50 protein-coding genes and 1 pseudogene (2 of these 51 cut by a window edge) are annotated in these 57,671 nt (G+C 45.8%); 36 read left to right on the forward strand and 15 right to left on the reverse strand.

What is annotated here, in order from left to right; translation table 11 throughout:
* The 4 genes in view from CIK04_RS01180 to CIK04_RS01195 are tightly spaced (at most 17 nt apart) and all read left to right on the forward strand, a layout consistent with a single transcriptional unit that may run on beyond the window.
* On the forward strand, positions 1-656 hold the end of the coding sequence (locus CIK04_RS01180) for a site-specific integrase (RefSeq protein ID WP_157806502.1). Its footprint begins 697 nt before the window's first position; only the last 656 of its 1,353 coding nucleotides appear in the window; its start codon lies off the left edge, out of view; the stop codon is at positions 654-656.
* Positions 643-3,072, forward strand: a complete 2,430-nt coding sequence (locus CIK04_RS01185; protein ID WP_097352440.1) for a hypothetical protein — start codon at positions 643-645, stop codon at positions 3,070-3,072. Before CIK04_RS01180 ends, CIK04_RS01185 begins: the two co-directional genes overlap by 14 nt.
* A gap of 17 nt (positions 3,073-3,089) precedes the next feature.
* The gene (locus CIK04_RS01190) at positions 3,090-5,258 is read left to right on the forward strand and encodes a site-specific integrase (protein WP_097352441.1); all 2,169 of its coding nucleotides are present in this window, start codon (positions 3,090-3,092) and stop codon (positions 5,256-5,258) included.
* Positions 5,259-5,266: 8 nt separating this feature from the next.
* Entirely contained in the window at positions 5,267-5,749 is a 483-nt protein-coding gene (locus tag CIK04_RS01195) for a hypothetical protein (RefSeq protein WP_097352442.1), read from the forward strand.
* A gap of 138 nt (positions 5,750-5,887) precedes the next feature.
* Here CIK04_RS01195 and grcA read toward each other — a convergent pair whose 3' ends face one another.
* Positions 5,888-6,265: an autonomous glycyl radical cofactor GrcA gene (gene grcA / locus CIK04_RS01200; RefSeq protein ID WP_097352443.1), complete on the reverse strand. Its 378-nt coding sequence runs from the start codon at positions 6,263-6,265 to the stop codon at positions 5,888-5,890.
* Positions 6,266-6,696: 431 nt separating this feature from the next.
* Positions 6,697-6,909, reverse strand: a pseudogene (locus tag CIK04_RS01205) (autonomous glycyl radical cofactor GrcA); the annotation flags it as partial.
* Between the two features lie 324 nt (positions 6,910-7,233).
* On the opposite strand from CIK04_RS01205, the gene nfo reads away from it, so the two are divergent.
* The 3 genes from nfo (at position 7,234) to CIK04_RS01220 (ending at position 9,760) form a co-directional block, all read left to right on the forward strand.
* Positions 7,234-8,115 (forward strand): deoxyribonuclease IV, encoded by an 882-nt coding sequence (gene nfo, locus CIK04_RS01210; RefSeq protein ID WP_017421330.1) that lies wholly within the window; start codon positions 7,234-7,236, stop codon positions 8,113-8,115.
* Positions 8,116-8,416: 301 nt separating this feature from the next.
* Complete coding sequence (gene ung, locus CIK04_RS01215; RefSeq protein WP_038964050.1) at positions 8,417-9,097, forward strand: uracil-DNA glycosylase; 681 nt, start codon at positions 8,417-8,419, stop codon at positions 9,095-9,097.
* Between the two features lie 111 nt (positions 9,098-9,208).
* Entirely contained in the window at positions 9,209-9,760 is a 552-nt protein-coding gene (locus CIK04_RS01220) for a hemerythrin domain-containing protein (protein WP_026050491.1), read from the forward strand.
* Between the two features lie 77 nt (positions 9,761-9,837).
* Here the strand turns inward: CIK04_RS01220 and CIK04_RS01225 are convergent, their stop codons facing one another.
* Positions 9,838-10,023 carry a DUF3545 family protein gene (locus tag CIK04_RS01225; protein ID WP_013572406.1) on the reverse strand — a complete coding sequence of 62 codons (186 nt, stop codon included), beginning with the start codon at positions 10,021-10,023 and terminating at the stop codon, positions 9,838-9,840.
* A gap of 711 nt (positions 10,024-10,734) precedes the next feature.
* Between CIK04_RS01225 and CIK04_RS01230 the strand changes: the two genes are divergently transcribed.
* Together CIK04_RS01230 and yaaA are read left to right on the forward strand one after the other, a co-directional pair.
* The gene (locus CIK04_RS01230; RefSeq protein ID WP_026050492.1) at positions 10,735-12,165 is read left to right on the forward strand and encodes a sodium:alanine symporter family protein; all 1,431 of its coding nucleotides are present in this window, start codon (positions 10,735-10,737) and stop codon (positions 12,163-12,165) included.
* A gap of 104 nt (positions 12,166-12,269) precedes the next feature.
* The gene (gene yaaA / locus CIK04_RS01235) at positions 12,270-13,046 is read left to right on the forward strand and encodes a peroxide stress protein YaaA (protein ID WP_038968910.1); all 777 of its coding nucleotides are present in this window, start codon (positions 12,270-12,272) and stop codon (positions 13,044-13,046) included.
* A 72-nt stretch (positions 13,047-13,118) separates the two neighbouring features.
* On the opposite strand, the gene srmB is transcribed toward yaaA, so the two are convergent.
* Together srmB and CIK04_RS01245 are read right to left on the reverse strand one after the other, a co-directional pair.
* Positions 13,119-14,345 (reverse strand): ATP-dependent RNA helicase SrmB, encoded by a 1,227-nt coding sequence (gene srmB / locus CIK04_RS01240; RefSeq protein WP_039540624.1) that lies wholly within the window; start codon positions 14,343-14,345, stop codon positions 13,119-13,121.
* 109 nt (positions 14,346-14,454) lie between these two features.
* Positions 14,455-15,174: a tRNA1(Val) (adenine(37)-N6)-methyltransferase gene (locus CIK04_RS01245; protein ID WP_026050494.1), complete on the reverse strand. Its 720-nt coding sequence runs from the start codon at positions 15,172-15,174 to the stop codon at positions 14,455-14,457.
* A gap of 308 nt (positions 15,175-15,482) precedes the next feature.
* On the opposite strand from CIK04_RS01245, the gene brnQ reads away from it, so the two are divergent.
* Positions 15,483-16,796 carry a branched-chain amino acid transport system II carrier protein gene (gene brnQ, locus CIK04_RS01250; RefSeq protein WP_038940320.1) on the forward strand — a complete coding sequence of 438 codons (1,314 nt, stop codon included), beginning with the start codon at positions 15,483-15,485 and terminating at the stop codon, positions 16,794-16,796.
* Positions 16,797-16,907: 111 nt separating this feature from the next.
* Here the strand turns inward: brnQ and fldB are convergent, their stop codons facing one another.
* Positions 16,908-17,426 carry a flavodoxin FldB gene (gene fldB, locus CIK04_RS01255; RefSeq protein ID WP_039540620.1) on the reverse strand — a complete coding sequence of 173 codons (519 nt, stop codon included), beginning with the start codon at positions 17,424-17,426 and terminating at the stop codon, positions 16,908-16,910.
* A gap of 159 nt (positions 17,427-17,585) precedes the next feature.
* Here fldB and xerD point away from each other — a divergent pair, with 159 nt between their 5' ends.
* The 7 genes from xerD (at position 17,586) to CIK04_RS01290 (ending at position 26,209) form a co-directional block, all read left to right on the forward strand.
* On the forward strand, positions 17,586-18,503 hold the full coding sequence (gene xerD / locus CIK04_RS01260) for a site-specific tyrosine recombinase XerD (protein ID WP_017421339.1): 918 nt from the start codon (positions 17,586-17,588) through the stop codon (positions 18,501-18,503).
* Between the two features lie 26 nt (positions 18,504-18,529).
* Positions 18,530-19,315, forward strand: coding sequence for a bifunctional protein-disulfide isomerase/oxidoreductase DsbC (gene dsbC, locus CIK04_RS01265; RefSeq protein WP_170861648.1), 786 nt, complete (start codon positions 18,530-18,532; stop codon positions 19,313-19,315).
* 51 nt (positions 19,316-19,366) lie between these two features.
* The gene (recJ, locus tag CIK04_RS01270) at positions 19,367-21,106 is read left to right on the forward strand and encodes a single-stranded-DNA-specific exonuclease RecJ (protein ID WP_038964043.1); all 1,740 of its coding nucleotides are present in this window, start codon (positions 19,367-19,369) and stop codon (positions 21,104-21,106) included.
* 143 nt (positions 21,107-21,249) lie between these two features.
* Positions 21,250-22,348, forward strand: a protein-coding gene (prfB, locus tag CIK04_RS01275; protein ID WP_096325347.1) for a peptide chain release factor 2 whose coding sequence is annotated in 2 segments (ribosomal slippage) — positions 21,250-21,324 and positions 21,326-22,348 — 1,098 coding nt in all. Because the reading frame shifts where the segments join, the coding sequence is not laid out codon by codon here.
* Between the two features lie 32 nt (positions 22,349-22,380).
* Complete coding sequence (gene lysS, locus CIK04_RS01280) at positions 22,381-23,913, forward strand: lysine--tRNA ligase (RefSeq protein WP_017421342.1); 1,533 nt, start codon at positions 22,381-22,383, stop codon at positions 23,911-23,913.
* 198 nt (positions 23,914-24,111) lie between these two features.
* Positions 24,112-25,446, forward strand: coding sequence for a cyclic-di-GMP-binding transcriptional regulator VpsR (vpsR, locus tag CIK04_RS01285; protein ID WP_026050495.1), 1,335 nt, complete (start codon positions 24,112-24,114; stop codon positions 25,444-25,446).
* A 511-nt stretch (positions 25,447-25,957) separates the two neighbouring features.
* Positions 25,958-26,209: a hypothetical protein gene (locus CIK04_RS01290; RefSeq protein ID WP_038964042.1), complete on the forward strand. Its 252-nt coding sequence runs from the start codon at positions 25,958-25,960 to the stop codon at positions 26,207-26,209.
* 39 nt (positions 26,210-26,248) lie between these two features.
* Here CIK04_RS01290 and CIK04_RS01295 read toward each other — a convergent pair whose 3' ends face one another.
* A complete protein-coding gene (locus tag CIK04_RS01295) occupies positions 26,249-27,283 on the reverse strand; it encodes an NADP(H)-dependent aldo-keto reductase (RefSeq protein WP_097352445.1) in 1,035 nt (344 codons plus the stop codon).
* Positions 27,284-27,481: 198 nt separating this feature from the next.
* Between CIK04_RS01295 and CIK04_RS01300 the strand changes: the two genes are divergently transcribed.
* On the forward strand, positions 27,482-27,793 hold the full coding sequence (locus CIK04_RS01300) for a hypothetical protein (RefSeq protein WP_017419727.1): 312 nt from the start codon (positions 27,482-27,484) through the stop codon (positions 27,791-27,793).
* Here CIK04_RS01300 and mutH read toward each other — a convergent pair.
* Entirely contained in the window at positions 27,780-28,463 is a 684-nt protein-coding gene (gene mutH, locus CIK04_RS01305; protein ID WP_013572398.1) for a DNA mismatch repair endonuclease MutH, read from the reverse strand. The two genes, CIK04_RS01300 and mutH, sit on opposite strands and share 14 nt — an antisense overlap.
* A gap of 618 nt (positions 28,464-29,081) precedes the next feature.
* Between mutH and rppH the strand changes: the two genes are divergently transcribed.
* Genes rppH through CIK04_RS01330 form a run of 5 tightly spaced genes read left to right on the forward strand, consistent with a single transcriptional unit; the run spans position 29,082 to position 34,363 of the window.
* The gene (gene rppH / locus CIK04_RS01310; RefSeq protein WP_011078608.1) at positions 29,082-29,600 is read left to right on the forward strand and encodes an RNA pyrophosphohydrolase; all 519 of its coding nucleotides are present in this window, start codon (positions 29,082-29,084) and stop codon (positions 29,598-29,600) included.
* Between the two features lie 2 nt (positions 29,601-29,602).
* A complete protein-coding gene (gene ptsP / locus CIK04_RS01315) occupies positions 29,603-31,849 on the forward strand; it encodes a phosphoenolpyruvate--protein phosphotransferase (RefSeq protein WP_097352446.1) in 2,247 nt (748 codons plus the stop codon).
* Between the two features lie 6 nt (positions 31,850-31,855).
* Positions 31,856-32,647: a sulfite exporter TauE/SafE family protein gene (locus CIK04_RS01320; RefSeq protein ID WP_017419724.1), complete on the forward strand. Its 792-nt coding sequence runs from the start codon at positions 31,856-31,858 to the stop codon at positions 32,645-32,647.
* 39 nt (positions 32,648-32,686) lie between these two features.
* Entirely contained in the window at positions 32,687-33,502 is an 816-nt protein-coding gene (gene lgt / locus CIK04_RS01325) for a prolipoprotein diacylglyceryl transferase (RefSeq protein WP_011078605.1), read from the forward strand.
* Positions 33,503-33,511: 9 nt separating this feature from the next.
* Complete coding sequence (locus CIK04_RS01330) at positions 33,512-34,363, forward strand: thymidylate synthase (protein WP_011078604.1); 852 nt, start codon at positions 33,512-33,514, stop codon at positions 34,361-34,363.
* A gap of 58 nt (positions 34,364-34,421) precedes the next feature.
* On the opposite strand, the gene CIK04_RS01335 is transcribed toward CIK04_RS01330, so the two are convergent.
* Both CIK04_RS01335 and CIK04_RS01340 read right to left on the reverse strand, forming a co-directional pair.
* Positions 34,422-35,570 (reverse strand): flavohemoglobin expression-modulating QEGLA motif protein, encoded by a 1,149-nt coding sequence (locus CIK04_RS01335; protein ID WP_039540603.1) that lies wholly within the window; start codon positions 35,568-35,570, stop codon positions 34,422-34,424.
* Positions 35,571-35,696: 126 nt separating this feature from the next.
* Complete coding sequence (locus CIK04_RS01340) at positions 35,697-36,845, reverse strand: Na/Pi symporter (RefSeq protein WP_026050206.1); 1,149 nt, start codon at positions 36,843-36,845, stop codon at positions 35,697-35,699.
* Positions 36,846-37,225: 380 nt separating this feature from the next.
* Between CIK04_RS01340 and nhaR the strand changes: the two genes are divergently transcribed.
* The gene (gene nhaR, locus CIK04_RS01345) at positions 37,226-38,116 is read left to right on the forward strand and encodes a transcriptional activator NhaR (RefSeq protein ID WP_011078601.1); all 891 of its coding nucleotides are present in this window, start codon (positions 37,226-37,228) and stop codon (positions 38,114-38,116) included.
* Positions 38,117-38,244: 128 nt separating this feature from the next.
* Complete coding sequence (locus CIK04_RS01350) at positions 38,245-38,541, forward strand: metalloregulator ArsR/SmtB family transcription factor (RefSeq protein WP_011078600.1); 297 nt, start codon at positions 38,245-38,247, stop codon at positions 38,539-38,541.
* Between the two features lie 122 nt (positions 38,542-38,663).
* On the opposite strand, the gene rpsT is transcribed toward CIK04_RS01350, so the two are convergent.
* Entirely contained in the window at positions 38,664-38,924 is a 261-nt protein-coding gene (rpsT, locus tag CIK04_RS01355; protein ID WP_011078599.1) for a 30S ribosomal protein S20, read from the reverse strand.
* Between the two features lie 249 nt (positions 38,925-39,173).
* Between rpsT and murJ the strand changes: the two genes are divergently transcribed.
* From murJ to ispH, 6 genes are all read left to right on the forward strand, one after another.
* Positions 39,174-40,736 (forward strand): murein biosynthesis integral membrane protein MurJ, encoded by a 1,563-nt coding sequence (murJ, locus tag CIK04_RS01360; protein WP_097352447.1) that lies wholly within the window; start codon positions 39,174-39,176, stop codon positions 40,734-40,736.
* Positions 40,737-40,807: 71 nt separating this feature from the next.
* On the forward strand, positions 40,808-41,743 hold the full coding sequence (gene ribF, locus CIK04_RS01365; protein ID WP_011078597.1) for a bifunctional riboflavin kinase/FAD synthetase: 936 nt from the start codon (positions 40,808-40,810) through the stop codon (positions 41,741-41,743).
* A gap of 64 nt (positions 41,744-41,807) precedes the next feature.
* Positions 41,808-44,654, forward strand: a complete 2,847-nt coding sequence (gene ileS / locus CIK04_RS01370; RefSeq protein ID WP_038940310.1) for an isoleucine--tRNA ligase — start codon at positions 41,808-41,810, stop codon at positions 44,652-44,654.
* 78 nt (positions 44,655-44,732) lie between these two features.
* Positions 44,733-45,239, forward strand: coding sequence for a signal peptidase II (gene lspA / locus CIK04_RS01375; protein WP_017419699.1), 507 nt, complete (start codon positions 44,733-44,735; stop codon positions 45,237-45,239).
* A 241-nt stretch (positions 45,240-45,480) separates the two neighbouring features.
* Positions 45,481-45,912 (forward strand): FKBP-type peptidyl-prolyl cis-trans isomerase, encoded by a 432-nt coding sequence (gene fkpB / locus CIK04_RS01380; RefSeq protein WP_017419698.1) that lies wholly within the window; start codon positions 45,481-45,483, stop codon positions 45,910-45,912.
* Between the two features lie 20 nt (positions 45,913-45,932).
* Positions 45,933-46,895: a 4-hydroxy-3-methylbut-2-enyl diphosphate reductase gene (gene ispH / locus CIK04_RS01385; protein ID WP_017419697.1), complete on the forward strand. Its 963-nt coding sequence runs from the start codon at positions 45,933-45,935 to the stop codon at positions 46,893-46,895.
* A 68-nt stretch (positions 46,896-46,963) separates the two neighbouring features.
* On the opposite strand, the gene btsR is transcribed toward ispH, so the two are convergent.
* The 3 genes from btsR to CIK04_RS01400 form a co-directional block, all read right to left on the reverse strand.
* A complete protein-coding gene (gene btsR, locus CIK04_RS01390) occupies positions 46,964-47,692 on the reverse strand; it encodes a two-component system response regulator BtsR (RefSeq protein ID WP_017419696.1) in 729 nt (242 codons plus the stop codon).
* A gap of 19 nt (positions 47,693-47,711) precedes the next feature.
* The gene (locus CIK04_RS01395; RefSeq protein ID WP_017419695.1) at positions 47,712-49,394 is read right to left on the reverse strand and encodes a sensor histidine kinase; all 1,683 of its coding nucleotides are present in this window, start codon (positions 49,392-49,394) and stop codon (positions 47,712-47,714) included.
* 168 nt (positions 49,395-49,562) lie between these two features.
* Positions 49,563-51,047, reverse strand: a complete 1,485-nt coding sequence (locus tag CIK04_RS01400) for a carbon starvation protein A (protein ID WP_017419694.1) — start codon at positions 51,045-51,047, stop codon at positions 49,563-49,565.
* A 236-nt stretch (positions 51,048-51,283) separates the two neighbouring features.
* Here CIK04_RS01400 and CIK04_RS01410 point away from each other — a divergent pair, with 236 nt between their 5' ends.
* Both CIK04_RS01410 and CIK04_RS01415 read left to right on the forward strand, forming a co-directional pair.
* Positions 51,284-51,625: a DUF2799 domain-containing protein gene (locus tag CIK04_RS01410; RefSeq protein WP_080526059.1), complete on the forward strand. Its 342-nt coding sequence runs from the start codon at positions 51,284-51,286 to the stop codon at positions 51,623-51,625.
* A gap of 26 nt (positions 51,626-51,651) precedes the next feature.
* A complete protein-coding gene (locus CIK04_RS01415; protein ID WP_045595647.1) occupies positions 51,652-53,448 on the forward strand; it encodes a sodium:proton antiporter in 1,797 nt (598 codons plus the stop codon).
* Between the two features lie 41 nt (positions 53,449-53,489).
* On the opposite strand, the gene CIK04_RS01420 is transcribed toward CIK04_RS01415, so the two are convergent.
* Positions 53,490-54,653: an anhydro-N-acetylmuramic acid kinase gene (locus CIK04_RS01420; protein ID WP_176463265.1), complete on the reverse strand. Its 1,164-nt coding sequence runs from the start codon at positions 54,651-54,653 to the stop codon at positions 53,490-53,492.
* 51 nt (positions 54,654-54,704) lie between these two features.
* On the opposite strand from CIK04_RS01420, the gene nagZ reads away from it, so the two are divergent.
* The 3 genes from nagZ to tyrA form a co-directional block, all read left to right on the forward strand.
* Positions 54,705-55,691 (forward strand): beta-N-acetylhexosaminidase, encoded by a 987-nt coding sequence (gene nagZ / locus CIK04_RS01425; protein WP_039450223.1) that lies wholly within the window; start codon positions 54,705-54,707, stop codon positions 55,689-55,691.
* Between the two features lie 193 nt (positions 55,692-55,884).
* Positions 55,885-56,955: a 3-deoxy-7-phosphoheptulonate synthase gene (locus tag CIK04_RS01430; protein ID WP_097352448.1), complete on the forward strand. Its 1,071-nt coding sequence runs from the start codon at positions 55,885-55,887 to the stop codon at positions 56,953-56,955.
* 19 nt (positions 56,956-56,974) lie between these two features.
* Positions 56,975-57,671 carry the 5' portion of a bifunctional chorismate mutase/prephenate dehydrogenase gene (gene tyrA, locus CIK04_RS01435; RefSeq protein WP_097352449.1) on the forward strand. The gene runs 431 nt beyond the window's last position, so only the first 697 of its 1,128 coding nucleotides appear in the window; its start codon is at positions 56,975-56,977; its stop codon lies off the right edge, out of view.

The raw sequence follows: 57,671 nt of genomic DNA on the forward strand, positions 1-57,671 counted from the left end.
GTTATATTCATCGAGCTGAGTTTCCAGTACGTAACCGACTAATGATTGAGCTGGCTTACAAGGGAGGGCTTCGAGTTGAAGAAGTTGCCTCATTGAATGAAGGAGCAATCTATCAACCATCGTTAGGCGAGGTCGAGTGCGAACTAGCGCTAAAGACATCAAATGGTGTCCAAACTAAGAATGACCTTTCAAGAGTTACTAAAATTCCAGCTTCTCTAATGACAGCACTCTATGACTATAAGATTTCAGAAGGTAGACAAAGTATAGTTGACTCGTTAAGCACGCTGTCTGAGGGAAGCCAGTTTGAGCCTCGCTTATTTCTCAGCAAGAACACCCTTCTAGGTTCAATTAGCCCAAATACTATACAAGGAATTTGGTCAGATCTGAGAGCTGGAATTCGACTTGTTCACACAACTTGGTACTACAAGTTTCATGATTTACGAGCAACTTTTGCAACAGACTTTCTACTGCAAAAAGTGAGAGATTCTGACTTGCCATTGGACTTCTTTTTCAGCGAGCTGAAAAGTCTTATGGGACACAGCGAATCAACAGACACTATGGTTTATATCGATTTTTTAAAAGACCTAAAGCTCAGCAGGGAAGCTGCATTGAGAAGGAATCAGGAAGCACAAGAGGCTGCTCATGGCGAAAAGTAACATTTCGGATTTATACGTCTCTGACCTTGAGAATAGAAAAAAATCTCCATACGACAATGATGTCATTACTTTCACAAGACAAGGCGTCAGTACGAAAATTGACCTTGCATGTTTAGACCATCTATTTGCTGATGTTAAGCAGCCTAAGGTTGAGTGCGGCACAAGGTTGACTGTGATCGATAAGCTGAAGCAGTGTATAAAAAGTTACTTTGAGTTAGATAGAGTTAGCTACGCTCGGCAGTTGTTTATATATTTACGTTCATTCATTAATAATGCTGATAAGCAGCAATTGGCGGTATTTAGCAAGGAGTCATGGACGTCATATTTTGGCGCAAAGGGTTACATGTGGCGGTTGGTAGAGTGCGCAGAACGACAGTATGCACACTATTACATGTACGACGACAAACAGATTCTAGGTGTTGCCGAGAAATCTGCTGCTAATAGGAAGAGAGTGATTAAAAATTTGTTCTCTCAAGTGGGCTTAGATGTTTTTGAGTGGGAAAAAGGCTCAAAAGATTTCTCTGTTACAGGTAAAAACAAAAAGGCACTTGAAAATTACAGTAAGGTTGAGCATGACATTGTGCTTAGACGTTTACATGACAAGTTTTTCTTGCTTGCACCTATCTTAATTGCAGAACAAGAGGCGGGGCGTTTTTCAGATGACTCAAAAGGCATCGCCTATAGCCTAGCTCAGGCGGCACTAAGCTCGAAAAAACAAACTCTTGATGTGGAATTACTGTTCCTAGAAGGAATGACTCTAAATCAAGCATTTAATTTTTCAATGGAAATTGGCTATCACCTCTTTTGCCACTATACGGCCTTCAATGACTCTGTAGTTACATCTGTTCGAAGACCAATTGAATTCATAAAGGAAAAATCCGAAGGAAAAGTTTCAAAATACGCCATTATTAAAGGCTTTAAAGGTCGAGCTGCGAAGGAAGTTACAGGGGTTATTGGCGAATCTGAATTAGAGGAAGTCTCTGCACGAGTAGATAAACGTACAGGGGCTGCATTTCTGAACATGCTGCTGAAGCTATCATCTACTTTTAACCCTGATGAGCACGGCTTGTTGCTATATCAGCTAGATAATGAAGGTTTGCCTATAGAACTTAAAACTGACTTTAAAAATGATAACGTTCCACGAAAGTTAGAGCTATTTGCGGATAAGCGTGTCGGGTTAGCGGAAAGGTTGGCGGAGAGCATTAATTCGCTTTGTGAGCACAGTTATGTTGAGCAGGTAAAAAGGGTTGTTGATGATGAGAGTGTTCGGCGTATTTCAAAGTCTAAAGAGTATTACCAGCCTACCAGTAATCAACATACTTCATTGATGCTTCGTCTTTCAGTTGCGTTCATGCAATGCTTCACGGCTCAATCATTAAGACATGCTCAGTTGCCACTGTTTTATTCAGCACCTGATGAGAATGGGAAGATCACAGTGACATGTACCTCAGCATTGATAAGCTCAGAATCAGAAGATGCTCAGAACGCTGTGATTACCTTTTACCTTGATGAGGTATTTTTACCAGTTGTTCAGAAAATAGAAGACTGGGCAACAGCAAGAAACCCTCTGTTTAGAAAACGTAAAAAGGGCAATCAGTACACTTCAAAATCAAGTATTGATGACTCGAAGTATAATATTGAGCCTACCAAGGGTGCGTCTTATCTATTTCCACAAGGACGGAGCGGTGAAACTAGCTTCTTTAACTCGTACCCCGTTACTGCTCCTTTTCTATCGAGGATAGGGCTTACACCTAGCCATTTCTTTTGCACGTTAAATTCTACACGATTCCGCAAAACCGTAGCGGATAACGAGTATCGACATGGTTCTGAACTCACAGCTATGACTGTCCTCCAGAACTCTAAAAAAGTGTTCGAAGAACATTATGCCAACGGTCATCAGGGGCTAAATAATGAGATTATTGCACAAGCATTAGATGTAATTGAGCTGGTTATTAAAGGTGTGGAGCTTGAAGAGGCAAAGCAAAAGGTTAGGGATACTTGGAAGGTTGAAGTGCTCTCTTTTGACGAATACAAGAAAAGAGGCAAGCCTAGTAATCCCAATGGCACATGTTGTGATGGTAAGCCAGAGTTCGAAGGTCAAGAGGATAAGCTAGCTCAGGCAGCAGCAAAAAAAATGGGAGTCATAGATGATTCATCAAAACTCCATTGCTACCAATTTGATAAATGCCATGAGTGCCTCAATGCCAAACTGGTCGATGAACCTAATCAGGTCTATAAACTTTTGTCATTTATAGAGTCACTAATTGATACTGCTGATCTTCATCCTGAAAATGAGGAGTTGGAAAAGCGAATTGAGGCATTTGAAGAAATCGTATCTCAAAACATATCAGAAAATGTTCTGAAAGAAGCAGAGGCTTTACTTGAGGCGAATGGTCGCTATTTTTTGTATGCATAGACTGACTGGGGAACACTATGAAAACGATTAAAACAGCGAGTGGTGCAAAAGTTAGCTTTGAAGAGTTTGTTGAAGATATCGATACCAACCATGTCGAGGATGTGCTTTTGCCAGCAATTGAACGTGGAAATTGGGATGAGTTGGAATCACTTGCTGTAATTAATGATTCTGAATTTCCTGTGCTGTTTGAGCAAAATGTATGGGAACTAAGCCAGATTGGTGACGGCTATCAAAAAAATCGCCTGCTATTCAACCATTCAACAAAGAAAGGCTTTGATGGTTATATTTTACCAAGAAATATACGTAATGAAATCAAGTGCTTTGCTGCTGTGGAGCTACTGACAGAATATGGTAAATACTCATATTTATCTATTGTTGATACGGTTAGTAAGCTCACAGTGATAGCCAAACACGCTACAGAAATTGGAATTACTAGCTTTTCTGATATCGATGAAGATGCCATATTTAAACTTCAAGAGAACGGTCTGAAAATTAACGATAAGGGTAATAAAGTTTTATCTGCGATTAATAGGTTAGTTCAGTGCCAAGAGCAATTACCTATCCAGATCGAGATAAATAAATCGTTGGAGCCGAAACATTTTAGCTTGCCATTGGCGAAGCCTGATCAACACTTTGCCATCCCATTTAGAATTTACTTTGAAATGGTTAATGGTGCTATTTCTGAAATTAATGAAGCATACAAAAATAGATTAGAGCTTGAGAATGCAGTCGAAGTTTTTTTGACTCATTCGGATTCCATAAAATCTGAAATAATGTGCAAAGTTAGAAGTGGTGAGTTGTCATTGGAAAGCGCTATCGTATATAAGAATAAAGCTAAAAAAATCTATGAGGTATTTGATAGTAAAGGAATTCCAATCGTTGATTATCATCAAGAACCATTGTGGGAAAATGTTTGGGTAAGCTGTACTGGCGCAAACTGGAATGGAAGTAAGGCTAGAGATATCTGGAGTGACTTTGTGGTAAAAATTGGATCTAAGAGCATTTCAAATAGATCTGAATTTTTAGATTATATTCGTAATCTTCATGCCAATGCAGCATTTCTAGTTATGGCGTTAAGTGGTATGAGAATTGGTGAGCTTTATGGAATTTCTCCCGTATATGGTGCTCAGGATCATATAAAAATAGGAATAAATACCATTTATGCGCTTACGACAAAGCAGGAAAAGTTGACTCTAGATTCACAGACCTCTGATGACGTCTTTATAACAAATCGGACAGGCTTTCGGGCTTTTCATGTTCTCAACGCTATCCATCGACCTTATCGTAAGCGCTTTAAGGAAGGTTCCAACAGTATCTTCTTTGCTGCCTTAACAGAAGTGTATCACCCAAGACCCATTGAAAAGGTCGGATTAGGGCAAACAATTAAGGAGACCATAAAGCGTGTATATAAAGATACATTTGTTTTGAACTCTCATGATTTAGACGCCCTCAGGGCATCTAATCCAGAACATAGCAGACTTCCTGAAGTTGGTGATAGCTTTCCTTATACAAACCACCAATGTCGAAGAAGTTTTGCGTACTACCTGATTGGCCTGGAGTTAATGGATTTCCCGCAGCTAAAGCAGCAATTAGGTCATATATCTATCGCGATGACACGTTGGTACGCAAGAAATGCGCACTCATTGAAGAAGATTTTTGGTGAAATTAAAGAAGAGAGAGAGGTGCGCTCAGCTAAAGTAATGTCTCGCACCTATAACAAGTTAGCAAACAAAGAGCGCTTGGCAGGAGGCTTCGGTAAAAATCTTTTGAAGGAAGTTATTGAGAATGCCAACTTTTTTGAAGAAGGAATCAATAACAGAAAACTTTCGTTTAGATTTTGGAAAGAGGAAATAAGAACTGGCAAGGTACATGTCCATGCAATTGGAAAAGGGATGTACTGTACAAAGAGGCAGTGCGCAATGAGAGCAGCTATTGATCTTTCAGAATGTACTGATTGTGGCTGGGATATTATTGAAGATGCAAGTGAAGCGGAATCTATACGAATGACAGCAATGAGAAATCTATTAACTTTGCAGGCATCAGGGGAGCTAAATGGTAGCTCAGCTTCGAAGTTTGTGATGGATATACGCTCAGCAGAAAAAATTATGTCTGATTTACACTTCCCATTTGAAGCCTTTGAGATACCTGATGATGTTGTTCAGTTGATCCCAGTACAAAACATATAGAGGTAAGTATGGCACGTAATAAGGATGCTTCTCGTAAAGCACTGCTCGATGCAATCTCTAGAATTAAAGAGCAAACCTACACGCATAAAGACTTGAGAAAGAAAGCTGTTGTAAAACTAAACAAGTCAAATGTCGAAAAGGAAGCGGGACTATCTGTTGGTGCTCTCCGTCATCACCCTGATATAGTGAAAGTGATAGAGGGGGCTAGTTCTAACAACAACCATAGTGCAGATGATGTAGCGAGCTTGACTGAAAAGGTTGATAAACTGGAAGTTTCAAATAGAAAACTAAAAGCCGAGAGCACCCGTGATAGAAAGGATGCAGAGCAAGCAAAAAAGACTCTAAAAGAATATCAGTCTGAGTACCATCAAACTGTAACAGCTTTGTTCTTTAAAATACCGATTGATGATAGAGAGGAGGTAATCAAGTTGCTTGATGACTCATCTTTGAACGGAGATGTAACGAATATCAATGAATATAGGCGTAAGTAAGTCGAGTCTACTTAGCTTCGAGAAGTAATTGGCACTCCAATAAGGCTAGTCTTGAATCCTCGGGGGAATAACCACGTTCTCAAAGTATAGGAACAAAAAAGGCGCTTTATGAAGCGCCTTTATCATTTCACTTAGCTCTTATAGAGACTCAGTGAAAGTACGTGCGATAACGTCACGTTGTTGCTCTGGAGTTAGAGAATTGAAGCGAACAGCGTAACCAGATACACGAATTGTAAGCTGAGGGTACTTCTCTGGATTTGCAACTGCGTCTTCTAGAGTCTCACGCTTGAGAACGTTCACGTTCAAATGTTGGCCACCTTCAATCTTAGGAGCGGTCTCAATTGCAACTTCACGAGACTCGTATTCACCTAATTCAGATGCCGCTACAACTTGGTCAGCTTCGTAGCCAGAAGTTGCTGCAACACAACGAGCTTCGTTCTTTTCAGTGTCTAGCAGCCAGATTGAGTTAAGTAGAGAATCGTTAGCCGCTTTAGTGATTTGGATACCTTGGATCATATGGATTACCTTCTAATATTTGATTTAATTTTTATGACTTAAAGCTTGGCTCTAAGCGCTGACTTCTTAAAAAACATGACTAATAAAAAATATGAGCTAATTTTCTCTTTATGACTATCAAAGACCTTGTTGTAACTAGCTTTGACGTAGGTTAGTCATACTTTTTAGTAGTTAGGCTTTCCAATATTAGAGTTAAGTAGAGAATCGTTAGCCGCTTTAGTGATTTGGATACCTTGGATCATATGGATTACCTTCTAATATTTGATTTAATTTTTATGACTTAAAGCTTGGCTCTAAGCGCTGACTTCTTAAAAAACATGACTAATAAAAAATATGAGCTAATTTTCTCTTTATGACTATCAAAGACCTTGTTGTAACTAGCTTTGACGTGGGTTAGTCATACTTTTTAGTAGTTAGGCTTTCCAATATTACAGATGTTGACCACCTTCAATGCGTGGAGCAGCTTCGATAGCCACTTCACGGCTTTCAAACTCACCTAGCTCGTTAATTGCAACGATTTGATCGGCTTCGTAGCCAGAAACTGCTGCTACACAGCGAGCTTCATTTTTCTCGCTATCTAGAAGCCAGATTGAGTTTAGTAGGTCGTCGTTTGCTGCTTTAGTAATTTGGATACCTTGGATCATCACTATCTCCTAGTCCACTTACGTGGTGATTATTGGTGTTAATTTTCGAATTTTGTCGAGCTGAGTATTATATAGCTAATATCCATTATATTAGTATTGATTTAGGTCAAAAAACAACTAAAAACATTAATTTTGTGAAGGTTATTTTATTGAGTTAAATCAATAAACCTTTTAAAAACTGTAGATTACGATTTATTTGATATCATCAAAAATAGTTAAGTGTTAATTTTGTTGTAAATTTACTACAAATCTAATTGGAAATTTGACTGAACTAAGCTAAATGGTTGTAATTAGCCCCTTATCTTGAAAGTGTTAAGTGATTAAATGACAAACAGCAAAAACCGTTTTGGTAACAAATTTATTGGCGCGCATGTTTCAGCGGCGGGAGGGGTTGATAATGCACCTCTGAGGGCGCGTGAGATTGGAGCAAACGCGTTTGCTTTGTTCACTAAGAATCAACGCCAGTGGGTCGCCAAGCCATTAGAAGAGAAAACTATCGCAGCGTTCAAAGCCAATTGTGCGTTGTTGGGTTTTTCTCCACAGCAAATTCTTCCCCATGATTCTTATCTGATTAATTTAGGTGCGCCAGAAGCGGAGAAGCTGGAAAAGTCTCGCCTCGCGTTTATTGATGAAATGGAGCGATGCCAGCAACTAGGGTTGAACTTACTCAATTTCCACCCTGGCAGCCATTTAGAGAAGATCTCAGAAAAAGCGTGTTTGTCTTTAATCGCAGAATCGATCAACTTAGCGCATCAAGCGGTACCTGATGTGGTGGCGGTGATAGAGAACACGGCAGGGCAAGGTTCCAACTTAGGTTGGCGCTTTGAGCACCTTGCAGAAATCATTGAGCAGGTTGAAGATAAGCGTCGAGTTGGGGTTTGTCTGGATACTTGCCACACCTTTGCCGCAGGCTATGATCTGCGAACTCCTGAGGCGTGTGAGGCGACTTTCGCTGAGTTTGAACGTGTGGTCGGGATGCACTATTTACGTGCAATGCATATTAATGATTCAAAAGTAAAATTAGCCAGTAAGGTGGATAGGCACCATGCCCTAGGGAAAGGTGAAATTGGCTGGGACTGTTTTGAATACATTGCAAAAGACAGCCGTTTTGATTCTATCCCATTGATTTTAGAAACTATTGAGCCTGAACTTTGGCCGCAAGAAATTGAGCAGTTGAGAAAATATCATCTCTCTTCAATCGCTTAGCGATTTTTGTCATCAGATTGGCATCTTTCTTTCATAGCAAACAAGAACAATAGTGTTTATCGAGTTTGTCACAGGAGGATGCCACTATGTTTACAACCATGATGTTCCATTCCACTTACGTTGTTCGTTCTGTCGCAAGACGGCCAATACCGAACCGTCATATTACCGGGCAGGGGCATGCAAGAACGCCACAAAAAAGCCCACAAAGTCACGAAAAACCCCAATAGCCCGTGATGAATTTGGTTAGGGGAGTGACCTGACATAGAATAACCGCCTGATGGTTTTCAATAGGATTCTCCCCATGACACAGCAACTCACTTGGCACGATGTAATTGGTGCGGAAAAAGAGCAAAGCTATTTTCAACAGACACTCAACTTTGTTGAAGCAGAGCGACAAGCTGGCAAAGTGATTTACCCTCCAGCAAAGGATGTCTTCAATGCCTTTCGTTATACCGAGTTCCAAGATGTCAAAGTGGTGATCTTAGGACAGGATCCTTACCATGGCCCCAACCAAGCTCATGGTTTGTGTTTTTCAGTATTACCGGGTATCAAGACGCCTCCTTCTTTGGTGAACATGTACAAAGAATTGGCGCAGGATATCCAAGGCTTTCAGACTCCGGCGCATGGCTACCTTGAAGCTTGGGCTAAACAAGGCGTGTTGCTACTCAATACGGTGCTTACTGTGGAGCAGGGCAAAGCGCATTCGCATGCTTCATTAGGATGGGAGACATTCACTGACAAAGTGATTGAGGCGCTCAACCAGCACCAACAAGGTGTGGTATTCCTATTGTGGGGATCGCACGCCCAGAAAAAAGGCCGCTTTATTGATCGCAATAAGCATGTGGTTCTCAGTGCGCCACACCCATCCCCTCTTTCTGCTCACCGCGGCTTTTTGGGTTGTAAGCATTTCTCACAAGCGAATCAACATTTACTTGATCAAGGAAAGCAAGCAATAGACTGGCAACTCCCTTTGTCGCTCTAAGCACATTTGAATGTAATTTCGCAGAAAGCGATGGTTTTTTGAGCGAAATCTAAGCCGAATGGCGTTCTATCTTATACACTTACAACAAATGAGGTGTTAAGGAGAAACGCTATGATGATTGAACGGATAAGACGCGAACACGGATACATTGTGCGCATGCTTGCTATACTGCGCCACAAAGTGGAGTTGCTCAAAAATGAGCAGCCTATTAACTACAGTTTGGTCGCCGAGATTGTCAGCTATTTATCTGATCATGCGGAAAAGGTGCATCATCCGAAAGAAGACATCCTTTATCGCCATTACTTAGAGCATTACGGCGCGCAGAGAACCATTGAAAACTTGGAGCTAGAACACAAAGAACTAGCGAAGAAAACCGCGGCCTTTGCTGAGGTGGTGCATATGATTTTGAATGATGCCGTGGTGCCACAAGCCATGTTCATTGAGCAGTTAGAGGCGTTTATCTCATCACAACGCCAACATCTGGATATTGAAGAGCGCTTGATTCTGCCACTGATCGCCGAGTCTTTTACGACGAAAGATTGGCAACAAGTGGAATCGCAATGGCTGGTTAATGAAGACGATCCCGTCTTTGGTGAAACCATTGCCGATCATTACCGACAACTGGCAGAGCGCGTGCAACGAAGTGAAAAAGAGATGATCTAGTCCAAAATAAACAAAGGCACCTGTGAGAGGTGCCTTTTTCGTTGAGTAAGAGTGCTATTTTTTGTTCGTTAATGTGGTTAAAGCTTAATATCTTCCAGTGAGTAGTCGTGACACATGTCCATATCACGCAGCTCTTTGAGTAAGTTACGTCGGTCAAGCATCGCCTCAATTTCACGCCATTTCCTTTTTACTGGTTTAGAGCGCGTTTTCGTTGTGCTTGTTGTTTCAAAATCCAGTAAGTCATCTAGTTCAAAGCCATCCATAAGCCACCTCACATAAATCACCAGCGCTTGTGCAGTCACTAAGTACCACAGTTTCTTCGAGCATAACCATGATAGATTTCGCATTTGTGTCGGTATGATGAAGATTTCGATTAAAACTGAACACACCATCACATTTTGCTTGCAACAAAAGCTTAAAAAATGAGCGATCGATCTCACGAAAACGATTAAATGAAAAGAATTTTAATGTTAACAATGTGTGTGTTTATACAGTACGAAGTCAAAGAGAGGAGGGTAAGGATTCGAAAAGGTGCATGTGAATTTCTCATCCACAACCGGTAAGTGAGCGAGGGGGCGTGGGGAAAGAGTAAAAGCCTTGTCACTCTTGGTTTAACAGAGAATTGACGTGAAATGAAAAACAAAATATTTCGATACATTTTGTTGTAATGGAATTGTTTGGTTTATGTAACTGCTTTTGATTCTTGATTCTGGTTTGTATGTTAATAAATGGTATAAAAATAGTGAAAAATACAAAAATTGAGTATGCAGTTTCATATTGATTTTTGCGTGGCTAGGCTGCATTATCCGCCCGTCAAAAAACGCTAGTACGTAAAACGGATGCATGAAGCGACATTTACGATTCTAGATTGCAGAAAGAAAATAATAGTTCACCAAGCTAATTTGACACTTGGTTAAGCAATCTGGTGGATGGCTCGGAAGCACAGACTGGCGCAAACTCAATTTGAGGTAACTATGACAGACTTGATCAATCTAATGAATGACCTGCTTTGGGGTTCCATTCTTGTTTATTTGCTTGTCGGTGTGGGAATTTATTTCACGGTTCGACTCGGCTTCATTCAGTTCCGCCATTTCGGCCACATGTTTTCTGTTCTAAAAAACAGCCGTAAATCGGACAACGCTGGTATCTCCTCCTTTCAAGCGCTTTGTACCAGCCTTGCTGCGCGTGTTGGCACTGGTAACATGGCCGGTGTGGCTGTTGCGCTGACCGCTGGTGGCCCTGGTGCGATTTTCTGGATGTGGCTCATCGCCATGCTGGGTATGGCGACATCATTTGCTGAAAGTACGCTAGCTCAGCTCTACAAAACCAAAGATGACGATGGCAACTATCGTGGTGGCCCTGCTTACTACATGGAAAAAGGCCTTGGTATGCGTTGGATGGGTGTGCTGTTCTCCATCTTCCTTATCATTGCTTTTGGTCTGGTGTTTAACGCGGTGCAAGCCAACTCGATTGCTAACGCAATGCAAAATGCTTTTGGTTGGGAAAATGCCTACGTAGGCGTTGTTATTGTAGTGTTGTCTGGTGTGATTATCTTTGGTGGTATCAAGCGTATCGCGCGTACTGCTGAGCTTATCGTTCCAGTGATGGCATTGGCATACCTTGCTTTAGCGCTGTTTGTGATGTTCTCGAACTTGGAGAAACTGCCTGACGTACTCATGCTGATCTTCAAGAGCGCTTTTGGCTTACAAGAAGCGGCTGCAGGCGGTTTGGGTTACGCGATTGCACAAGCGATGATTAATGGTATCAAGCGTGGCCTGTTCTCCAACGAAGCCGGTATGGGTTCCGCGCCAAACGCTGCGGCATCAGCGACGCCATATCCACCACACCCAGCTTCTCAAGGTTACGTGCAAATGCTGGGCGTTTTCATGGACACCATTGTGATCTGTTCAGCGACCGTCGCGATTATTTTGATGTCGGGTGAGTACGTGCCGCATGGTGAGATCACTGGCATTGAGTTGACTCAGCTAGCGTTGAGCTCGCAAGTGGGCAGTTGGGGGGGCATTTTTGTGGCGGTAGCGATTTTCTTCTTCGCATTCACTTCGATCATCGCTAACTACTCTTATGCAGAAACCAACTTAGTTTTCTTAGAACACAACCACAAAGCTGGCTTGAATGTTTTCCGTTTGGTCGTGCTTGGCCTTGTTGGCTTTGGTGCGATTGCTCCACTTCCAGTGGTATGGGCATTGGCGGATGTTTCAATGGGTATGATGGCGATTGTGAACTTAGTTGCGATCCTGCTGCTATCTGGCATCGTGATCAAACTGGCAAAAGACTACAACCGTCAGTTACAAGCGGGTAAGTTGCCAACCTTTAACCCAGATGATTTCCCAGAGTTGAAATCACAGTTGGAAGAAGGCATTTGGGACAACAACAAGAAAGACTAAGGTAGAAATCGAGAATTTCTATCACTGTGATTCGAAAAGCCGTGCAGACAATGCGCGGCTTTTTTTGTACCCTAGTCAAAAAGAAAATAAGGGAAAGAATCGTCATGCTTATCGTTGTTTCACCAGCTAAAACGCTCGACTACGAATCACCACTCGTGACCCACAAGTTCACTCAGCCAGAGCTCGTGGATTACTCTAAACAGTTGATTGAGGTTTGCCGCCAGTTGACGCCTGCGGATGTGGCTTCGTTGATGAAAGTGAGTGATAAAATCGCCGATCTCAATGTGGGTCGCTTCCAAGAGTGGAGCGAAGAGTTCACCCCAGATAACGCGCGCCAAGCGATTCTTGCGTTCAAAGGTGACGTATACACAGGGCTTGAAGCGGAAACGCTCAACGACGACGATTTTGATTACGCGCAAAAACATTTGCGCATGCTATCTGGCCTTTATGGGCTATTAAAGCCACTGGATCTGATGCAGCCATACCGTCTTGAGATGGGCACCAAGCTGGCGAATGACAAGGGAACTAACCTTTACCAGTTCTGGGGTAATGTGATTACCGATAAGCTGAATGAAGCGATTGCAGCTCAGGGCGACAACGTGCTGATCAACCTTGCATCGAACGAATACTTCAAAGCGGTGAAGCCAAAGAACTTGGACGCGCAAGTGATCACACCAATCTTCAAAGATGGTAAGAATGGTCAATACAAGGTGATCAGCTTCTACGCGAAGAAAGCGCGCGGCATGATGGCGCGTTACATTATTGAAAATCGCATTGAAAGCGTTGCGGACTTAACTAAGTTTGATGTCGCGGGCTACTACTTTGTTGAAGAAGAATCGACACCAACAGACTTGGTCTTTAAGCGCGAAGAGCAACACTGAGATTTGGCTTCCACTAAGGTCTGAAAACAGAAAGGGTTGGCACAGTGCCAACCCTTTTGCGTTATCGAATCATTACTTTTTCTTTTTGGTGCTTTTCTTTTTCATGGACGTTTTTTTATCGTCTTTTTTCTTTTTCTTCTTAAACACCGGCTTCTTGTGTTGAGGGCGAAGCTCTTTGATAAAGCGCTCTTTAATGTCCTCTTTCACGTAGCGAGCGACGCGATCCATCATTGGTTGGTCGTGTGCTTCTACGATAGAGATTGCGTTGCCTTTCTTACCTGCGCGCGCTGTACGACCAATGCGGTGAAGGTAAACATCGGCACTGCGTGGCATGTCGAAGTTAACAACGTGAGACACGTCAGGTAGATCAATACCACGAGCTGCGACATCGGTTGCAAGCAGCACATTCACACTGCCATCGCGAAAGCGAGCAATCGCGTTGTTACGACGATCTTGCGGCATTTCACCTTGGATCCAAGCGCAGTTGACTTGTTCGCTTTCGAGGTGAGCACGCAGATCCGCTAAACGCTCACGTGTTTTGAGGAACACAATTGTGCGCTCGGCTTGATTGTTGATGATGTCTTTCAGTAGCGCGAGTTTGTGCTCCATGCTATCTGCACGGTAATACCACTGGGTGATTTTTTTACGCTCGCGACGTGATGGTTCCGCATCAATGTCCGCAGGATCGTTCAGCAGATCCGCCGTAAAGCCTTCCACTCCCTTGCCTTCTAGCGTAGCAGAGAAGAGCATGGTCTGTTTGCGCCAACGACACTCATTGGATAGACGATCAACCGTTGGAGCAAAGCCCATGTCAAGCATGCGATCTGCTTCATCGAGGATCAGCCATTCGATCGCGCGGCAGTCAAAGCGTTCTGCTTGGATGTATTCCATCAAGCGGCCCGGAGTCGCCACTACGATATCTTGTGTGGTTGCAAGGATATCCGCATGTTCTTGGTATTGAACACCACCTGTGATGGTGAAAATGTTCAAACTGGTATTTTTGGCAAGCGCACGCGCTTGGTCAGCCACTTGCATCGCCAGTTCACGGGTTGGCGTTAGGATAAGAACGCGTGCAGGTCCAGGTTTACGGCGTGGAAAATCTTGCAAATATTGCAGCGCAGGCAAGACAAATGCGGCGGTTTTTCCTGTTCCTGTCGGAGCGGAAGCAAGAATATCACGGCCTTCTAGGGCTTGTGGAATTGCTTCTGCCTGAATTTGAGTTGGACGCTCGTAGCCCATCTCTTCGATGGCAGCCAGCAAGTTTGGGTCAAGATCAAGATCGGCAAAGGTTCTGATCACAGTGTGTTCTCCACAAGCAATGCCCTAGTGATACAAAGTTCAATGGGCAGCAATAGTTTAAAAGGGCGAATATTATAGAGTGTTCGGTGATTTTGATCACACGTTATTTCTACATCTTGAGATAAAAATCCTGGCACAGTTTGACAAAGGCTGCGCTGTAGGTCGATCCATCGTTGATCGTGAGATGTTCCTCACTCGTTATTGCCGTGGATAAACCGAGTTCAAACAGTAAGCGATGAACAGGCTTATTCGGGCTAGGTTTTACATGACATAGCCGATGTAGATGCCAACCTTGCTGTTGAGCGAGTTGCAGAAATTGTTCTCCCTCGGTCAGTGGCAACACAAAGTTGGCTTTGCCATTCGGGGTGAGTAATTCTCTGCAGCGCAATAACAGCGCATCGTGGGCAAGAGTATCGGTGTGTCTGGCGGTAGCGCGCTGCGTCGCTTGGGATTGTTCCCCGTTATTAAAGTAAGGCGGGTTACAAATAATGCCATCAAAACGATGCGTAAAATCGAGCTTGAGTACATCACCGTGTTGCAACTGAAGTCGTGAGTGCCAAGGGCTGTGGCTGAAGTTTTCTTGTGCGGCTTCCACGGCATGCGCGTCAATATCGACCGCAGTGATCGAAAGATGTGCGTATCGCTGAGCGCACATCAAGCTAAGTAATCCTGTCCCTGTACCAATATCGAGTAGGTTTTGGCAGTGGTGGAAGTTGGCCCAAGCACCGAGCAAGACGCCATCAGTACTGACGGGCATACCAGAGTTACTGCTGGCGATTGAAAACTGTTTAAATTTGAACCCTTTAGTTTTTAATGTGCCACTCTTCATGTTTATCTCTTCATTTTTCCTATTTCTAGATAGAAAAACCATTGTTAAGGATTTGTTTGAATTATTTCTCTGTCTGTTATCGCTTTGATGCGGCATTGTGTAGGTTATCTGTCTAAATACAAATTAGATCTCAGTCACATTCACTGTGATATTGTCACTTATATAAATTAATATAGTGTTTTCGGGCTTAAAGGTTGCCAATTGGTGGTCATTTCGTCATTATGCGCCCCTAAAATTAGCACAATCGTCGGTCGACAGAGCGGCGAATGCATACACAACATCATTCAGAACTATTCTAAGGGTTATCTGTGAATCAGACTTTAAAACTAACCGATATTATCGCAGTCGGCTTTATGCTGTTTGCGTTTTTCTTGGGAGCGGGCAACATTATTTTCCCTCCTCTAGCAGGTCAACTTGCGGGTGAGCATCTGTTCCCTGCGATGTCAGGCTTCCTTGTGACGGCAGTAGGTCTTCCTTTGATTACCATTATTGCTATTGCCGTTGCAGGTGGAACTTGGGATCACCTAACCAAAGATCTTCCTAAGCAAGCAGCAACACTGATGGCGGTATTGATTTTTATCATCATCGGCCCTGCTTTTGCTGCGCCACGTACTGGCCTAGTGGCCTACGAAATGGCGGTGAAGCCTTTCTTTGCTGACGCGCTTCAGTCACATTTGACTATTTTCTCGATCCTTTTCTTTGCGGTGGCGATGTTCTTCTCTTGGTCGCAAGGTAAGTTGATTGACGTCATCGGTAAAGTATTAACGCCAGTGCTCTTTGTTGGCCTGATTATTTTGGCGCTTGCGGTATTTATTGATCCCCAAGGCGAAATGCTTGCTGCACAAGGTGAATACCTAACACAGCCACTCACCAAAGGTTTCCTTGAAGGTTACAACACCATGGATACGTTTGGCTCACTGATGTTTGGTATGCTGATCGTTGATGCGCTACGCAGCCGCGGTATTACGGAGCGTTCTGCAACGACTAAATACCTGATTTACGCAGGTTTCATTGCGGCGGCCGGTCTGGCATTTGTTTACATCTCATTGTTCTACCTTGGCGCAACGAGCGCGGCGGTGGCTTCTGGTGCAGACAACGGTGGCGTGGTTCTTAGTCTATACGTTCAAGCGCTGTTTGGTCCTTATGGTCAAATTGTGTTGTCTGTAATTGTACTGCTTGCCTGTTTAACCACTGCGATTGGTCTGATCTCAGCGTGTTCGGATTACTTCAGTTCACTGACTCCGCTTTCATACAAAGCGTGGGTTGTGATCAATGGTGTTGCTTGTGCTGTGGTGGCGAATGTGGGTCTTGCACAGCTTATCGCGCTGTCTGTACCGGTCCTGTTTGCACTATACCCAGTGGCCATTGCGCTGGTTGCACTGACTTTCGTGCGTAAGAAACTACCAAACCCACAAATGGCGTACCGCGTGGTTATCCTTGTTTCACTGTTGTTTGCCCTGATTGATGCGGCAAAAGTAGCGGGTGTGGATGTATCGCCATTCAAAGTACTGCCACTATTTGAAGTAGGCATGGCGTGGTTGTTGCCAACCATGACGGCAATTGTGTGTATGTTCTTTGTCAGCCGTTCTGTTCGCCAAGAACTGGCAAAAGAAGCCGCTTAATCGCAGCACTTTGCGAAAACGCAAGACAATAAAAAGCCCGTCCAATGTGACGGGCTTTTTGCTAACGGCTGATTCACAAACCGGCGAGGTTTGGAAAATTCGCCTTAAGCGTTACAGCTTATCGTGAAATTCCGTTAAAACTTGCTCAATCCAAGTGGCGATGCGCTCGTCACTCAAGTCGTATTGGGAATCTTCATCGAGCGCCAAGCCAACAAAGTGGCTGCCATCTTCAGTGAGAGCTTTAGAGGCTTCAAATTGGTAGCCTTGATTTGGCCAATAACCAATAAACTCCGCACCTACCGCTTTAAGCTCATCGTGCAGCAATCCCATCGCGTCGAGATACCATTCACCATAACCTTCTTGGTCACCAAGACCGAACAGTGCGATGGTTTTACCTTGCACAGGCGAGGAGGCGAGATCGTGCCAAATTGCGGCCCAATCTTCTTGAATTTCGCCAAAATCCCAAGTGGAAATGCCAAGAAGCAGCAGGTCATAGTCTGCCATTTGTGCGAGGTCGCACTCTTTGACATTATGAATCTCAACCAATTCATCCCCCAAAATTGCGCGCATTTTTTCTGCCGCCATTTCGGTGTAACAGGTGGTTGAGCCGTAAAAAAGTCCGATTTTCATCTGCGTTATCAGTACTGTTTTGCCATGCGATGGCGAATTCTACCTCGATTCTGCGGAGGATTGCAGCGAATATCGCGTCTGTATGGATTTTTTATAGCATTAAATCTGTGGCTGTCTTACTCTCAGCACTGTTGATTTACAGTGATTTAAGGTGTGTCCATGCAACAAACGGCATCGGTTAATATGCAAGATTTTGGCTACGTAGAGCAATTTCTCGATGCGATGTGGATGGAGCGAGGCCTCGCAGAGAATACGTTGTCCTCTTACCGCAACGATCTGATGAAGTTATTGCAGTGGATGGAAGCGAATCATTATCGACTCGATTTCATCAGCCTGTCTGGGCTTCAGCAATACCAAAGCTATTTGGTGGATCAAGACTACAAGCAGACTTCAAGAGCGCGGATGTTGTCAGCGATTCGTCGTCTGTTTCAATATCTCCATCGAGAAAAAGTACGAGCTGATGATCCTAGTGCCCTGTTGGTCAGCCCTAAATTGCCGCAACGTTTGCCAAAAGACATCAGTGAAGAGCAGGTCGATGCACTATTGGATGCGCCCGATCCCAATGATCCGGTGGAGCTGCGTGACAAAGCCATGCTTGAGCTACTGTATGCCACGGGCTTACGTGTTACCGAGTTGGTGAGTTTAACCATGGAAAACATCAGCTTGCGCCAAGGTGTGGTGCGGGTAACCGGTAAAGGTGGTAAAGAGCGCTTAGTGCCCATGGGGGAAAATGCTATCGACTGGATCGAAACCTTTATCAAACAGGGTCGTCCGGCATTATTAGGTGAAACCTCTTCGGATGTGGTGTTTCCAAGTAAACGTGCCAGACAGATGACCAGACAGACGTTTTGGCATCGCATCAAGTTCTATGCGGTGATTGCAGGTATCGATACTGATCATCTGTCACCACACGTTTTGAGGCACGCTTTCGCCACCCATTTATTGAACTATGGTGCCGATCTAAGGGTCGTACAGATGCTGCTTGGTCATAGTGACTTATCGACCACGCAAATTTATACTCACGTGGCAACAGAACGACTAAAACAGATTCATAGCCAACATCATCCGCGTGCTTAACGCGGAATAACGACAAGGTGATTTTAATGAGCGTATTACGCCGATTAACTCTTTTAACTCTTCCTCTCTTTGTGACGGCCTGCGGTGCTGAAGAAAGCCAAGCGGTCGAAACCGCTCAGCCAACTGCACAAGTGGTGGCGAACACGCATTTTGATAGTGAGGCTCTCAAAGCTCGTTTTTCAAAGTTGGGCCTGAACATCATGGATATTCAACCTTCGGATGTGGCGGGTTTAGTCGAAATTCAAACCAGTGGAGGAGTGTTGTTTGCGTCTAACGACGGCAGCCACTTTATTGCTGGAACCTTGTATTCCATTGACGAAAATGGTCAATACAAGGACGTGGTTGCCGAACGTCAAGCACCGCTCAACGCGAAGAAAATAGCCGAATTTGCTGACAGTGCGATCGAGTACAAAGCCAAAGATGAAAAATACGTGGTGACGGTGTTTACCGACATTACTTGTGGTTACTGCGTTCGTCTACACAGCCAGATGCAGGGCTACAATGACTTAGGCATCACAGTGCGTTACATGGCATACCCACGCCAAGGTGGCACGGGCCCAGTGGCAGAACAAATGGCGGGCATCTGGTGTGCCGCTAATCCGCAAGAAGCGATGCATGATGCTAAAGTGAACCGCAAATTTGCCCCAGCGAAAAATGATTTGCAGCAGTGTAAGCAGACCGTTGCTCAGCATTACCAACTTGGTCAGCAACTCGGAATTACCGGCACGCCTGCGATTTTCTTACCAAATGGTGAACTGGTTGCTGGTTACTTGCCACCAGAAAAACTGCTAGAGCGCTTACAGCAACAATAAACCTTCAAGGAGCAGAGCCTGCGCGTCTGACCCGTAGGCTCTATTCAATTAATGATAGAAATACAACGACGACCAGAACCCGATCTTTCCCTCTTGCCCGACAGTGTGCCGGATATCCTCAAACGCATCTATCTCAACCGTGGTATTCAAGACACAAGCCAATTGGAAACCGCCGTCAAAGGGTTGCATTCATACCAAAAACTGCACGGAATTGAACTTGCCGTTGCGCTGCTTTTTGAGGCTATACGTGAGCAGAAGCGAATTATTGTGGTCGGGGATTTTGATGCCGATGGCGCGACCAGCTCGGCACTCTCGGTCCTTGCCCTGCGCATGCTTGGTAGTAACAATGTCGACTACTTAGTGCCAAACCGCTTTGAAGATGGCTATGGTTTGAGTCCTGAAGTGGTCGAGCAGGCCATCGCCTTGGGTGCTGAAGTGATCATGACCGTGGATAACGGCGTCTCCTCCATCGAAGGGGTACGTTATGCCAAAGAGCATGGCTTAAAAGTGTTGGTGACCGATCACCATTTGCCCGGGCAAGTGTTGCCTGAGGTAGATGCGATGGTCAATCCAAACTTACAGACCTGCGCCTTTCCTTCCAAAGCCCTGGCTGGGGTTGGCGTGGCTTTTTATCTGATGATGGCCTTGTGTGTCCACATGCGTAAATGCGGTTGGTTTGCCGAGCAAGGTATGGCAGAGCCGAAGCTGATGGAGCTGGTGGATTTGGTGGCCTTAGGCACCGTTGCGGATGTTGTGCCGCTGGATGAAAACAACCGCATTTTGGTGCACCAAGGCCTGCAGCGCATTCGCGCAGGGAAAGCACGTCCGGGTATTCAAGCGTTGATTGAAGTGGCCAAGCGTGATGCTCGTCGTTTGGTTGCGGCAGATTTCGGTTTTGCACTGGGCCCGCGCATCAATGCCGCAGGACGTCTGGATGACATGTCGTTTGGGGTTGAATTGCTGATGTGCAACAACATCCACGCAGCGCGTCGTATGGCACATGAACTGGACGGGCTCAATCAAACTCGTAAAGAAATTGAAGAGGGCATGAAGCAAGAGGCCATGGCGTTTTGTGAGCGCCTGCAGTTTGGCGAAAACAGCGAGTTACCTTATGGTTTGGCCCTTTTCCAGCGCGATTGGCATCAGGGTGTGATTGGCATTCTAGCGTCGAGAATTAAAGAGAAATATCATCGTCCGGTGATCGCATTTGCCGATGGAGGCGATGGGTATATCAAAGGATCTTGTCGCTCTATTCCTGGCCTACACATGCGCGATGCACTGGACTTGATTGATACACAAAACCCCGGTTTGATCCTCAAATTTGGTGGTCACGCCATGGCGGCGGGCTTGACCATCAAAGAGTGCGATTTTGAACGGTTTAGTCAATTGTTTGATCAACTGGTGAAACGCGAATTAGATGAAGCCGCGCTGAAAGGCATTGTGCTTTCTGATGGCGAACTCAAGCCTGAAGAGTTTTCCATGCATACTGCGGAGCTGCTGCGATCTGCGGGGCCTTGGGGGCAGGCATTTCCAGAGCCTATTTTTGATGGTGAATTTAAAGTGCTGCACCAGAAATTGGTCGGAGAAAAACATTTAAAATTGATGCTTGAGCCTTTATTCAAAGGCCATCCAACCAACATCATGATTGACGGGATCGCTTTCAACGTCGATTTACGTCGCTGGCCCGATGCCTCGGTGAAAACGGTTCGCCTTGCCTACAAACTGGATATCAATGAGTTTCGCAACAATCAATCGTTGCAATTGATGATTGAACACATCGAAGCGCGATAACCGCCATTAAAGGAGTGAGAACGAATCTCGCTCCTTTTTTCTCTTCAGGAATCGGCAAATTTCTTCCCAATTTTTCCTGTATCTCTGTCACATTTTTGAGTAGAATTCCTCGGTTAAATTCTACTCTAAAATGTTGAGCCAACATGTTTGAAATCAATCCCATTAAAAACCGTCTACAGGACGTGTCTGAGCGCACAAATGTCCTGAGGGGGTATCTTTGACTATGACGCTAAGAAAGAGCGTCTAGAAGAAGTTAACGCAGAACTCGAACAACCGGACGTTTGGAACGAACCTGATCGAGCGCAAGCTCTCGGTCGTGAGCGTGCGTCATTAGAAGCGGTTGTTGAAACCATTGATCAACTTGATCAAGGTGTGGATGACGTTGAAGGTTTACTTGAGCTGGCCATTGAAGCTGAAGATCAAGAGACCTTTGATGAAATCGGTCCAGAACTTGAAGCCTTAGAAGAGAAGCTTGCGGGCTTAGAGTTCCGTCGCATGTTCTCTGGTGCACACGATTCTTCAGATTGCTATATTGACCTGCAAGCAGGTTCTGGCGGTACAGAAGCGCAAGACTGGACGAGCATGATGCTTCGCATGTATCTTCGTTGGGCTGAAGCGAAAGGCTTCAAAACCGAAGTGATCGAAGTATCCGAAGGGGATGTTGCTGGCCTTAAGTCGGTCACCGTACGTATTATCGGTGATTATGCTTATGGTTGGTTGCGTACCGAAACGGGTGTTCACCGTTTAGTGCGTAAGTCTCCGTTTGACTCAGGCGGTCGTCGTCACACTTCTTTTGCTTCTGCGTTTGTTTACCCAGAGATTGATGAAAACATCGACATCGACATTAACCCTGCCGATCTCCGTATTGACGTGTATCGTGCGTCTGGTGCGGGTGGTCAGCACGTAAACACCACCGAATCTGCGGTACGTATTACCCACGTACCAACGAATACCGTGGTTCAGTGTCAGAACGACCGTTCTCAACACAAAAACAAAGATCAAGCGATGAAGCAGCTTCGCGCTAAGCTGTTTGAACTTGAGTTGCAAAAGCAAAATGCGGAAAAACAAGCTAATGAAGACGCTAAGTCTGACATTGGCTGGGGTAGCCAGATCCGTTCTTACGTATTGGATGATTCACGCATTAAAGACCTCCGTACGGGCGTCGAAAACCGTAATACTCAAGCGGTTCTTGACGGTGATCTGGACAAATTTATTGAAGCTAGCCTGAAATCAGGCCTTTAAGCTTTTCACCGACTAAACAGGATACATCGAAAATGACTGATGCTGTTCAAAACGAAACTGTACAAGAAGCCTCTGCACAAGAAGAGAATAAGCTCATTGCTGAACGCCGCGCAAAATTGGATCAAATCCGAAAGAGCTGCAAAGCAAATGGCCACCCAAACGACTTCCGTCGTGACAGCCTAGCTGGCGACCTTCAAAAAGAGTTCGGTGAAAAGAGTAAGGAAGAGCTAGAAGCACTTAACCACGTTGTTGCTATTGCGGGTCGTGTTATGGCCAAACGTGGACCATTCCTAGTTATCCAAGAGACTTCTGGTCGTATCCAGGCTTACGCGGACAAAGATGTACAAAAAGTACTGAAAGACAAATACCAAGGTCTTGATATCGGTGACATCATCGGTGTAAAAGGTGCGCTGCACAAATCTGGCAAAGGCGACCTATACGTAAACATGGAAGAGTACGAGTTGCTGACCAAAGCACTACGTCCACTTCCAGAGAAATTCCACGGTCTAACTGACCAAGAAATGCGTTACCGTCAGCGTTATGTTGACCTTATCGTGAATGAAGATTCTCGTAATGCATTCGTGGTACGTTCTAAAGTGATGTCTGCAATTCGTAACTTCATGATCTCTAAGCAGTTCATGGAAGTTGAAACGCCAATGATGCACGTTATCCCTGGCGGTGCGAGTGCGCGTCCATTCATCACGCACCACAACGCACTAGACATGCCAATGTACCTACGTATTGCGCCAGAGCTATACCTGAAGCGTCTAGTTGTTGGTGGTTTTGATCGCGTATTCGAAATCAACCGTAACTTCCGTAACGAAGGTCTTTCTCCACGTCACAACCCAGAATTCACTATGATGGAATTCTACATGGCGTACGCAGACTACAAAGATCTGATGGACCTAACTGAAGAACTACTAAGCTCTGTTGCGCTAGAAGTTCTAGGTTCAACGTCAATGCCTTACGGTGAAGACACGGTTGAGTTTGGTGGCACTTACACTCGTATGAGCATGTTCGAAGCAATCAAGCACTACAACCCAGACCACGCGCAAATCCAAGCGCTAACAGAAGAAGACATTCAAAACCGTGACCTAATGGTTTCTATCGCGAAATCGGTTCATGTAGAAGTCGAACCTTTTTGGACATGTGGTCAGCTTCTTGAAGAGATCTTTGGTGAAACAGCAGAACCTAAGCTAATGCAGCCAACGTTCATCACGGGCTACCCAGCAGATATCTCTCCACTGGCTCGTCGTAGCGATGACAACCCGTTCTTCACAGACCGCTTTGAGTTCTTCATCGGTGGCCGTGAAGTAGCGAACGGCTTCTCCGAGCTTAACGACGCTGAAGACCAAGATGCACGCTTTAAAGCACAGGTTGAAGCGAAAGAGTCTGGTGATGACGAAGCAATGTTCTACGATGCAGACTACATCACAGCACTAGAGCACGGCCTACCACCGACTGCAGGTCAAGGTATCGGCATCGACCGTCTAGTGATGCTACTGACCAACACGCACACGATTCGTGATGTTATTCTATTCCCAGCGATGCGTCCTCAGGCGTAAGAGCAAATAGATTGAAAAACCACCTTCGGGTGGTTTTTTTTATCGAGCAGAATTCCTTTTACATCACTAAATGCTAACTGCATTCCAAGTATTAGTAATTGAGTCTAGAATTAATTAACTGTCTCATATTTGAAACAGACTTATGAATCATTAGTCTCGATAATGTAACTAACGATCGAAATAGTGAAAGGGTTGTATATGGCTACTCAGTTTAAGATGGATTCTGTACCGGGGTCATTGGTAGTGGTTGGTGGTACTTATGAGCCTTGGTTGTCCGTTTTGGAGCAGGTGGGCTGGAAGTGCCATCAATGTGCGGATTTACGCAAAGTAGACGCGCTGTTAGAAGATATTGGGCCATGCATCGGCATTGTTGACCTTAGCCATGATGAGTTCAGTCTCAATGGCATCGCTAATCTTGTGAGCACGCACAAGCACGTACGCTGGCTCGCCTTTATTCGTGAACAGCAACTCAGCTCTGACACGATTTGCCAGTTTATCGTTAACTTTTGTATCGACTTTTTCACAGCTCCTATCCCTGATGCGCAACTGCTCAGCACGATAGGCCATCAATTGGGTATGTTAAAGCTTGAGAAGAAGGTTTGGCCGACGTTTGGCAATAATCAAGATATGGGACTTATTGGGGAATCGGTTCCTTTGAAGCGCCTACGCGATCAAATTAAACGCATTGGTCCTACCGATGTGAGCATTCTGATCAACGGAGAGAATGGCTCAGGAAAAGAAACGGTCGCTCGAGCCATTCATAAAATCTCATCGCGTGCGATGAAGCCATTCTTTTCTGTCAAATGCCGTGCAATGAGCGAGCAACGTTTTCAAGCGGATGTTTTTGGCATTGGGGCTGACGCAAATGCGGGGCCTTCAATACTAGAGCAGGCTGATGGTGGTACGGTGTTGTTTAATGACATTCTAACGATTTCCAAAACTCAGCAACTGCACCTTCTTCGTTTCTTACAAGAAGGAACGATAGAAACCTGCGATGGCATGAAGAAGGTCAATGTCCGTATTTTGACGGCGAATGCTTCCGATATTGAAAAAGCACTGATCGATGGGGATTTTAGCGAGGAGCTTTACCACTACATCAATGTGCTACGGATTAATGTGCCAAGTCTCAAAGAGCGTGCCAGTGACATCACCTTGTTGGCTCGTTACTACCTGCAAGAATACTCAAAAGAGTATAACGCGCAGGCAAAAGGCTATTCTGAAGAAGCGCTGAGAGCTTTGATGCGCTATTACTGGCCAGGCAACGTACGCGAGCTGATGAATCAGATTAAGCGTGCTGTCCTGATGTCAGATAGCGTGATCATCGATATGCCGCAATTGGATCTTCCTAAACGTGGTGATAGTAAGCGCAGCTTAAAAAATATCCGTGAGAAAAGTGAGCGCGATGCGCTGTTGCTGGTGCTGGAATCTCATTCGGGTCAGGTCTCTAATGCCGCCAAAGAGTTAGGGGTTTCACGTGCGACGATGTATCGACTACTAAACAAACACAATTTGATTTCCGAACAAACGGTGTAGCGGAATATCCTGTTTAAATCACCCAAAGCTTGAGGCCATTCTATCGAATGGCCTTTTTACATTCAGATAATCATCTAATAACCTCATATTGCCAAGGTGAATATGTTATAGCCAATCAATATGAAACTGACATTTAGTAGGATGTTTTGTAATTGCTGCATTGGAGAAAAAGTGATTGATTAGCAACCGTTTTCGCTTACAATTTAATCGTAACTTTCGAGTTATACCACATCAAAACTTTAGGATTAATAAACCATTGAAGGGGGCTAACATGTTGAAATTGAATGCAAATCAACCCGTTTGTGCTCTTCGCGATGCTCATTCATCTGAGATGAGTGTGGTTATCAGCATCGGCGCTGATACCGCTATCGATGGTTAGTTAATCCGCACCCTCATTGTTATTTAACTGAGCTGCGGAAAATGGCAGCTTAGTTTGTGTCTCTCTCTACGAGTTGATCTACCCGAAAGCACGTCATTTTTCTCAGCAATCATTTTTATTTGGAGAAAAATAATGCGTCACTCTATTTATTTGAAATTAGCCACTATTTTGGTTCAAGCCGATTTAAAACGTGAAGAACGTGAATGGGCGAAACGTGTCCGTCGTAGTAGTTATGAAATTCCTTGGAACAACGCCTTCTTACTAAGAGACATTGGTTTAGATGAAGGTGGTCGAGCGAACCCAAACACCACTCCGGATGAAGTCAAAGTCGCGCGTCGAATCCGTCATATTCGCCGTGTGCTTAGTTCGCGAATACCGACGTAATCGAAAGGGCTGTAACCTTGGTGGTTACAGCCCGCAATGTTATGGGCATGGATTGGAGTAGGTGGTACCAATCTGCTGTATTTTATTTAACACCTCATCTTCTAACTTGACATTGAGACTCTCGATATTGACTTTAAGCTGATCGAGAGTCGTTGCACCAATGATATTACTGGCGACAAATGGGCGTTGATTAACAAAAGCCAGCGCCATTTGCGCGGGATCCAAACCGTAATCTCTGGCGAGTGAAACATACGCGTTGGTTGCTTCTAGCCCTTGTGGGGTAAAGTAGCGCTGAAAACGCTCAAAGAGAGTACAGCGAGCGCCTTTTGGGCGAGCGCCATCGAGGTACTTACCGCTTAACGTGCCAAACGCCATCGGAGAGTAGGCAAGCAGTTGAACGCCTTCGTAGTGGCTAATCTCGGACAAGCCAACTTCAAAGCTGCGATTGAGTAAATTGTATGGATTTTGAATCGAAACAATTCTTGGCAAGTCGTGTTTTTCGGCTAAACGCAGTAAAGTCATTACGCCCCAAGGGGTTTCATTAGACACGCCTATATAACGTACCTTTCCCGCTTTAACGAGTTCATTCAGTGCTTCTAGCGTTTCAATGAGCGTCACTTCTTCTTGCGTATCGGGATAAGGGTAGTTGAGTTGACCAAAGCAGTTGGTTTGACGCTGAGGCCAATGCAATTGATAGAGATCGACATACTCGGTCTGCAGGCGCGTCAGGCTATCATCGATCGCTGTGTGAATATGGCGTCGGTTTAAGCTCATGTTGTCGCGAATATAGGGAACATTGCGAGGGCCAGCTATTTTTGTGGCGATGAGGACTTTTTCGCGTTTGCCACTTTTGCTCAGCCAATTGCCGATAAACTGCTCCGTTAACCCCTGGCTTTGTGCTTTTGGTGGCACCGGATACATTTCTGCAGTATCAATAAAATTAATACCTTGAGCGACCGCATAATCGAGTTGTTCGAAAGCGTCTTGTTGAGAGTTTTGTTCACCAAAGGTCATGGTTCCAAGGCAAAGTTTGCTGATCTCAAGCGTGGAATGGGGCAGCTTAGTGTATTGCATGGCACTTCCTTGTTAATTGGATTTATTGTCGGTTACCTATTGTTCAACATCTTATGCCGACTTAACGCCCAGGAGAAGATGCAATATCATAATTGATAATTTCATCAACTTAAGAAAGCTTCTCTCGCTCTATCAGATTGATCATGGACTACACTTAGAGCCTAATGGACAAATTGCGAAATCGGGTTGAGGTAGGCTATGCAGAAACATCAATTGGATCTTTGGCTACACAGTAAACATCATGATCATTATGTGCCGCCTAAAATGTTCGTAATAGGTTGCTCTGATGCCAATGAGTATCTGTTGGCCATAGAATACAAACATCACCTTGAGCCTATTAAACAAGGGGAGGAGCTGATGCATTTCTCGTCTTTGGATTTAGTGAAAGAAGAATTACTGAAATTGGGTGTGGAGAAAGCGTATCTTCGTTTGCATAACGTTTACGAAGAAGTTGGTAGTGACCGATTGGCTTCTTACTATGACATTGAACTGCAACTTACTCCTCATTGAGTAATGAGTTGAAGGCATTTTGCAAAATCTGAGCGGTAAACTGAGTTCGTAAATAAAATCCCCGCGGCAGTGTTTTAATCGGTTTTCCGTTGATGTTATACGCTTCGGTGAGTGCTTTGCTGTTAGCGGCTTTTGGTCTGAGATGAAGAGCCACGCCATGTCGGGCCGAAATTTGATCAAATTGGCCAAATACGATCATCTCCATCAATTCTTCCCAGTCATTTTTGAGTAGTATTTCTTCCTCGTCATTGGGAGACCAAAGCAGTGGTGTACCGACATGACGCTCTGCCAGTGGGATTTCTCGCTCCCCTTCAACCGGAATCCATAACACACGAGAGAGTTTGTTGCGCACATGACTGGTTTCCCACGTTAATCCATGCACACCCGTCAGTGGTGCTACGCAGACAAACGTCGTTTCAAGCGGTTTGCCGCTATAACTGACGGGAATACTTTTTAACTCAATACCAAGATCGGAAAAATCCTGCTGTGGTTTACTGCCAGCAGGCGCGCCTAAGTGCCACTCAAGCAGTTGCCCCACCCAACCTTTGTCGCGTTTGAGATCCAGAGGAACGTCCATATTCGCCTCTTCTGCCAATTCGGCGAAGCTACAACCTGCAATTTGATTCGCTCGTTGGAGCAGTTCTGCTTCTGTTTGTGGAATGGGTTTCATAACCAAGGCCGTAATAATGGGAAAGCGATATGGTAACAAAGAATCGGATCGAAGCGATACGATCAAGGATCATCATTGCTGGTGCTTTGATCTATTAATAAGTTATCCACAGAATAGAGCGCTCTCTAAGGTAAAAAGTAAAATCATGGATCAATAAACAGTATGTGGTAAGTGATATTTTGCTTGATTTTTGGTGATGTTAGTCAATTTAAAAACTTTGTGTGTGGATAAAATAAGCATTGTATGATCTTTGACCGATCTGTTTGTGGTCAAAAGATCATCAAGGTTTAATTTGCTGGTGGAACTGATTTGTGTTTTTAATTTATTGAATATTAAAAGCTATTTTTTATTTTTGGAAAGGGGACGTGTTTGTCATGGATTGATGATGAATCTGTCATTGACGAAAATAAGTTATTCTTCACAAAGTTATTCACAGAAAAGGTGAATAAATGTGGGCTGTGTCTCAAACTTGTGTTGATAACTGTTTTTGTGCTGAAAAGTTATTCAATTGGGTCTGAAACACGATAAATCTTAGCTATATCACATCAGTAAGTTTGCTACTGTTGGGGATATGTGGAAAAATCACTGTAATAAAAAACTTATCTTAGAGGTTAGCCAGTGATAGATGGCGATGGTTACCGGCTAAATGTTGGTATAGTGATTTGTAATAACCATGGTCAGGTCTTCTGGGCTAAGCGATACGGGCAACACTCTTGGCAATTTCCTCAAGGGGGGATTGATGATGGTGAGACTCCGGAACAAGCAATGTTTCGAGAGTTGTATGAAGAAGTCGGTCTAACGCACAAAGACGTTAAGATCATTGCGAGCAGTCGTCATTGGTTAAGATATAAACTACCAAAGAGACTGGTTCGTTGGGACTCTAAGCCTGTTTGTATCGGCCAAAAGCAGAAATGGTTCCTTTTGCGTCTTGAGTGCGATGAATCCAAGATCAATATGCAAAAAGGTAGCTCTCCTGAATTTGATGGTTGGCGTTGGGTTAGCTATTGGTATCCTGTACGTCAGGTGGTTTCATTTAAGCGAGACGTTTATCGCCGAGCGATGAAGGAATTTGCATCGTTAGCCATGCCTTTTCGCGAACGTAAATTGAAAGGTAAAAAAGTTAAACGAAGAGGATAACCATGCTGAGTCAACTCAGGGATATAGTTGAAAAAGTTTCTCGTGTCGAGGATGTTCACCAAGCATTGAATACATTGGTACGAGAAACTTGTACAGCATTGAGCACAGAGTGTTGCACGATTTATCTGGCGAATGAAGAAAGGCAACGGCTAGAGTTAATGGCAACGCAAGGCCTGACTTTTCATGGCGACAGTATTCACATCCAGTTTGAAGAGGGCTTGGTTGGCTTAGTGAAACGCAGCGCTGAGCCTCTTAACTTAGCCGAAGCCTCGAAGCATCCCGCATTCAAATATTTTCCTCAGTTAGGCGAAGAAACGTATCACTCGTTTTTAGGCGCGCCGATCATCCATCGTAAAAAAGTATTGGGCGTACTGGTTATCCAGCAGAAAACACCACGACTTTTCAGTGAGATGGAAGAATCCTTCCTAGTCACTTTATCCGCTCAGTTAGCCGTTATCATTGCGCATGCACAAAGTCTTGGCCATTGGTCATTGGCATCTAAACCTGCTGCAGTGCAGGGTATTGCCGCTTCAAGTGGGGTCGCAATTGGTGAGTTTTGGTATGACAATTCACAACCGATATTGTCGGAGGTGTGCCCTGCCTCGACACTCGATAAAGAGCGAGAGCAAGAGTGGCTCGCCGTTGCAATTGAAGCTGCGTTGGCGGATTTTCGCCGTATGCGCAAAAAGTTCGACAGTGAAATCAATAAAGATGCGCTCGCCATATTTGATCTCTTCACGCACTTGCTGAACGATCCTATGTTACGCACAGACTTGAAAAAGCACGTGGAGCGAGGAGATCGCGCGGACTGGGCATTGCGTCAAGTGGTCGAAAGTTATTCCAGTCGTTTTGCGCGAATGTCAGATGTTTACCTGAGAGAGCGAGCGCATGACATTCGTGAGTTGGGCCAGCGTTTATTGTTCTTTTTACACAACAGTGAGCAAGAGCAGCCAAGAATTGAGCGACCGGTAATTCTGGTTGCCAATGAACTCACCGCTTCACTTTTGGCGTCAGTACCGAAAAAATACCTGTTGGCCGTGGTCGCATTAGAAGGCGCGGCGAACTCCCACGCTGCGATTTTATCCAGAGCGCTAGGGGTGCCCGCTGTCATGGGAGCGAGCCTGAATCTGGAAGAGGTGCATGGCAAGCAGGGGATCGTCGATGGCTACTCCGGTGAGATTTATATTCAGCCTAATCGCCAGATTTTGCGTGAGTACCGCAGCCTTGTAACGGAAGAGAGTGAATTGTTCGCGATGGTGAACAAGGAGCTTGCGCTGCCTGCGAAAACTCAGGATGACGTCGACGTAGAGGTATTACTCAACGCAGGCTTGAGCGCCGACAGTAATATCGCGATCAACGCTGGTGTGGATGGTGTGGGATTGTATCGCACTGAAATTGCTTTTCTCTTGCAACATCGTTTTCCTTCTGAGGATGAGCAATATCAGCAATATCGCGCTATTTTGAGTAGTTACCCTCAGCAGCGTGTGGTAATGCGCACCTTAGATATTGGCGGTGATAAACCGCTGCCTTACTTGCCTATTGAAGAGGATAACCCCTTTTTAGGCTGGCGTGGGATCCGTTTTACCTTAGATCATCCAGACATCTTTCTTATCCAGTTACGGGCGATGTTACGAGCCAGTGCTGAGTATGGCAATTTGAGCATTCTCTTGCCGATGATTTCTGGTGTCGGAGAGCTTGATGACGCCATTCGTTTGATTCAGCAAGCTTATCATGAGGTCGTGTTGCTTGATGAACGCGTGGTGATGCCACAGATTGGCGTGATGATTGAAGTTCCCTCGATGGTCTATTTGATTCCATCGATTGCTCAGCGCGTGGATTTTGTCTCGGTGGGGACAAACGACTTAACGCAATATTTATTGGCTGTGGATCGGAACAACGCACGGGTTTCTGATGTCTATGAATCGTTGCACCCAGCGGTCTTGCAAGCCCTGCAGCAGATTTACCAGCAGTGTGGACAATACCACTTACCCGTTTGTATTTGTGGCGAGTTAGCGGGAGACCCATTTGGCGCATTACTTCTGCTTGGTTTGGGTTACCGCAGTTTGAGCATGAACACCTCAAACGTCGCGCGGATCAAATATTTGATTCGCCATAGCCAATTGAGCGATTTACAAGCCTTATCTCAACAAGCTTTGTCGCTTTCTTATGGCAAGGATATTCACCAGTTGATGCGGGATTATTTTATTAATCATGATTTTGCCGGTTTTATCCGCGCAGGTAAGAAGTAGGTTGTTGTGACGTTTGAATTATTGAGTGTGTTGTTGGTGCTGGGTGCGTTTGTTGGCGTGATGGCAGGGCTATTAGGCATCGGTGGTGGTTTGATCGTAGTGCCCGCGTTGCTTTACTTATTGCCATGGGCTGGTATTCCCGCTGAATTGAGCATGCATATGGCGTTAGCAACGTCTTTGGCCAGTATTATTGTCACGTCGGGCTCTTCAGCGTTGAATCATCTCAAATTGGGCAACGTGGATATCTTTGTCGTGAAGTGGCTGATGCCGGGCGTGGTGATTGGTGGATTTGTCGGAGCGAATATCGCCGAATGGATCCCAACCCAATATTTGCCGAGAGTCTTTGGGGTTATCGTTTTATTCTTGGCACTGCAGATGTTCCGCTCGATTCGAGTGACGACAACCCGCGCAATGCCAAGCAGCCCAGTCACTATGCTGTATGGTACAGGTATCGGTGTGGTATCGAGTTTAGCAGGGATCGGTGGCGGTTCTTTATCGGTACCGTTTCTTAACCGACACGGCGTTGAAATGCGCAAAGCTGTCGGATCTTCATCGGTATGCGGCTGTGTGATTGCGATAGCGGGGATGACGGGATTCATCCTGCATGGCTACAGTGTCGCGTCATTACCTGATTACAGTGTGGGCTATGTTTATCTACCAGCCCTGCTGGCGATTGCTGGCACCTCAATGCTCACCACTCGAATTGGTGCTCGCTGGGCCACCACGCTTCCAACGGCAAAGCTGAAAAAAATCTTTGCGTTATTTTTAATGTTTGTCGCGCTCAGCATGTTAGTCTAGCCGCGTTATTTCAAAGTTGATGATTAAGAGTACTTCATTATGTCTCAGGGTTACCTGCCTTTTCCTAATATCGACCCCGTCTTTTTCTCGATAGGACCTATCTCTGTTCGTTGGTACGGGTTGATGTATCTATTTGGTTTTTTGTTTGCGATGTGGCTTGCCAACCGCCGAGCAGACAAACCGGGCAGTGGCTGGACGCGTGAACAAGTTTCGGATTTGCTGTTCGCTGGATTTCTTGGCGTTGTGCTTGGTGGTCGTATTGGATACGTGCTGTTCTATAACTTCGATCTCTTCCTCGCCGATCCGATTTATCTGTTTAAAGTCTGGACTGGAGGTATGTCTTTCCATGGCGGCTTGCTGGGTGTCATTACGGCGATGCTCTGGTACGCGAAGAAAAATGGCCGAACCTTCTTCGGAGTGGCAGATTTCGTTGCTCCGTTAGTGCCATTTGGTTTAGGGGTAGGGCGCTTAGGCAATTTTATGAATGGTGAACTTTGGGGCAGAGTAACCGATGTGCCTTGGGCGATGGTGTTCCCAACAGGCGGACCACTACCGCGCCACCCTTCGCAATTGTATGAGATGGCATTAGAAGGTGTGGTGCTGTTCTTTATCCTCAACTGGTTTATCCGCAAACCGAGACCTTTAGGATCCGTATCTGGTTTATTCCTTGCTGGTTATGGTACATTCCGTTTCCTCGTTGAATACGTGCGTGAGCCGGATGCGCAACTAGGTCTGTTTGGTGGTTTCATTTCAATGGGACAGATCTTGTCGTCACCGATGATTATTGGTGGATTGGCACTGATGGCTTGGGCTTATAAACGTGGCCACTATCAAGACAAAGTAACCGTGAAGTAAGGAATTGAAGTGAAACAATATTTAGAATTGTGCCGTCGCATCGTTGATGAAGGGCACTGGGTTGAAAATGAACGCACCGGTAAGCGCTGCCTTACTGTGATAAACGCGGATTTAACCTACGATGTTGCCAACAATCAGTTTCCTTTGGTTACCACGCGTAAGAGTTTCTGGAAGGCGGCGGTGGCTGAGTTGCTTGGCTACATTCGAGGCTATGATAATGCGGAAGATTTTCGCAAGTTAGGCACGAAAACCTGGGATGCGAACGCCAATCTCAATGACGCTTGGTTGAATAACCCATATCGTAAAGGCGAAGATGACATGGGGCGTGTCTACGGCGTGCAAGGTCGTGCTTGGGCAAAACCAGACGGTGGCCATATCGACCAATTGCGTAAAATTGTCGATGACCTGACGCGCGGAGTAGACGATCGCGGTGAGATCCTCAATTTCTATAACCCAGGTGAATTTCATATGGGCTGCTTGCGCCCTTGCATGTACAGCCATCACTTCTCACTGCTGGGTGATACGTTATACCTCAACAGTACACAACGTTCGTGTGACGTGCCTCTGGGGCTGAATTTCAACATGGTTCAAGTGTATGTGTTCTTGGCGATCATGGCGCAGATTACGGGCAAGAAACCAGGCCAAGCGTTTCATAAGATTGTGAATGCACATATTTATGAAGATCAGCTAGCGCTGATGCGTGATGTGCAACTCAAGCGAGAACCGTTACAAGCGCCAACGTTCCACATCAATCCTGAGATCAAATCTTTGGAAGATCTGGAAACTTGGGTCACTTTGGATGATTTCTGGGTAGAGGGGTATGAACATCATGACCCAATCCAGTACCCATTCTCGGTATAACATCACGATGGTTGAAAAGGGCTCCTAGAGCCCTTTTTTGTTACTTGCTGCGTCAGTGCTATTTGAGCGCATTGGCGACAAACTTATAGATAGGATCCGCAGGCGCGGGTTTGGCGATAGCTGGACTAATGAATTTGGGTGGAAGAATAATGTCCTCTTTTATCAGCGATTTAATTGCTGAGAAGTAGCGTATCTCGGTTTTTCCAGCCAACAATACATTGAAGTCATCGCCTAATTGGTCGTAGGCATTGAGTATCTCCCTAAAGCCACGCAAGTAGAGGTAGTCTTTGGTGTAGCCACCGCCACGATAAACTCGAGCTGTGATGGTAAATGCCGTCATGTCTTCCACTTTGTACTGTTCTTTCAACAGCAAAAAAGTGTTTCTAAAATCACGATCTTTGATCATCGACTCTACCGCAATCACACGCAGCGCTAAGGTTCTAAGACGTTTAAGACTAAAGTGCCCAGAGAGGAACTCACATAAAATGGCCAAACCTTCCTGCGTGGTCGTATTTACTGGGCAACCCAAGCTGAGTAACTTCAGTGGTTGCGCCCGGCCATTGAGCGTTGTTAATAGATGAACACCTAACTCGTGATGAGCGAGAGCATGAAGCTCTTTAGTCGTGATACTTGCAGAAGCGTTGATTTTAACTTTAGTGCCAGAGACCAACGCATTAGCAATCATACTGTTGCTGATTTCAATTTCACCAGTGTAACCATGATCTAGACAAAACTGCTGCATGAAGGCTGCAATCTCGTTGCAATCATGACGCTGTGGCGCCTCTTCTTCGATAGGGAGGTGCAGTAAGAAGTTAGCATTGCGAATATCTTTACTGCTTGGTTCACCATAATAGCGTAGGGAGTTGTAGAGAAACTCAGGTTGGCCAATGCTGCACAGTTGATCCAGTTTATCTGCGTACGATTGAATGACTTCGGCATAAAGTTGACGAAGCTGAGGGTGTTCTATTAGTTCAATCGGCAGAGAGTAGAGGTTTCTCTTAGCCTGATGTACATCGAAGGTTTGATTTTTATAAGTAAACACAGGTTCGACAGAGAAACGATTATCGAAAAATCGTTGTCGCTCTTCTTTGTAGTTTTGTGGAGTGACACTACTCAGAATATCAATGTTGTCTACTAACAGCGAAAGCTGCTCATCAATTTTTCCTGTTGCGGCTAGAAGTTGTTGCTTATCTGAATGTTCCATCATTACATCACGGCTGTTTTTTCTTAGTGTGTATCAGACAAAGACTTTTGCCAATGAAAAGTGATGGTTATTGGAAATAAAAAAAGGAGAGCATGAAAGCTCTCCTTAAGTAACTTAGGCAACAGCCAACTATGTTGTTAGCGCCAAAATCGTACCTGGGATAAAGATAAAGACCGCGAGTAGGTAACCTGCTACCACAGCTTTGTTCTTAATCGCCATCTCTGAGATAAACTCAGCGCCTTTGATTGGCAGTTCACGCAGGAACGGAATACCAAAGATAAACAGTGTCGCTAATACGTTAAAGGTTAAGTGAACCAACGCAATTTGCAGAGCAAACACAGCAAACTCACCAGAAACTGCCGTCGCTGCAAGCAGTGCGGTAATACAAGTACCAATGTTTGCACCCAACGTGAATGGGTAAACATCACGTACTTTCAGTACACCAGTACCAACGAGTGGAACCATCAAGCTGGTTGTTGTTGATGAAGACTGAACCAACACCGTTACGATAGAGCCTGACACGATACCGTGGATAGGACCGCGGCCGATTGCGTTCTTCAGGATGTCACGAGCGCGGCCAACCATTAGACTCTTCATCAATTTACCCATCACAGTGATAGCAACGAAGATGGTAGCAATACCCAGTACAATCAGCGCAACACCTGCAAAAGTATCACCAAATGTGCTTAGTGGGCCTTTCACTGCACTTACGACAGGTTTGGTCATTGGCTTGATGAAGTCAAACCCTTTCATGCTCATATCGCCAGTGTTCAATAGTGGAGACACAAGCCAATGAGACACTTTCTCTAGAATGCCGAACATCATTTCCAGAGGAAGGAAGATGGCAACCGCAAGTAGGTTGAAGAAATCGTGAATTGTCGCACTTGCGAAAGCGCGCTTGAATTCTTCTTTACAGCGAACATGGCCAAGAGAAACCAAGGTGTTTGTTACTGTGGTGCCAATGTTTGCACCCATAACCATAGGGATTGCAGTTTCTACTGGTAAGCCACCAGCGACCAAACCGACGATAATCGAGGTCACGGTACTGGAAGATTGAATAAGAGCTGTCGCCACAAGACCAATCATTAGGCCCGCAACAGGGTGTGAGGCAAATTCAAAAAGTACTTTAGCTTGATCGCCAGTAGCCAGTTTAAAACCACTGCCTACCATAGATACTGCTAAAAGTAGCAGGTATAACATGAATGCCAAGTTAGCCCAGCGAAGCCAACGAGTTGTGCTCGAAATTGGCGTTGCTGCCGTAGTAGCTTGGTTCATCATAATTTTCTCCATTGACCGTCTAAATCTCAGTTTGGTCTGTTGTTGAAACTGAGGCCGATAGTAGAGATGAAATATTTCAGTAATATGACAATTCGGTGTCATCTGGATTTTTTCACCGCTGAGCACAAGCTAATTTGTTGAAATAAAAATAGGGCAAACTTAAGCTTTTGATTTTTATTTATTTTTAACCTTTTCTTGGGTGGTTGTTTTTTGTTCCATTAGTGGGTGATATGTCACAAAATATGACAATATGAAATTGATTGGCTCTGTTTTTTTTAATGTTATGGCGTTTTCAATTCGGTTTTTTCGATATAATTGGCGACATCTGTCATATTTGTCATGTTCTCAGGGACGGCAGTGGTTTCTTTTAAGGAAGGGTTATGTCACATCTCAATTATAATCACCTCTACTATTTCTGGATGGTTTGTAAGCAAGGTTCCGTTACTAAAGCGGCAGATGCGCTGTTTCTCACGCCACAAACGGTGACAGGACAGATCAAAGCGCTAGAAGATCGTATGAAAGGCAAGCTCACAAAGCGAAACGGCCGTACCGTTGAACCAACGGAGCTTGGGCAATTGGTATTCAAATACGCTGACCGCATGTTTGGTCTAAGTTACGAAATGCTCGATATCGTCAACTATAGCCAGCATGCCAATATTCTATTTGAAGTCGGTGTTGCTGATGCGTTGTCAAAACGGTTAGTGAGTAAGGTGCTGAAAACCACCGTGCCTCAAGATAAAAAAATCCACTTATGTTGTTACGAATCGACGCACGAATTGCTGCTGGAACGTTTGGCACAACACAAGCTCGACATGATTCTGTCTGATTGTCCTGTCGATTCGACACAAAGTCCCGGCTTATATAGTAAGAAACTGGGTGAGTCGAGCATGAGTTTTTTCTCTTCCACCAAAATAGATAATGCTGAATTTCCAGCAATTTTGGAGCAGAAAAAACTATTGATTCCTGGGAGCCGAACGGCGATGGGACGTAAGGTTTTACAGTGGTTTGATCGCCAAGGGATTCAACCTGATGTATTAGGGGAATTTGATGATGTGGCCTTAATGAAAGCTTTTGCTCGTTACCATGATGATGTCATCTTCCTTGCTCCGACCGTTTATATCTCAGAAATCGAAGAAGATCTGACTTTACAACTCATTGGCCATGTTGACGATCTCAAAGAAGAGTATTACGTGATCTTTGCTGAGCGTATGATTCAACATCCCGCAGTAAAGAATGTGTGTGACGCAGATTTTAGCCAATTGTTTGAATGAAACCGTTCCCTTGAATACCCCAAATAGATTACTATCTACAAAAATATAAACCTAAATTATAAAATTGTTTAACACAACTATCTGCAACAACCGTTGGGACATGTGAGTTGTAGCTAGAGGACCAACACATGAACTTAAAAGATATGGAGCAGAATTCTGCTAAAGCTGTCGTATTACTCAAAGCCATGGCCAATGAAAGACGCCTGCAAATCTTATGCATGCTACACAATCAAGAGCTATCGGTCGGGGAACTTTGTGCCAAGTTGCAATTAAGTCAGTCTGCATTGTCTCAGCATCTGGCATGGTTGCGTCGTGATGGTTTGGTGACCACGCGCAAAGAAGCACAAACGGTTTACTACACTCTGAAAAGTGAAGAAGTAAAAGCAATGATTAAACTGCTGCATAGTCTTTATTGTGAAGAATAATGCCTTTGCGTGCCGTGTAGAAAAGAAAAGCTGGTTTACAAGCCAGCTTTTTTATATGGGTAATTTGATAGCAATAAAAAAACCGGCATAAAGCCGGCTTTTTTCACTGAATCGAGACTCTATTAAAGAGCTTTGATTTGTGCAGCGAAACGAGACTTGTGACGAGCTGCTTTATTCTTGTGAATAAGGCCTTTAGTCGCCATGCGGTCTAGGATCGGTGTAACTACAGCGAATGCAGCAGTTGCAGCTTCTTTATCGCCAGCAGCGATTGCAGCAACAGTTTTTTTCATGTAAGTGCGCATCATTGAACGACGGCTAGCATTGTGCTGACGACGTTTCTCAGCTTGGATAGCGCGCTTCTTAGCAGATTTGTTATTTGCCAAGGGTCTAACTCCCAAAAACTTTAGTTCGGTGACAATTTAAGGGCGAGGAATATCCCTCATTTATGCCCGATTGTCAAATGATTTGTGCAAAAACCCATCGCGACCAAAACAAGTTTTGGTAAGAAAGGGCATCGCGGTTAAGATGGCGGGGATTCTATCAGCATTTTTAGACCAATGCTAATAAATATCCGCGTCTGTCCTAACAAAAGACGGATAAAAGTTAAGCTACGGTGATATTTCGAGGTTACAGTGAGTAAACGACTACTCAAGTCCGGCATGATCGTCAGCGCTATGACGTTGGTTTCTCGTGTTTTAGGCTTAGTGCGCGATGTGGTTGTCGCCAATTTAATGGGCGCAGGTGCCAGTGCCGACGTATTTTTCTTTGCCAACAAAATTCCGAACTTTTTAAGAAGGCTTTTCGCTGAGGGGGCCTTTTCTCAAGCGTTTGTTCCTGTGCTAACGGAATACCACGCCAGTGGCGATCTAAACAAAACACGGGATCTCATCGCTAAAGCATCAGGGACGCTCGGAGTGATCGTTTCCATTGTGACGATTTTAGGGGTGCTTGGTTCTGGCGTTGTCACGGCATTATTTGGCGCGGGATGGTTTATTGACTGGCTACATGGTGGGCCAGCTGCGGAAAAATTTGAGCTTGCCAGCTTTATGCTCAAAATTACGTTTCCCTATCTTTGGTTTATCACCTTTGTTGCTTTGTCTGGAGCGATTCTCAATACCATGGGCAAATTCGCGGTGTCGTCATTTACACCCGTTTTTCTCAACGTGATGATCATTCTCAGTGCATGGTACATATCACCGATCATGGCTCAACCAGAGGTAGGTTTGGCGATAGGGGTGTTTCTGGGTGGTTTAGTACAGTTTCTTTTTCAAATGCCCTTCCTCATTAAAGCGGGGGTTTTAGTCAAACCGAAGTGGGGGTGGCGCGATCCAGGCGTGGTCAAAATCCGTACCTTGATGATCCCCGCTTTATTTGGGGTGTCTGTCAGCCAAATTAACTTATTGTTTGATACCTTTATCGCCAGTTTCCTGCAAACCGGTTCGATTTCATGGCTTTACTATTCTGATCGTTTGCTTGAGTTCCCACTGGGCCTATTTGGTATTGCCATTGCGACGGTGATCCTTCCTGCGCTTTCGCGCAAACATGTGGATGCACACCGCGAGGGTTTTGCCCATACCATGGATTGGGGGGTTCGTATGGTCACCCTACTAGGCATTCCAGCGATGCTCGGTTTGATGGTGTTGGCCAAGCCAATGCTGATGGTGCTGTTTATGCGTGGTGAGTTTACCCCACAAGATGTGCATCAAGCCTCTCTGTCTCTTTTGGCGTACGCTTCTGGGTTGTTGAATTTTATGCTGATTAAGGTACTCGCGCCTGGCTACTATTCTCGTCAAGACACCAAAACACCAGTGAAATATGGCATTGTCGCTATGGTAACCAATATGGTGTTTAACGCGATTTTTGCGTGGTTCTATGGTTATGTTGGTTTGGCTATTGCGACCGCTCTGTCTGCCTTTGTTAACATGGCACTGCTGTACCGAGGTTTGCACATCGCTGGTGTTTATAAAATCTCTCGACGTACGTTTCTATTTATCAGTCGTTTAGTGGTTTCTGGTGCGGTGATGGTGACGGCAATTTTGTGGCAACTTGATGAGATGAGTGTTTGGCTTGAGTGGACCACCGGCCATCGTGCCGCAATGTTGACGATGTTAATTGGCTTGGGTGCTATTGCATACACTGCTTGCGCCTTTTTACTCGGGATTCGGGTAAAAGACCTAAAAGCTGGGACAGAGTAAGGTGGATTGGTATATAATCCGCCAGTTTGACACTGCATAAAACGAAAACAGAGGCATTTCGCTGTATCCAAATGGAACTGATTCGAGGTATACACAATATAAAACCACAGCATCGCGGCTGTGTATTGACCATAGGTAACTTTGATGGTGTGCATTTAGGGCATCAAGAAGTGTTGCGTCAAGTCTCTCTGCGAGCTCGGGAAATGTCGTTACCTTCTGTCGTGATGACATTTGAACCTCAGCCTTTAGAGCTGTTTGCCAAAGAAAAAGCCCCAGCGCGCTTAACGCGTTTACGCGATAAGTTCGTCCAATTAGGTAAGCTTGAGATCGATCGATTGTTGTGCGTCAACTTTAATCGTCATTTCGCTTCCTTAGATGCGGATGCCTTTATTCGCGACTTGTTGGTTGAGCGTTTGGGTGTTAAGTTTCTCGTTGTTGGCGATGACTTTTGTTTTGGTAAAGCAAGACAAGGCAATTTTGCCATGCTGCAAGAAGCGGGCAAAAAATACGGTTTCACAGTCGTGAATACCCAAAGCTTCTGTTTAGCGCAGTTAAGAGTCAGTAGTACCGCCATTCGTGAAGCGCTTGCTCACGATCAGTTAGCGGTTGCCGCTCAAATGTTAGGGCGGGATTATAGCATTAGCGGACGTGTTTCACATGGCCGTAAATTAGGCAGGACGATAGGTTTCCCTACCGCCAATATTCCGCTGAAACGCTGTGTTTCTCCCGTCTCTGGCGTGTATGTCGTTCAAGCGCTAGGCTTGGATAACAAACCGATTGGTGGTGTGGCCAATATTGGCCAAAGACCGACGGTTAACGGTGTTCGTCAGCAGTTAGAGGTACATTTATTCGACTTTCAAGCCAACTTGTATGGCAAACAGTTAGAAGTGGTACTTTTGCATAAACTGCGTGATGAAAAGAAGTTTGAGTCTTTTGACGCACTCAAACAGCAAATTGAATTGGATGCTGAGGCAGCAAGGGTGTGGCTGCGTCAGCTAAAGCGTTGAACGGTTTATTCCACCGAACAACATAATGTCTAACTTTCGCCCAATATAACGGAATTAAGAATCGATGAGTGAGTATAAAGATACCCTGAACTTACCTGAAACAGGGTTTCCGATGCGCGGCGATCTGGCTAAACGTGAGCCAGAAATGCTAAAGCGTTGGTATCAAGAAGACCTTTACGGTGAAATCCGTAAAGCTAAAAAAGGCAAGAAATCATTTGTGTTGCATGATGGTCCTCCATATGCAAACGGTGATATTCACATTGGTCACGCACTAAACAAGATTCTTAAAGACATTATTATTAAATCCAAAACACTTTCAGGTTTTGACGCACCTTACGTTCCAGGTTGGGACTGCCACGGTCTGCCAATTGAATTGATGGTAGAGAAAAAAGTGGGTAAGCCAGGTCAAAAAGTGACTGCTGCTGAGTTCCGTGAAAAATGTCGTGAATACGCAGCGGGCCAAGTAGAAGGTCAAAAAGAGAGCTTTAAACGTCTTGGTATCATGGGTGAGTGGGATAAACCTTACCGCACCATGGACTTCACGACGGAAGCCAACATCATCCGTGCGCTTGGTCAGATTGCTGATAATGGTCACTTATTGAAAGGTTTCAAACCTGTTCACTGGTGTACCGATTGTGGTTCTGCATTGGCAGAAGCAGAAGTTGAGTACAAGAACAAAGTATCTCCTTCTATTGATGTTCGCTTTAAGGCTGCTGACGAAGCGGGACTATTAGCGAAATTCTCTTTGAATGAAGGCCATCAAGGTCAAGGTGACGTTTCAATCGTCATCTGGACAACCACGCCTTGGACACTCCCTGCAAACCGCGCAGTGTGTCTACGTGATGATCTTGAGTACGTGCTTATCCAAGTTGAGGGTGACAACCCTGAGCGTATTATCGTTGCGGCGGAATTGGCGAAAGACGTGATGGATCGTGCGGGTATTGAGCACTTCCATAACCTTGGTTTTGCCAAAGGTGCCGATCTTGAGCTTACTCAGTTCCAACACCCATTCTACGACTTCACTGTTCCGGCGATCCTTGGTGATCACGTGACGACTGATTCAGGTACTGGTGTGGTTCACACTGCGCCTGGCCACGGTCAGGAAGACTTTGCGGTTGGTCAAAAGTATAACCTAGAAGTGGCAAACCCAGTGGGCTCAAACGGTGTTTACCTACCAGACACAGAACTCTTTGCTGGTCAGCACGTATTTAAAGCGAATGACGCTGTAGTAGAAACGCTAAAAGAAAAAGGCGCGCTATTGCATCACCACGCTTACGAGCACAGCTACCCACATTGCTGGCGCCATAAAACGCCGATCATCTTCCGTGCAACGCCTCAATGGTTCGTTTCTATGGACCAAGCAGGCCTACGTGCTAAAGCGCTTGAGTCTATCAAAGGTGTTCAGTGGATGCCTGAGTGGGGTCAAAGCCGTATCGAAGGGATGATTGAAGGTCGTCCTGAATGGTGTATCTCACGTCAACGTACTTGGGGTGTGCCAATTGCCCTTTTCGTTCACAAAGAAACCGCAGAGTTGCATCCAAACACCTCTGAGTTGATTGAAAAAGTCGCTCAAGTGGTGGAGCAAAAAGGCATTCAAGCATGGTGGGATATCGATGCTGCGGAACTACTTGGTGATGACGCTGCTCAATATGAGAAAGTCCTAGACACCCTAGACGTTTGGTTTGACTCCGGCGTAACACACTACGCAGTGGTTGATAAACGTGAAGAGTTTAACGGTGCGGAAGCAGACATGTACCTTGAAGGTTCAGACCAACACCGTGGTTGGTTCCAATCTTCATTGATCTCTTCTATTGCGATGAAAGGCAAAGCGCCTTACAAGCAAGTATTGACGCACGGTTTCGTGGTTGACGGCCATGGTCGTAAAATGTCGAAATCGATCGGTAACGTGGTTGCGCCAAAAGATGTCACCAACAAATTGGGTGCAGATATCCTGCGTCTATGGGTTGCTTCTACAGACTACACGGGTGAAGTTGCGGTTTCTGATGAAATCTTAAAACGTTCAGCCGACGCTTACCGCCGTATTCGTAACACTGCGCGCTTCTTCCTTGCTAACTTGAACGGCTTTAATCCTGAAACGGATATCGTGCCAGTTGAAGAGATGGTCGCGCTTGACCGTTGGGCAGTAGGTCGTGCACTAGCTGCGCAAAATGAAATTGTTAAAGCGTACGATGAGTACAACACGCACGCAGTAACACAGCGCTTGATGCACTTCTGTTCTATCGAGATGGGCTCATTCTATCTTGATGTGATCAAAGACCGTCAGTACACCGCCAAACTGGGTGGTCACGCGCAACGTAGCTGTCAAACCGCGCTGTACTACATTGTAGAAGCCTTGGTTCGTTGGATGGCACCGATTATGTCGTTCACTGCCGACGAAATCTGGAATCAAATGCCAGCTTCTCTTCCTAGTGGAGAAAGCCGTGACAAGTTCGTCTTCACCGGTGAGTGGTTCGATGGTCTGTTTGGTCTAGCTGAAGGCGAAGAACTGAATAACGCATTCTGGTCTGAAATGCAGAAAGTGCGTGGTGCGGTGAACAAACTGCTGGAAGCGGCACGTAGTGATAAAACCATTGGTGGTTCTCTACAAGCAGAATTGACTCTATTTGCTGACGATGCCCTAGCGGCGAAAATCAACAAGTTGGAAGATGAACTGCGCTTTGTTCTGCTCACGTCTGCCGCAACAGTGAAACCACTGAGCGAGAAATCAGAGGCTGCGCAAGCAACCGACATCGAAGGTCTGTTCGTCGAAGTTCGTGCAACGGAAGCTGAGAAGTGTGACCGTTGTTGGCACCACACTCCAGACGTAGGCACCATTGAAGGTCACGAGAAGATTTGTGGCCGTTGTGTGTCGAACGTGGATGGTGAAGGCGAAGCGCGTAAGTTCGCTTAATCGATCCTTTCAATACGATTGAACTTTTTTTAAATTTTATAGCCCCAGTATCGACTGGGGTTATTTTTAGGAAGAAAGATGAGCGGTAAAGCGCAGATATTCAAACAAACGGGTGTACGTTGGTTGTGGCTGGCACTGGTGGTGTTTTTAGCCGATATCGGTATTAAATTCATTGTGATGGAAAACATGGGGTATGGCTGGGCAAATCGCATAGAGGTTTTGCCTTTCTTTAATCTGCTCTATGTGCATAACTACGGTGCCGCATTTAGCTTTTTGAGCGATCAAGCTGGCTGGCAACGCTGGTTCTTCACGGGCATTGCTTTTGTGGTCACGGGGCTATTGACCTACTGGATGAGCAAGCTACCAGCGGCAGAAAAATGGAATAATGTCGCTTATGCCATGATCATTGGTGGTGCGATTGGCAACGTGTTTGATCGCATGGTGCATGGTTTTGTGGTGGATTACCTCGACTTTTACTGGGGTACTTACCATTGGCCTGCGTTCAACTTAGCCGACACGGCAATTTGTCTTGGCGCGGCGATGATCATTCTCGATGGCTTCCGGAAAAAGGAAGAAGAGAAGTAATCTTTGCGAGATCGTGAATAACCCTAAGCGTCGTCGGTTGATTCTGGCGACGCTTTTTAGTATACCCGTCATATTTGAAGCAGCAGCGTTGTTGATTGCGATAATTCCCCGGTACGCCAGTCGCCCTAATCACATAGCGCATTATGTTCATGGGGATGAATTATCTTGTCGCCTAGCCGCAACGCCCACTATTTAGGGTATACACCAAGAAAAACAATAATGACCTCAAGGAAGCAGTAACGTGAGTACAATCAATCATAATTCCGCAGTCACACTGCATTTTACGATAAAAATGAAAGACGGTTCTGTCGCAGACAGCACGCACAATATGGGCAAACCCGCGAAGTTTGTTATGGGCGATGGCAGTTTAAGTGAGAATTTTGAGCAGTGTTTGCTCGGCCTCACCGTCGGGGAAAACAAAGCGATTGAGCTAAAGGCGGCGGACGCTTTTGGCATGCCTAACCCAGACCATATTCACCATATGGACCGCACAAAATTTGTTGGCGAAGCGCAAGTGGAAGTCGGCACAATCATGGCGTTCAGTGGGCCCGATGGAATGGAGATCCCTGGTATCATTACTGAAATAGCCGGTGATTCAGTGACGGTGGATTTCAATCATCCACTGGCCGGTCAAGATGTGACTTTTGAAGTTGAAATTTTGTCAGTAGAATAGCCAGCGAAAAGAAAATTACCATGAGCAATGAAATGAAAATCTTGTTAGCGAACCCACGTGGATTCTGTGCAGGTGTCGACCGTGCCATCAGTATTGTTGAGCGTGCACTGGAACTGTATCAACCGCCTATCTACGTACGCCATGAAGTGGTGCATAACCGTTTTGTGGTGGAAGGCTTAAAGCAGCGTGGCGCGATCTTTGTCGAAGAGTTGCATGAAGTGCCAGACGACAATATCGTTATTTTCTCTGCTCATGGTGTCTCTCAAGCGGTGCGTCAGGAAGCCAAAGAGCGTGCGCTCACCGTGTTTGATGCAACGTGCCCACTGGTGACGAAAGTGCATATGGAAGTGGCGAGAGCCAGCCGTAAGCATATGGAAGTGGTGCTGATCGGCCATGCGGGCCACCCTGAGGTAGAAGGGACCATGGGGCAATATGCCAGCTTGCAGGGCGGTATGTACCTCGTCGAAAAACCGGAAGATGTACTTGGCTTGCAAGCCATTGTTAAAGATCCGAGCAATTTGCACTACGTGAGCCAAACGACCTTATCGGTGGATGAAACCGCGGATGTGATTGATGAGTTGCGTCGAGTTTTCCCTGAGATCCAAGGCCCACGCAAAGACGATATCTGCTATGCGACACAAAACCGCCAGGATGCCGTGCGTGAATTGGCGAAAGATGTCGATGTGGTAGTGGTGGTGGGTTCAAAGAACTCCTCAAACTCGACCCGACTAAAAGAGTTGGCGGAAAAATTAGGCACACCAGCCTACTTAACGGACTGCCCGCAAGACATCGAGCCACAATGGTTTGATGGCAAAGTAAAAGTGGGCGTAACGGCAGGGGCTTCTGCACCAGAAGAACTGGTCAATCAAATCCTAACCCGCATTAAAGAGTTGGGTGCTCAATCGGTTGAAGAAGTGCTAGGCCGTGAAGAGAACATGTTCTTTGAAGTGCCTAAAGAGCTGCAAATTAAGCAGATTGACTAACGAGTCATCCTTATTTGTATACCTAAGGTCAACAGACCCTAGTAATGGCGATCTCAGTATCGCCATTTTTAATGGCTGAGTCCCAGCATTTCTTTGAGCAATTTCAGGTAGCGGCGGCTGACAGGCACTTCAAATCCGGTTCTAGTGACGATTTCCGCTAACCCATTTTCCAGCAGTTTGATCTCGCTAATGGCTTTAATACTGATCAGGTATTGGCGGTGGCAGCGCACCAATGAGGTTTTTTCTTCCAGCACTTTTAACGTGAGCTGAGTGCTGGCGGTTTGGCTGGCTGAGCGCACATGCACACCACTGATGTCGCTGTAGGCACATTCGACGCTCTCTGTCGCCATGATCACAATGCGGTTGTGACCAATACAGGGAATTTGATCGAGGGTCTCTGGGGCTAAACTGGCGATGTGCTGGCTCAAGGCGGAATGACTGGCGGCTTTACTCAGGCGTTTAACCGTTTTGCGTAAGCGTTCTGGATCAACGGGCTTGAGTAGGTAATCAAACGCATTGTCTTCAAAAGCTTGGATAGCGTATTGGTCGTAAGCGGTGACGAAGACGACGTAAGGCATGGTGTCTGGATCCATCATCCCTAGCAGTTCAATGCCCGTAACTTGTGGCATCTGAATATCGAGAAACACCACATCCGGTTTTAACTCATTAATTTTCTTTAAGCCGACAATCGCGTTGGCGGCGTCGCCAATCACATCAATGTCACCTGTTTCGCTAAGCAGGTCTGTGAGCTCTTCGCGAGCAAAAGGTTCATCGTCGATTACCAGTGCGGTCAACATCCGTTTACTACCTTGTTGGCTAAATTGCAGTGTGATGGCTGCGGGGAATGATAAAGCTCATTTTAGTAAATTGATGCTCTTTCGCCTCGATTTTTAGTGCTGAGTCACGCCCAAAATGGTGTGTAAGCCGTTTATCGACAATTTCCATTCCCAGTCCCGAATGATTTTCTGCTGGGGGCTGATAGCTACCGGCATTATCTTCGACCACGATAAGATCACCTTGCTCACAAGGTTGGCTGTAAATGCGCACCCGTCCTCCCTCAAGCATATTTGAAATACCATGCTTAATGGCGTTTTCCACCAAAGGCTGCAAGGTAAAACTGGGCAGTTTGATATCAAACAGATCGGGCGTGATGTCAATTTCTATCTCTAGGCGGTCAGCAAAACGCGCTTTTTCAATGCTGAGGTAAGCATTCACATGCGCCAGCTCTTCTTTTAGAGTGACGGTATTGATGTTCTGTTTTAAGTTGCTGCGAAAGAAATGCGACAGGTTCTGAATCAGTTCGCGCGCTTTATCTGGGTCGCGGCGAATCACCGCGCTAATCGTGTTTAACGCGTTGAATAAAAAGTGTGGGTTTACTTGAGCATGCAGCAGCTTAATCTCAGATTGCGTCAGCAGAGTTTGTTGCTGCTGATAATCGCCATAGAGAATTTGGCTGGAAAGCAGTTGGGCAATACCTTCTGCCATCGACATATTAATGGTTGAAAACAACTTGCGCTTCGGTTCGTACAACTTAATGGTTCCTACCACCTCTTTACCTGCTCGCAGTGGAATGATCAGTGCCGAGCCTAATTTGCAGTCGGCCGCGAGAGAGCATTGATATGGACGCTCGCTACCATCGAGGTAAATAATGGCGTTTTGACTCATCGAATCAAGAGTGCTTTGCGATGAAATGGGCGTATTAGGCTTGTGGTGATCATCGCCGATGCCGACAAACGCGAGGATCTTCTCTTGATCGGTGATCGCAACCGCGCCGACATTGGTTTCTTCATAAATGATGCGGGCGATTTTTTCTGCGTTGGTGCTGTTAAAGCCTGTGTGCAAGATCCCGACAGAGCGATCCGCGATGGTCAATGCCCGACGTGAAAAGGTCGCTGAGTACTTTTCAAAGATGGTTTTTCTGTCTTGTAAAATGCTCATAAACAACGCTGCGCCCACCGAATTGGCAATGATCATCGGTGCAGCAATGGTCGAAACGAGGCTGTATGCTTGGTCAAAGGGCTTCGCGACCACCAGCAAAATGATCATTTGTATAATTTCGGCGACGAAGGTGATGCTAAAAACCACGGAGGGATTAAACAGCTGTGCGCCTTTGTTTCTCTTAATCAGATAGATATGCAGCAAGCCGCCGATTAAGCCTTCAGCCGTGGTTGAAATCGCACAGGCTAAATCGGTGAACCCTCCTAAGGTGTAGCGATGTAAGCCACCGGTTAATCCCACCGCAAAGCCCACAATCGGCCCGCCAAACAAGCCGCCCATGACAGCCCCAATCGCACGAGTATTGGCAATGGCGTCATTGATGTGTAAACCAAAGTAGGTGCCCAAGATACAGAAGGCGGAAAACAATAAGTAGCAAAGAACGCGGTGGCTCAAACGCGATGAAATGTTCAGCAGTGGTAAGATGATGGGGGTCTTGCTGAGCATATAGGCCAAAACAAGATAGACACACATCTGTTGTAGCAGTGAAATCACCAGTTCCATATTGCTCCTTCGTGGCTACTGTTTGTTGTCGGTGGCATCAGCGTTCGTGAGTCATGATTATTGACAACACCGAAAGTGAGAAAGCGTTAGTCTGCCTGAGTTTAGCGGATAAAAACAGAGCCTACACTTGGCAGGCTCTGTTGGGTTTAGCAAGCAAAGGTGGATTGATTAAGCGGTTTCAGTGACGCCTTGAGGTTTTTCCTCATCGGCAAGGTCCGTTTCGCCTTTGCCTTTTGATGTTTTAATCACGTAAGCGGTCACCGCTGTAGCGAAGAGTACGCCAGCGATAGTGGAGATTTGCATTGGCAAACCAAAGCCCAAAGCGCTGTTGTTGAGGATGAAGGTCACACAAACCGTTGTCATGAAGAAAGCGGGTACTGTCGTGATCCAATGTAGCTTGTTATGACGCAGTAGGTACGCTGATGCTGTCCACAACATCATGACTGCAGTGGTTTGGTTGGCAAAACCGAAGTAACGCCAAATGATGCCAAAATCGACTTGAGTCAGAATGCCACCCAGTACGAACAGTGGAACGGCCATTAATAGTCGGTTACGCAGGGTTTTCTGTTCCATGTTGAAGTATTCAGCAAGGATCAAACGGCTAGAGCGGAACGCTGTATCACCCGAAGTGATAGGAAGAATGACCACACCTAGGAAGGCTATCACACCGCCAAATACGCCAAGCAGACCAAATGATGCGCTGTAAACCACATTGCCAGGCCCACCGTTTTTCACTGCTTCTGCGAGTCCTTCAAGTGTGCCGAAGAACGAGAGTGCGATAGCACACCAGATCAGTGCGATAACACCTTCACCAATCATCGCGCCGTAGAAGACAAAGCGGCCGTTTTTCTCGTTTTCCATACAACGAGCCATCAATGGTGATTGCGTCGCGTGGAAGCCAGAGATCGCACCACAAGCAATCGTGATGAACAGAGCAGGCCATAGAGGCATATCATTCGGGTTTAAGTTAGTGAACATGTCGCTGACTTGGAAATCACCCATCACGGTGTGCTCAGAAGAGAACGCAATCGCCGTCATCAGACCAACAGACATGAAAATCAGCAACGCACCAAACAGTGGGTAGAAGCGACCGATGATTTTATCAACCGGTACGATGGTTGCGATGATGTAGTAAGCAAAAATCACCACAACCATGGTGGTCATGCTCACTGAGAAGCTGGTTTGGTCATTGATCAGATTGGTGATCATGCCAGCAGGCGCGGATACGAATACCACACCAACAAGCAGCAGCAAGACAATGGCAAAAATGTTCATAAAGTGTTTCGCGCCATTGCCAAGGTAGCGACCAGTGATAGTCGGCACTGAAGCACCACCGTTACGCACAGAAAGCATGCCAGAGAAGTAATCGTGTACTGCACCTGCGAAGATACAGCCGACAACAATCCAAAGCATCGCCGCTGGGCCGTATAGGGCACCCATGATTGGACCAAAGATAGGGCCAACGCCAGCAATATTCAGTAGTTGTACTAAGTAGACTTTTTTGGTCGACATTGGCACATAGTCAACGCCGTCGGTTTTTGTATGGGCAGGGGTACGGCGATTTTCATTGATACCAAATACTTTCTCAACGAAAGCACCGTAGATGAAGTATCCGCCAATCAGGGCTGCGACACAGGTAAGAAACCACATCATAGCAATTTGTCCTTGGATAATTAATTAAGCTCAGGATGGATAGTAAAGCGTGGTTTGGCGAGATGCATTCGGTGTTGAAGTCAGTGGTCGAATATCGAGTTGAGTGGTCGATGGGCCAATTAAGTGGTTTTAACGTTTGCTCAACGGTCAGAACAAAACTATTTTTTGTGCACGAGCGGCATATTCGCTGTTTTGATGATAATGTATTTGCACAAACAATCAGTTAAGGAAATGGAATGAAAACAAGTGCGCTAGGATTGGCCGTGCTTCTATTGGCGGGCTGTGTCGCTTCAACAGAGCAACTTGCTCAGCAAGGCGATTGGCAGCAAATTGGTTATCAAGATGGCATTGCTGGACACACTCAGCGCAGCTATAAAGCGTTGGCGGAGTTAGGTGAAGTTAACAAAAGTGACTACGAACAAGGTTATCTGGAAGGAGTAGCGGAATATTGTAACCCCGATTTTGCCTATCAGATGGGCCTCTCTGGTCAATACTATGAAGGTGTTTGTGAAGGGACAGAGCAAGCACAAAAATTCCGCATGGAATGGCAGCGTGGTTGGAATGAATACCAAAACTAATTAATGCAACGAATGAGGCAACGGATATGCAAACCGAAACAATCGCACTATGGCTTGCGGGTATAGGGGTCATAGGACTTGCCTGTCAGTGGTTCGCTTGGCGGTTAAAATTGCCTGCGATTCTATTTTTATTGGTGGCGGGCTTATTGGTTGGACCCGCGAGTGGTTGGCTTCAGCCAGAGATTCTTTTGGGCGATTTGCTTTTTCCTATGGTGTCATTAGCGGTCGCTGTGATTCTGTTTGAAGGCAGCTTAACGCTGAACTTTCGAGAAATACGCGGTGTCAGTAACACCGTTTGGAGTATCGTTACGCTCGGCGCAGTGGTTTCATGGGGATTAACCAGTACCGCTACTCATTATCTACTGGGGTTTGATTGGCCGCTTGCGTTGTTGTTTGGTAGCTTGACCGTAGTAACCGGACCAACGGTGATTGTGCCGCTGCTGCGTACCGTTAGACCATCGACGCGTCTTTCCAACATCTTACGCTGGGAGGGAATCTTGATCGATCCGCTCGGTGCTCTGTTTGTGGTGATGGTGTATGAGTTCATTGTCTCCAGCAGTGAAACGCACAGTTTGGTGGTATTGGCGTGGATTCTGGCCATTGGCCTCGGGTTAGGCGTTTTGTTTGGTCAGTTTCTCGCGGTGGTGCTGCGACGTGGCTGGTTGCCTGAATACCTGCAACCGTTTGCCGTTTTAAGCTTAGTGCTGGGCGTGTTTGCGCTCTCGAATCATCTGGAACATGAATCAGGCCTATTAACGGTCACCGTGATGGGGATGTGGTTAGCTAACTCCAAAGGGGTGGATATCAAGCATATTCTTCACTTTAAAGAGCATCTCACCATTCTCTTTATCACTGGCTTATTCATTTTGCTGGCGGCGCGTATCCAGCCGGAAGACTTTTACACACTCGGCATCAGTGCCTTGGTCTTATTCGCGTTTATTCAGTTTGTCTCTCGTCCGGTCTCTATCTATCTTGCGACGCTGCGCAGCTCGCTTAATGGTAAAGAAAAGGCCTTTTTGGCTTGGGTTGCGCCACGTGGCATTGTCGCCGCGTCCATTTCGTCGTTATTTGCGATCAAGTTAGAGTCACTCGGCATGTCTGAAGCTGCGTTGTTAGTGCCACTTACCTTTATGGTGATTATTGGCACTGTGGTGCTGCAAAGTGCAACGGCTCGCCCAATGGCGGTGGCACTAGGGGTGTCAGAACCCGCTCCAAAAGGTTTCTTGATCATCGGGGCGAACGATGTCGCGCGTACATTAGCGCAGGCAATCAACAAGTACGATTGCCGCGTAGTGTTAACGGATTCGAACTGGGATTACATTCGTCAAGCGCGTATGGCTGGGCTGGATAACTATTTTGGCAACCCGGTATCAAGCCACGCGGATGAGTATCTTAACTTAATTGGCATCGGGCATGTGGTGGCGCTGAGCCCTGATCGCTACTTCAACATTATGGCGTGCATGCACTTTCTCAACGACTTCAGTGATAAGCGGATTTTCTGTTTATACGATAAGTCCAATGGCAATGGTTCGGGTGACAAACATTCGGTGTCTGATGGTTACAAGGGGCTGCCATTCTTAGATGAAGCGATCAGTTATAAAAAGTTAGCCAGTCTGATCAACCAAGGGGCGGAAGTGCGTCACACCAAGATCAGTGAAAACTACACGTACGCAGATTATCGTGAGACTCACGCGAATAATTACGTGTTGCCGCTGTTTGTGGTGGACACCAATGGGCGTGTGCAAATTTGCCACAACAGTGCGAATTTCTCGCCAAAAGAAGGCGAGACGATTGTCTCTTTGATTAAGGTGCAAGCCGCCTAATTTTACGCGGTGACAGGTATCGATTCGTCACCGCGTGTTATCTAGGCTTTGGGATAGAGCACACCGAGACTCGCCAAGCGGCTCGCGCCAGTCACTTCGGGTAAATTACTCGGTAAGCGGTGCAGGTGGCGATAGGCTAACCAAGCAAACGCCATGGCTTCCATGTAGTCACCACTGATCCCTTTTGCATCGGTCGTTGAAACCTGCCAGTGAGGCAGTTGCTGCTGCAATCGTTGCATCAGCAGAGGGTTGCGAGCCCCGCCACCACAAATCAGTAACTGTGGTGTAGGACCATAGCGAAAGCGCTCAACTTCTTTACTAATGGTTAAGGCGGTGTACTCACACAAGGTGCGCTGTACATCTTCGCTTCGATAGTTCTGCCCCTGTAGTTTTGCTGCCAGCCATTCCATGTTGAAAAGCTCGCGCCCAGTGCTCTTTGGAGCGTCTTGATGTAAATAAGGCTCTTGCAACAGCATATTCAGTAATGCCTCGTTCACCTCTCCTTGGAGAGCAAACTGCGCGTCTTTGTCGTAGTTCTGTTGTGTGTGTGTTTCACACCAAGCATCCATCAACATATTCCCAGGTCCTGTGTCGTAACCAAGAACGGGGCGAGTTGGGTGGAGCACGGAGATATTGGCAATCCCGCCGATGTTCAACACCACGGTCGTGGAATCTTGCAGCGCGAACACATTTTGGTGAAAGGCCGGAACCAAAGGAGCGCCTTGACCACCCAATGCCATGTCTTTGCGACGAAAATCTGCCACGGTGTCAATGTTGGTGCGGGCGGCAATAATGTTGGCGTCGCCCAATTGGGTGGTAAAAGGAAACGCGCCATTTGGTTGATGAAATACCGTCTGGCCATGATTACCGATAGCGCGAATCTGGCTCGCATCGACGCTTGTTTGGTTGAGTAAATCCATCACGGCATCGGCAAAGAGATGACCGAGGCGGTGATCAAGTTCGCCGATCTGCTTTAAGTTGGTGTTTTGACCGGTGCAAACGGAGAGCAGTTGCTGGCGCAAGTCTGCTGGCATCGGGTAGCCACTGTGGGCAATTAAGCGGACTTGCTCTTGGTCGAACTCCACGAGGGCACAATCTACCCCATCCATACTCGTGCCGGACATGACACCGATATACAACTCTTTTGTGCTCACACTCATTTCCATTGTGTTTTGATCATGCAAACCATTGTAATGCAAATTCATTCGGAATAACCTCGATGAGTTTGAGATATTCCGTCGATTTTGGAGAGAAAAATGGGGCCACTTTGGGTTGATGTCGCAGGTTATGAACTGAATGCAGAAGACAAAGAAATTTTACAGCATCCATCCGTTGGCGGATTGATCTTATTTACCCGCAACTATCACGATAGTGAACAGCTGTTGGCGCTCACATCGGCCATTCGTCAAGTGGTCAAGCGTCCTTTTCTGATTGGTGTCGACCAAGAGGGAGGGCGAGTGCAGCGTTTCCGTGAGGGTTTTTCTCCGATTCCCGCCGCGGCAGAGTATGCCAAACAGGCCAATGGGGAAGCAATGGCACAAATGGGCGGTTGGCTGATGGCGGCCGAACTGATTGCCCATGATATCGACCTGAGTTTTGCGCCCGTGTTAGACCAAGGCTTTGGATGTAAAGCGATTGGTAACCGAGCGTTTGGTGAAGACTCGCAGACTATTTTGCGCCATAGCAGCGCCTACATGCAGGGCATGAAAGCGGTGGGGATGGCAACCACGGGCAAACACTTCCCTGGTCATGGCGGCGTAGTAGCCGATTCGCATCTTGAAACCCCGTTTGACCAACGAAGCGATATTGTTGAGCAGGATATGGCGATCTTCAAAGCGCAAATTGATGCAGGAATCTTAGACGCCATGATGCCTGCGCATGTGATTTACCCGCATTACGACCCTCAACCAGCGAGTGGTTCAGAATATTGGTTAAAACAGGTGTTACGCCAGCAATTAGGCTTCAAGGGCTTAATTTTTTCTGATGATCTCACCATGGAAGGGGCCGCCGTGATGGGAGGCCCTGCAGATAGGGCTTTACAAGCATTGAATGCGGGCTGTGACATGCTTTTGATGTGCAATAAACGTGATGCTCAAGTGGCCGCCTTGGATGCACTGCCTATCGTCGAGGTTCCTTTGGCATTATCTTTGTTGAAGAAACGCAGCTTCAGCCTCTCTGAACTGAAATTGGCGCCGCAATGGAAAGAAGCAAGAGAAAACATGCTACGTATAGTGGGCCACTAAAACTTAAGAAAAGACGAACTTGAAAACCAAAGCGAGATGCTTTGGTTTTTTATTGCGTGTAATTAATATTTTACACTTGATGTTTTTTATTGTTTACGGTTGATTTTTAATTCAACCCTGTTAAGTTGTTTTCAAACAGACTTCGACTCTCAGGGATATGAGGGTGTAAAAAATAATATACAGGTTAAATGCCATGCAGAAAAGTGAACTAAGCAATATCAATATCAGCGATGAACAAGTTCTGATTACGCCAGAAAAGCTAAAACAGAAACTGCCACTGAGCGACAACGCCCGCCGCTTCATTCAAGAATCGCGTAATACCGTTGCCAATATTATTCATAAGCAAGATCATCGTCTGCTGGTGGTTTGTGGCCCTTGTTCTATTCACGATCTGGACGCAGCAAAGGATTACGCGCGCCGGTTAAAAGCGCTCTCTGCCGAGTTAAGCGATCAGCTGTATATTGTGATGCGTGTTTACTTTGAAAAACCTCGTACTACTGTGGGCTGGAAAGGGCTCATCAACGACCCTCATCTGGACGGTAGCTTCGATATTGAGCATGGTCTGCATGTGGGCCGTCAATTGCTGGTAGAACTGGCTGAAATGGAGATCCCTCTGGCGACAGAAGCGCTCGACCCAATTAGCCCGCAGTACTTGGCTGATACATTCAGTTGGGCTGCGATTGGTGCGCGCACGACAGAATCACAAACTCACCGTGAAATGGCCAGTGGTTTGTCTATGCCGATTGGTTTTAAAAATGGCACTGATGGCAGCTTGTCAACGGCGATCAACGCAATGCAAGCGGCCTCTTCAAGCCACCGTTTTATGGGGATCAACCGTGAAGGCCAAGTGGCATTGCTGACGACTCAAGGTAACCCAAATGGTCACGTGATTCTGCGTGGTGGTAAGCAGACCAACTACGATTCTGTGTCGGTGGCGGAGTGTGAGCAAGACATGGCCAAAGTGGGTTTGGATGCGTCATTGATGGTGGATTGTAGCCATGCCAATTCACGCAAAGATTACCGTCGTCAGCCTTTAGTCGCCGAAGATGTGATTCATCAAATTCGTGAAGGCAACAAATCGATCATTGGTTTGATGATTGAAAGCCACATTAATGAAGGTAACCAATCCTCAGATTTACCGCTTTCTGAGATGCAGTACGGTGTTTCTATTACCGACGCCTGTATCAATTGGCAGGCAACTGAGGCACTATTGCGTAAAGCACACAAAGAGTTAGTGCCGCATTTAGAAAACCGTCTCAAATAAGGATAGAGCAAGGTAAATCATGGCAGTTGAACTGAACGCATTGCGTGAACAGATTGATGCAGTAGACAAACAGATGTTGGAGCTATTGGCTCAGCGCTTGGCATTGGTAGAGCAAGTTGGCCATGTGAAAAGCCAACATGGCTTACCCATTTATGCACCCGATAGAGAAGCGGCGATGTTGGCCTCTCGTCGTGCAGAAGCAGAAAAAATCGGTGTGCCACCACAGCTTATTGAAGATATTTTGCGACGTACCATGCGAGAATCTTATGCCAGTGAAAAAGACTCCGGTTTTAAATGTTTGAACCCTGAGTTGCGCTCTGTGGTAATTATTGGCGGCCATGGTCAATTAGGTGGCCTGTTTGCTCGCATGTTTACCCTCTCGGGTTACCAAGTCAGAATCTTAGGCAGTAAAGATTGGCACCGCGCTGATGAGATATTGGATGGGGCAGGATTGGTGGTGGTTACCGTGCCGATTCATTTAACCCAAGGGGTGATTGAAAAGTTGACCCAACTGCCATCGGATTGCATCTTGTGTGACCTTACTTCGATCAAATCGAAGCCGCTGAAAACCATGCTCGATGTGCACTCGGGGCCGGTTGTTGGTTTGCACCCTATGTTTGGTCCCGATGTGCCGAGTTTAGCCAAGCAAGTGATTGTCTACTGTGATGGTCGAGGCGCTGAGCAATATCAGTGGTTACTGCAGCAGTTTAAAATTT

Source organism: Vibrio sp. 03_296 (assembly GCF_002265885.1).

Bases quoted from the DNA above. Each gene is read 5' to 3' on its own strand.
- vpsR (WP_026050495.1), top strand. From the start codon at position 24,112: ATGGCTACTCAGTTTAAGATGGATTCTGTACCGGGGTCATTGGTAGTG.
- btsR (WP_017419696.1), bottom strand. From the start codon at position 47,692: ATGTTGACCGCACTGGTAATCGACGATGAACCTTTTGCTCGCGAAGAG.
- CIK04_RS01410 (WP_080526059.1), top strand. From the start codon at position 51,284: ATGAAAACAAGTGCGCTAGGATTGGCCGTGCTTCTATTGGCGGGCTGT.
- CIK04_RS01220 (WP_026050491.1), top strand. From the start codon at position 9,209: ATGATGATTGAACGGATAAGACGCGAACACGGATACATTGTGCGCATG.
- xerD (WP_017421339.1), top strand. From the start codon at position 17,586: ATGCAACAAACGGCATCGGTTAATATGCAAGATTTTGGCTACGTAGAG.
- ung (WP_038964050.1), top strand. From the start codon at position 8,417: ATGACACAGCAACTCACTTGGCACGATGTAATTGGTGCGGAAAAAGAG.
- lysS (WP_017421342.1), top strand. From the start codon at position 22,381: ATGACTGATGCTGTTCAAAACGAAACTGTACAAGAAGCCTCTGCACAA.
- lgt (WP_011078605.1), top strand. From the start codon at position 32,687: ATGTCTCAGGGTTACCTGCCTTTTCCTAATATCGACCCCGTCTTTTTC.
- mutH (WP_013572398.1), bottom strand. From the start codon at position 28,463: ATGAAACCCATTCCACAAACAGAAGCAGAACTGCTCCAACGAGCGAAT.
- CIK04_RS01300 (WP_017419727.1), top strand. From the start codon at position 27,482: ATGCAGAAACATCAATTGGATCTTTGGCTACACAGTAAACATCATGAT.
- CIK04_RS01395 (WP_017419695.1), bottom strand. From the start codon at position 49,394: ATGGAACTGGTGATTTCACTGCTACAACAGATGTGTGTCTATCTTGTT.
- nfo (WP_017421330.1), top strand. From the start codon at position 7,234: ATGACAAACAGCAAAAACCGTTTTGGTAACAAATTTATTGGCGCGCAT.
- CIK04_RS01400 (WP_017419694.1), bottom strand. From the start codon at position 51,047: ATGATGTGGTTTCTTACCTGTGTCGCAGCCCTGATTGGCGGATACTTC.
- CIK04_RS01295 (WP_097352445.1), bottom strand. From the start codon at position 27,283: ATGCAATACACTAAGCTGCCCCATTCCACGCTTGAGATCAGCAAACTT.
- lspA (WP_017419699.1), top strand. From the start codon at position 44,733: ATGAGCGGTAAAGCGCAGATATTCAAACAAACGGGTGTACGTTGGTTG.
- CIK04_RS01245 (WP_026050494.1), bottom strand. From the start codon at position 15,174: ATGAAGAGTGGCACATTAAAAACTAAAGGGTTCAAATTTAAACAGTTT.
- ptsP (WP_097352446.1), top strand. From the start codon at position 29,603: ATGCTGAGTCAACTCAGGGATATAGTTGAAAAAGTTTCTCGTGTCGAG.
- CIK04_RS01430 (WP_097352448.1), top strand. From the start codon at position 55,885: ATGCAGAAAAGTGAACTAAGCAATATCAATATCAGCGATGAACAAGTT.
- dsbC (WP_170861648.1), top strand. From the start codon at position 18,530: ATGAGCGTATTACGCCGATTAACTCTTTTAACTCTTCCTCTCTTTGTG.
- CIK04_RS01190 (WP_097352441.1), top strand. From the start codon at position 3,090: ATGAAAACGATTAAAACAGCGAGTGGTGCAAAAGTTAGCTTTGAAGAG.
- ileS (WP_038940310.1), top strand. From the start codon at position 41,808: ATGAGTGAGTATAAAGATACCCTGAACTTACCTGAAACAGGGTTTCCG.
- ribF (WP_011078597.1), top strand. From the start codon at position 40,808: ATGGAACTGATTCGAGGTATACACAATATAAAACCACAGCATCGCGGC.
- grcA (WP_097352443.1), bottom strand. From the start codon at position 6,265: ATGATCCAAGGTATCCAAATCACTAAAGCGGCTAACGATTCTCTACTT.
- CIK04_RS01350 (WP_011078600.1), top strand. From the start codon at position 38,245: ATGAACTTAAAAGATATGGAGCAGAATTCTGCTAAAGCTGTCGTATTA.
- nagZ (WP_039450223.1), top strand. From the start codon at position 54,705: ATGGGGCCACTTTGGGTTGATGTCGCAGGTTATGAACTGAATGCAGAA.
- CIK04_RS01420 (WP_176463265.1), bottom strand. From the start codon at position 54,653: ATGAATTTGCATTACAATGGTTTGCATGATCAAAACACAATGGAAATG.
- CIK04_RS01195 (WP_097352442.1), top strand. From the start codon at position 5,267: ATGGCACGTAATAAGGATGCTTCTCGTAAAGCACTGCTCGATGCAATC.
- nhaR (WP_011078601.1), top strand. From the start codon at position 37,226: ATGTCACATCTCAATTATAATCACCTCTACTATTTCTGGATGGTTTGT.
- CIK04_RS01225 (WP_013572406.1), bottom strand. From the start codon at position 10,023: ATGGATGGCTTTGAACTAGATGACTTACTGGATTTTGAAACAACAAGC.
- CIK04_RS01340 (WP_026050206.1), bottom strand. From the start codon at position 36,845: ATGATGAACCAAGCTACTACGGCAGCAACGCCAATTTCGAGCACAACT.
- CIK04_RS01335 (WP_039540603.1), bottom strand. From the start codon at position 35,570: ATGATGGAACATTCAGATAAGCAACAACTTCTAGCCGCAACAGGAAAA.
- recJ (WP_038964043.1), top strand. From the start codon at position 19,367: ATGATAGAAATACAACGACGACCAGAACCCGATCTTTCCCTCTTGCCC.
- CIK04_RS01290 (WP_038964042.1), top strand. From the start codon at position 25,958: ATGCGTCACTCTATTTATTTGAAATTAGCCACTATTTTGGTTCAAGCC.
- yaaA (WP_038968910.1), top strand. From the start codon at position 12,270: ATGCTTATCGTTGTTTCACCAGCTAAAACGCTCGACTACGAATCACCA.
- ispH (WP_017419697.1), top strand. From the start codon at position 45,933: ATGAGCAATGAAATGAAAATCTTGTTAGCGAACCCACGTGGATTCTGT.
- fldB (WP_039540620.1), bottom strand. From the start codon at position 17,426: ATGAAAATCGGACTTTTTTACGGCTCAACCACCTGTTACACCGAAATG.
- CIK04_RS01415 (WP_045595647.1), top strand. From the start codon at position 51,652: ATGCAAACCGAAACAATCGCACTATGGCTTGCGGGTATAGGGGTCATA.
- CIK04_RS01230 (WP_026050492.1), top strand. From the start codon at position 10,735: ATGACAGACTTGATCAATCTAATGAATGACCTGCTTTGGGGTTCCATT.
- CIK04_RS01185 (WP_097352440.1), top strand. From the start codon at position 643: ATGGCGAAAAGTAACATTTCGGATTTATACGTCTCTGACCTTGAGAAT.